Origin of the sequence: Citrobacter sedlakii NBRC 105722 (assembly GCF_000759835.1) — a bacterium.
Lineage (GTDB): Bacteria > Pseudomonadota > Gammaproteobacteria > Enterobacterales > Enterobacteriaceae > Citrobacter_A > Citrobacter_A sedlakii.
On sequence record NZ_BBNB01000003.1, the window covers coordinates 230,687 to 288,357 of the forward strand.

A 57,671-nucleotide genomic window follows, 5' to 3' on the forward strand; every position below is an offset into this window, starting at 1 on the left:
GTTGAGCAGGGTTTTAAATTTGGTCGGTGATAGAGGATTCGAACCTCCGACCCCTTCGTCCCGAACGAAGTGCGCTACCAGGCTGCGCCAATCACCGAATGCGGGGCGCATCTTACTGCTCAGGCGCGCCCCCGTCAATCCCTTAGTCGCAAAATGCCATTTAATCGGCGAGAAAGTCGTCAGGCCGCTTATTGTGCGGCAACTTTCTTCCCGTCAGGGACATGGCACCAGTTGTTATACTCGTTAATCCCGCCGTTGGGCGAGGTGTATCCGAGACAACCCATAATCGTGTCGTACAGCTCAACGTGACGACGCGGCACCTTCATTTCCGCCTCTTTCTTCAGATGCGCGAATGCCTGCGCGTTGGCCGGATTCTCGAGATATTTGTCCGACATCCAGACCATCATCGGTACGCGGAACTGCTCTGGCGGCGCCAGCTTACGCGGCGTGCCGTGCAAATGCTCGCGCTCGTTAATCGATTCGCCGTGATCCGCCGCGTAGAACACAATCGCTTTCTTATCGCGCACCTGATCAATCACCCTATCGATAAAGTGGTCCACATAGGTTATGGAGTTATCGTAAGAGTTAATCATCAGGTCCTTCGGACACTTACGGTCGATGGCATAACATTCCGGCTTCCACTGGGCGAACTCGCGCGGGTAGCGCTGAGTGTAGTTATAGTGGGAACCTTTGGTATGCAACACAATCAGATGTTTGCCCTGCGGGTTATTCTCCAGGGAACGCGAAACTTCGTTCACCAGCAGCATATCATCCACCGCTTTGCCCCGGTTGCGCGGCTCCGCAGCGATCTGCTCGCGATAGGCGATGTTGTCGGCCATCGTGTTACTGTAGAACCACATCTCGCTCTGCATCGCGTACAGATCGGCGCTAAAACCTAACTGTTTAAGCACTGCAAATACGTTTTGCTCTTTCAGCGTGCGCTGTGGATTATCCTCCGCCCCGCTCTGACGTACGAACATGCAGCGCAGCGACAGCTTGGTGGCGGTATCGCAGGAGTAGCCGCGGTACATTGCCAGATTCTTCTCTTTCGCAAGCTTCGGCGTGGTATCACGTTCATAGCCCAGCATGCCCATGTGATCCCAACGCGTGGTTTCGCCAATGATGAAAATCACGTAGGTGTCATCAAGATTCTGGGTTGGCGTATACGTGAATTTTTTCGCCGGATTGATAAGCGATTTGTTATCTGACGATTCATCAACCTGCGCCCAGGCGTACAGGCCCAGTGCGGACAGCCAGTTTGTTGGCAGATACGAGTTCGCCAGCACCCCGCCGTAGCTTGGCATGTCGACGCCAGCGATGCGATCGGCGCGCTTCTGGTGCAGCTCCAGCAGGCGAATCGGCGCCCACACCAGAAAAGCCGCCATCAGAACGGTGAGCGCGCTGCGCCAGCGTACTTTTGGCGTACAAAGCTGACGCAAAAAGGTGTCCGTCGAGCGGTTAAACCAGATCAACACCAGCGGGATGAGGCTTACGCCAGCCACCCAAAGAATAAACGTCCAGCCAACAACCTCTTTTGACAGGTCGATATCGGTGGTCATGACTGAAGCCACAATACCGTAACCAATCATGACATTCATAAAGGTCATGTAATAGCTTGCGCCAGCGGAGATCAGCACCAGTAGCGAAGCCAGAACGCGCCAGGCCGTACGGCCTAACAGGGAAAAGAGACGTAAAAAGAAGAAGGTAGCCAGCACCGTGCCAGCCAATTCAACAACCGCGGCGATTCCATTCCATACGGTAAAATCCTGCGCATAACCGTCAAACCGACGGAAATAAACCGCGCCATTCATAAACAGACCGATATAGACGGCAAGCAAAATGCTCAGCTTTTGCTGCGTCATCGACGTAATGTATTTCATGCAAGCAAGCCCTGGAAATCGAGGGGTAAACACAGCCTGCGCTTCGGCTAACCCAGCCGGGCAGGACAAATTGCGAAGGTAGTCAGACAGGAAAGATCTACACGCGCGGCTAAGTAGACCACAAGGAAGGGAAAAAGTGGCAGCAGATAATGTGATCGAAGCAGATTTTTACAAATATTCAAGTTTGAAAACGGATTTTTCACGCGACTGCTAATAACAAAAAGACCAGCCACGCGGCTGGTCCTGTCATTGTTTATTTTATTCAGGCATGCGCCATATTCATCACATCGCGTTTTGGTTGGCGAATGGTGGTAGACAGCGCCAGCGAGAGAACCAGCAGGGCGAAAATCACGCAGAAGGTGACGTAGAAGCCACCGAACAGCGAGGCGATGATCGAACCGCAGATGCTGCCGATGCCAAAGCCGAGGTAAATCACGCCATAGTTTTTCGCCAGATTATTCAGGCCGAAGAATTCGCTCACCAGCGACGGGAAGACAGTGATGGTGCCGCCAAAGTTAAAGGCGACGCAGGCAATAGCGGCAAAGAAGGTTATCGCGTTCAGCGGCGCAAACAGCAGAGCGGCCATCCCCACCAGCGACACCACCTGGCCAATCGTAATAACGCGAATGCGGGCAATTTTGTCCGACAGGATCCCCAGCACCAGACGGCCAGACAGGTTTGCGATAGAAATAACCGTCACCGCATTGGCCGCAGACGCGACGTCCATATGCGCCAGGCCCTGCGCAATATCTTTCGCCACGCCGATCACGTACAAACCGCTCATACACGCCGTCAGGAACATGACCGCCAGCATCCAGTACTGCGGTTTACGCATCGATTGTGCCAGCGTGTAATCATTTTCCACAACGCCATTCCTGGTTTTGACCTCCTGGTTCGGCGCATCTTTCATCAGCGTGGCGCCAAAGACAATCATTACCAGCACAATCGCGCCCCAAATTACGAAGGTTTTTTCCAGACCGACGGTCGCCAGCAGTTGACTGTCGATGAATTTAAAACCCAGGCTGCCCAGACCATAGGAGCCAATGGCGAAAGCGGAGATCAGCCCCTTGCGCTCCGGGAACCACTTCACACAGTTGGACAGGGTTAACAGGTAACCAGCGCCATCCGCCAGTCCCACCAGCACCCCAGCGCTCAGCCACAGCATCATCAGATTCGAAGAATGTGCGGTCAGGAAGAAGCCCAGCCCAAGCAAAATGCCTGACGCCATTGTCACCCGTTTAACGCCAAATCGTTCCTGTAACTTTCCGGCAACGGAAGATGAGATCGCCAGCCCCAGGCTTAGCAGGCCAAAAGAGAAGGCGACCTGGCTGACGGGTTCATCCAGTTTTTCGGACAGTACGCCGTTAAACAGGCTCCAGGTGTAAACAGAACCCAGGGCAAACTGCGTAATAATGGTGCCGATAAGGGTCAACCAACGGGTGCGCTGATACGTTGAAGTTTTCATGGCAGTATTCCTGCATAAACAAAAGGGGAAATTCACTGCCGACAACCATAACGAAATGCATTTTATGCGGGGAAAAAACGGCATGAAGTGCCGTCAGAACGGAATGAAATGCCTGGAATCTGGAATGAATGACGAGACATATATTCAGCAAGCTGATTTTTATATTGTAAGTTAGTGCTCACTATCATTGCATGCCATGTTATGGCTAAAGTTTAGTTGTAAATCCAAGGTTAAAATCTGGCGCTGACCCCCATCGTATAGAGGTAATCGGTGGTGTTGGGCGTATTTTCCGCCTGAGTGAGCGCCGCGTAAGCGGCCATGTGCGGATTAAGCAGCATATCCGCCCCCACGGTCACGTCCAGCCAGCTGTTATCTTGTGAGGTAGCCGCCATGCGGCTTAGCCCGGACTGCGCTTTCCAGATGCTATCGCCATATTGCTGGTTATAGCTGACCTGCGCCCACGGTCTGATCTCGCCAAATTGCGAATTCACCCGCCAGCCCAGCGTACTCACGCTGGCATGCCATAACGGATCGGCGGACAAATTCATCACGCTGTCGCCAAATTCGTTATATATCGATGTAGTAGTACCGTCGTAATGGAGCGCGGCGACCGGCCCGGTCATCACCGTCTCTGAAACCGGGAAATTCCAGCCCATGCTCATGCCACTGGTCGCCTCATGGGGCGACGCATCCGCAAAGTTAACGCTCAAGCCCGGCACGTTTTGCGAGGATTTGATCCGTTCCGCCAGGATGTCGTCATAACGCGGTTGGTGATCGCTGTCCCAGGTATAGCGTTCAGTCGTATGTCCGGATGGCGCTTCGGCGATATATTCTTGTTGCCATGCACTGGCGGTATTGATGTATAGCGAACAGGCCACCACGCTCGCCAGCAGAACGATTTCCCGGCGACCACCGTCTTTTTTTGTCATCATCAATGCGACTCCAGAGGAGAGCCGAAATCGGCGATATTATTGTCATTGTGAGAAGGATGACAGGCTAAAAGCCCTGTATTAAATATTGTCTTTTTCGCAGACGCGTCAAGGCGCGCAGAATGAAATTTTTAAGGCAATTCAGAGAGCGAGGGAAAGTATGGAACGATGCGGCTGGGTCAGCCAGGACCCGCTTTATATTGCCTACCATGACAAAGAATGGGGCGTCCCCGAAACCGACGGTAAAAAACTGTTTGAAATGATCTGCCTTGAAGGCCAGCAGGCCGGCCTGTCGTGGATTACGGTGCTGAAAAAACGCGAGAACTATCGCGCCAATTTCCACCAGTTCGATCCCGTTCGCGTGGCGGCGATGCAGGAAGAGGATGTCGAACGGCTGCTGCTCGACCCGGGCATCATCCGTCATCGCGGAAAAATTCAGGCCATCATTGGCAATGCCCGCGCCTGGCTTGCGATGGAGCAAAACGGCGAACCATTTGCGCAGTTCGTCTGGTCATTTGTCGACCATCAACCACAAGTGACGCAGGCCGCCACGCTGAGCGAGATCCCAACCTCTACGCCCGCCTCCGACGCGCTGTCAAAAGCGTTGAAAAAACGGGGCTTCAAGTTCGTCGGTACGACCATTTGCTATTCCTTTATGCAGGCGTGCGGACTGGTCAATGACCATATCACCGGCTGTTTTTGCCACCCGGGAGAAAAATATGATTCGCGAATCCCGTAGCGCCGACAGGACGGCGATTCTGGCGCTGTGGCTGGAAAGCACGATCTTTGCCCATCCGTTTATTGCTGAACACTACTGGCGCGAGAGCGAAACGATCGTGCGCGACGTGTATCTGCCCGCCGCCAGAACCTGGGTGTGGGAGGATAACGACGTTCTGAAAGGGTTCGTTAGCGTTCTGGAAGATCGTTTTTTAGGCGCGCTGTTTGTCACGCCTGACGCACTGCGCTGTGGGATCGGCAAAGCGCTGGTGCGGTATGTGCAACAGCGCTTTACGCAGTTGAGTCTTGAGGTGTATCAAAAAAACCAGAACGCGGTGAACTTCTACCATGCGATGGGCTTTCGTATTGAAGACAGCGCATGGCAAGAGGATACCCAGCATCCCACCTGGATTATGAGCTGGCAGGCGGATCAAACGCCGTAAGCGTCAGCGCGGGGCCGCAATATTTTTCCAGCCACGCCAGCGCGGTGTTCGCCGCGCAGCCATTGCCCAGTCGGGAACTGGGCAAATCTTTGGTCAGCACGTTCACCGCGCCGTTTTTGCAGATGCCTCCGGCGGCAGGATCCAGATCCGGCCATGCTCCTTCGTGAATGCAGATCACGCCCGGCTTAATGCCAGCGCTCACCACGGCCCCTGCGAGAATTTGCCCGCGATGATTCCACACCCGCACCGTATCGCCGTCACGGATGCCGCGCGCCAGCGCGTCGTCGGGATGAATTGTAACCGGTTCACGATCCGCCACCGCATAGCGTTCACGCAGTTCGCTGTAATTAAGCTGGCTGTGCAGACGATGGGCCGGATGCGCCGACAGCACCTGAAGCTGGCCTTTCTGCGCATTGCCGTGCCACTCGTCCGGCGTCAGCCACATCGGGTGCCCGGGACAATCCGCATAGCCGTAACCGGCAATGCGCCGGGAATAGATTTCGATTTTGCCGCTGTCGGTTTTTAACGGATGCGCAGCCGGGTCACGACGGAAATCAGCAAAACGCACAAACCGCGCGTTGTCCGGGTTTTCCGGCATTTCGATCAGCTGGTTGGCTTCCCAGAAAGTCGCAAACGGCGGCAATGTTACCTGCTGGCTGGCCCCACGCTGGGCAGCGATGTTGTAGAATGTCTCCAGCCATTCCCGTTCGCTTTTCCCTTCGGTAAAACGTTGTCCGCCGCCGCGCTCCCAGCGCTCGCTCAGTTCGGCAAACACGTCAAAATCATTGCGCGCCTCATACTGCGGCGGCACAACTTGTTTCATCGGCACCAGATGTTGGTTGCTGTAATCGCCAGTCATGGTGAGATCGTTGCGCTCAAAGGAGGTGGTGGCGGGCAGTACAATGTCGGCGTGTTTAGCGGCTGCGGTCCAGAAGCATTCGGAAATCACCACCAGCTCCGGCTTCTGCCAGGCACGAATCAGTCGGTTGGTGTCCTGATGATGGGTAAAGTTGGCGCCACCCGCCCACCAGACGAAACGGATATCCGGAAAGTGACGATCCATGCCGTTATGCTGATAAGACGCGCCGGGGTTTTCCAGCGCGTCGACAATGCGCGCAACCGGGATTTTATCCACCGCATCAGTGCCGCCAGGCAAGCTCCCCTGCATTGAGGCCAGCACGGCGGAGCGGCGCGTCGGATTTCCACCGTTGGCGAAGTGATAAGAGAGACCAAAACCGCCGCCCGGGGTACCGATTTGCCCAAGCATTGCCGCAAGAGTGACAATCATCCAGTGCTTTTGCTCGCCGAACTGCTGGCGCTGCATTCCCCAACCGGCCATCAGCATAGTGGTATTATTGTGAAAAATCGCCGCCAGTTCGCGGATTTTTTCTGCCGGAATGCCGCAAATGTCGGCCGCCCACTCAGCGGTTTTGGCTATGCCGTCGCGCTGTCCAGTGAGGTACTCAGCAAATAGTGAGTAGCCCGTGGTGTAGCGCGCCAGAAATGTCTGATCATGCCAGCCATTTTCCACCAGCGTGTGGGCAATACCGAGCATTAGCGCCACGTCAGTGCCCATGTGCGGCGCGATCCATTCCATGTTATCGCCAAAAAAATCGACGGTCTCCGATCGCATAGGATCAATGCAGATCACCCGTTTGCCGCTGCGCCGCAGCGCATCAAAGTAAGCGATTCCCTTTTCATCCGAAGCGTTCCAGGCAATTTTTAGCGTATTCAGGGGATTGGCGCTCCAGAGTACAACCACATCGCTGTGTTCCAGCACAACGGGCCAACTGGTCTGCTGCTGATAAACCTCGCTGCCGCCTACCACATACGGCATGATGGCCTGCGCCGCGCCGGTGGAATAATCCCCCAGATGCCCGGTGTATCCCCCTGCCAACGCCATATAACGCTGCAACAGCGTGGCGGCTTTGTGCAGCACGCCGTTGGAGCGCCAGCCGTAGGAACCGGCAAAAATAGAGGACGGGCCATAGGTATCGCGAATACGTTTGTGCTGCTTATGGATGAGCGTCAGGGCGTCGTCCCAGCTCACCCGCACAAATTCATCCTGTCCCCGCACGCCCTGTGGCCTTTCCGGCGAGGCAAGAAAACCTTTACGCACCATGGGATAACGCACCCGGGTTTTGCTGTGCACCTGATCGCGAACTGCGCTTTGCAGCGAATTGGGATGCTCCGTGGGCAGCGCGCCGCGGGAAGAAATGACGGTCTCTCCGTCTGTTTCCACGAGGACAGGCCCCCAGTGGGCCGCGGTTAACACCGGTTTGTGCGTTGGCAAAATGGCGCTCCTGAAGAGGGGTAGATGTATTTCTCTGTTCAATGTTACTTACAAATTTCAGAGAGATCCCTGGAATTTTCTTCAACTTCACACGTCATAATCTACCGCCACGCTTGCCGTGGTAAAAATAAGAAAGACATTAAGGAATTAAGATGAAGAAACGTGTTTTAGTCATTGCCGCTATCGTGAGCGGCGCGCTGGCGGTATCTGGCTGCACAACCAACCCCTACACCGGTGAACGCGAAGCGGGTAAATCCGGCGTCGGCGCCGGGATTGGCTCGCTGGTTGGCGCGGGTATTGGGGCGCTGTCATCCTCGAAGAAAGATCGCGGCAAAGGCGCGCTGATAGGCGCAGCAGCCGGCGCGGCGCTGGGCGGCGGCGTGGGTTATTACATGGACGTGCAGGAAGCGAAGCTGCGTGAAAAAATGCAGGGAACCGGCGTGAGCGTCACGCGCAGCGGCGACAACATCATTCTGAATATGCCGAACAACGTCACCTTTGACAGTAGCAGCGCCACGCTGAAGCCAGCGGGAGCGAACACGCTAACGGGTGTCGCGATGGTACTGAAGGAATACCCGAAAACCGCCGTCAACGTCATTGGCTATACCGACAGCACTGGCGGCCACGATCTGAATATGCGTCTGTCGCAACAGCGTGCCGATAGCGTTGCCAGCTCGCTGATCGCTCAGGGCGTAGACGCTAACCGTATCCGCACCAGCGGTATGGGTCCGGCGAACCCGATCGCCAGCAACAGCACCGCGGAAGGCAAAGCCCAGAACCGCCGCGTCGAAATCACCTTAAGCCCTATTCAGTAATTCTTGTGCCGGATGGCGGCCTGAACGCCTTCCGGCCCGGAAAATCGATTCCCCTACCCGCCAGGCGTAGCGCCACCGGGTATTTTCGCGCTAAGGTATGCTCATCTAAAGTAAGGAAATCAGCGATGAGCAAATCAGGGCGCCCCACCATCAGCGACGTGGCGAAAGCGGCAAAAACCGGTAAAACCAGTATTTCACGCTATCTGAACGGCGAAAAGCATCTGCTTTCAGAGGCATTGCTGGCGCGTATTGAAAAAGCCATTGCTGATCTCGACTATCGCCCAAGCCTGATGGCGCGCAGCCTGAAGCGAGGCCGCACCCGTCTCATCGGCCTGATTATCGCCGATATCACCAACCCTTACTCCGTTAACGTGCTCAGCGGTATAGAAGCCGCCTGCCGCGAGAAGGGATTTACCCCACTGGTCTGTAACACCAACAACGAAGTGGATCAGGAGTTGCACTACCTTGATCTCCTGCGCAGCTATCAGGTCGAAGGGATTGTGGTGAACGCTGTCGGTATGCGCGAGGATGGCTTAAACCGTCTGCAACAATCCGCGCTGCCAATGGTGCTGATCGACCGGAAAATTCCTGACTTCGCCTGCGACGTGGTGGGACTGGATAACACGCAGGCCGCAACCACCGCCACTGAGCATTTGATCGAGCAAGGCTTTGAGGCGCTACTGTTTCTTAGCGAGCCGTTGGGGACCGTCAATACCCGCCGCGAACGCCTCAACGCTTTTCGCGCCACGCTGGCGCGCTACCCTGGCGTGGTCGCAGAGAACGCCGAAGTCCCGCTGGCGGAAAACGCGCAGTTAGATAACACCTTGCGTCAATTTCACCAGCAGCACCGTGGCATGCGTAAGGCGGTTATTTCGGCTAACGGCGCGCTGACGTTGCAGGTCGCCCGTTCGCTGAAGCGCATTGGCCTCAACTGGGGCAGCGACATCGGCCTGCTGGGCTTTGACGAGCTGGAATGGGCAGAGCTGGCGGGTGTTGGCATCACCACGTTAAAACAACCCACCTGGCAGATTGGCTACGCCGCGGTAGAGCAGGTAGTCCGCCGCATAGAAGGCGGCAGCGAGGCTATCCATGAGCAGGTTTTTTCCGGCGAGCTGATCGTCCGCGGTTCTACCGCCCGTTAATCTCCCTTCGTGATGGCGATCATAATTTCGACACACTACACTTTTCTTTGGAACCGGTTCCATCTAGCGTAATAAAAAGCACGCAAGATCGGGGGTCCTCATGCAGAGAAAAATTATGGTGGTCACCGCCGCGTATGGTTATGACACCGTACGCGATGCGGGCGGACAAATCGCGATGCTGCCGGTGATCGCCAACGCAGGCGCCGACGGCGTTGAGATACGCCGCGAGATGTTTACCGACGCGGAACTGAACGCCCTGCCGGCGCTGGCCTCAGCCATCGAAAGCGTCGGGCTGCAGGCCTGCTACTCCGTGCCGCAACCGCTGTTCGTCACCGACGCCAGCCTCAACCCGCAGTTACCCGCGCTGCTTCAGGAAGCGCAAACGCTGCGTGCGCTGTGGCTGAAAGTTTCACTCGGCCATTTTCAGCGTACTGATTCGTTTGACACGCTGCGCGACTGGCTCACAAGCAGCGGCATGGCGCTGGTGGTGGAAAACGACCAGACCGCCTGCGGTCGACTTGAATCAATGCGGCGCTTTAACGCCGCCTGCCAGCAGCAGGCGCTTGCGGTACAGTTGACGTTTGATATGGGCAACTGGTTGTGGGTAGGCGACTCGCCGGAAGAGGCCGCTAATGCACTGGCGTCCTCTGTTGGATACGTCCACGTTAAGGCAGCGACACGGCACCACGACAGCTACCGCGCTATCCCGCCGGATCGGGCCGACCCGCGCTGGCTGGCGCTTCTCTCAGCGCTGCCTGCACACGTACCGCGCGGTATCGAGTTTCCGCTGGAAGGGGCCGATCTGACCGCCGTCACCCGCCGCTACGTCGACGTTTTACGCAAGGAGTAACCCATGAAAAATGCACTGGATGTCATCACCCTTGGCGAAGCGATGGCGATGTTTGTCGCGACAGAAACCGGGGATCTGGCGGACGTCGATCGCTTTATCAAGCGCGTTGCCGGCGCCGAACTGAATGTGGCGACCGGACTGGCCAGGCTCGGCCTGAAGGTCGGCTGGGTAAGCCGGGTAGGAAACGACAGTTTCGGGCGCTTTGTGCTCAATACCCTGCAAAAAGAGGGGATTGACGCGCAGGGCGTGACCGTTGACAACGGTTACGCTACGGGCTTTCAGCTGAAATCGAAAGTTGAAAATGGAACCGATCCCATTGTGGAGTATTTTCGTAAAGGCTCTGCGGCCAGCCGTCTTTCACTGGAAGACTTTGACGCAGAATACTTCTCCCGCGCCCGTCATTTGCACCTGAGCGGCGTGGCGGCGGCGCTGTCCAGCAGTTCATATGAATTACTGGCGCATACCGCACGCACCTTTAAGGCTCAGGGAAAGCGTATATCTTTCGACCCAAACCTGCGCCCAACGTTGTGGAAAAGCGAAGAAGAAATGGTCGAGAAGCTCAACCGTCTCGCCTTTCAGGCCGACTGGGTGCTGCCGGGCTTGAAGGAAGGAATGATATTAACCGGCCAGCAGACGCCGGAAGGGATTGCGGATTTCTACCTGCGTCACGGCGTGAAGGCCGTGGTGCTGAAAACGGGCGCAGACGGCGCCTGGTATAAAACCCACGACGGTGAAAAAGGCAGCGTTGCGCCGGTCAAGGTGGACAACGTTGTGGACACCGTCGGCGCCGGAGATGGTTTCGCCGTCGGTGTTATCAGCGCCCTGCTGGAAGGCCGCACGCTGGCTCAGGCAGTCGCCCGCGGCAATAAAATTGGCGCGCTCGCGATTCAGGTACAGGGCGACAGCGAAGGTTTACCCACACGTGAAACGTTAGGCGAATAACGTCACGTCATGATAACGGCCCCCTGTACCCTACAGACAGCGGCGGCATAAACAACAGAGGTTGACTATGGCAAGCTCAACAAATGCAGCAAAACGCTGGTGGTACATCATGCCAATCGTGTTTATCACGTACAGCCTGGCGTATCTTGACCGCGCAAACTTCAGCTTCGCTTCCGCAGCGGGCATTAACGAGGATCTCGGGATTACCAAAGGGATCTCATCGCTGCTCGGCGCGCTGTTCTTCCTGGGCTATTTTTTCTTCCAGATCCCCGGCGCGGTGTACGCCGAGCGCCGCAGCGTGCGCAAGCTGATCTTCGTCTGTCTGATCTTATGGGGCGGCTGCGCGTCGTTGACCGGCGTGGTCAGCAACATTCCCGCGCTGGCCGCGATCCGCTTTATCCTTGGCGTGGTCGAAGCCGCAGTTATGCCCGCCATGCTGATTTACATCAGCAACTGGTTTACTCGTTCGGAGCGTTCCCGCGCCAACACGTTCCTGATCCTCGGCAATCCGGTGACTGTGTTGTGGATGTCGGTGGTCTCTGGTTATCTGATCCAGGCGCTCGGCTGGCGCGAGATGTTTATCATCGAAGGCGTTCCCGCCATTCTGTGGGCATTCTGCTGGTGGGCGCTGGTTCGCGACAAACCGGCGCAGGTCGGCTGGCTGTCCGATGCGGAAAAAACAGCGCTGCAAACCCAACTCGAACAGGAGCAACAGGGCATCAAGGCCGTCCGTAACTACGGCGAGGCGTTTCGCTCCCGTAACGTTATCCTGCTGTGCCTGCAATATTTTACCTGGAGCATCGGCGTGTACGGCTTCGTGCTGTGGCTGCCTTCCATTATTCGCGACGGTGGCGCGAACCTCGGCATGGTCGAAGTCGGTTGGCTTTCCTCCGTGCCGTACCTGGCAGCAACGGTCGCGATGATTCTGGCCTCCTGGGCATCGGATAAATTGCAGAACCGCAAACTGTTCGTCTGGCCGCTGCTGTTGATTGCCGCTTTCGCCTTCATCGGCTCCTGGGCGGTCGGCGCGAATAATTTCTGGGCCTCGTACATCCTGCTGGTGATTGCCGGGGCGGCGATGTATGCCCCGTACGGGCCTTTCTTCGCCATCATTCCCGAAATGCTGCCGCGTAACGTCGCAGGCGGCGCGATGGCGCTCATCAACAGTATGGGCGCGCTGGGTTCGTTCTTAGGCTCATGGTTCGTCGGCTACCTGAACGGCGTCACCGGCAGCCCGTCCGCCTCGTACATTTTTATGGGGGTGGCGCTTTTCGCCTCCGTATGGCTAACTCTGATTGTCAGACCCGCGAATAATCAGCAGTTACCGACTGGCGCACGCCACGCGTAAAACCACATTCATGGAGAGTCGTATGAAGCCGTCCATTATTCTCTATAAAGCGTTACCCGACGATTTACTGCACCGCCTGGAAGAACATGTCACCGTTACCCAGGTGCAGAACCTGCGCCCGGAGACGGTTGAACAGTACGCCCAGGCGTTTGCTAACGCGGAAGGTCTGCTCGGCTCCAGTCAAACCGTCGACAGCGCGCTGCTGGAGAAGATGCCGAGGTTGCGTGCCGCCTCAACCATTTCCGTTGGTTACGACAATTTTGACGTGGAGGCGCTGAACGCGCGTAACGTGCTGCTGATGCACACGCCGACCGTACTGACGGAGACCGTGGCCGACACGATCATGGCGCTGGTGCTGGCGACCGCCCGCCGGGTGGTGGACGTCGCCGAACGCGTTAAAGCGGGCCAATGGACCAAAAGTATTGGCCCTGACTGGTTTGGCACTGATGTACACCATAAAACGCTGGGGATCGTCGGTATGGGACGTATTGGTCTCGCGCTGGCGCAACGTGCGCATTTTGGCTTCAGTATGCCGGTTCTTTACAACGCCCGCCGCCGCCATCCCGAAGCGGAAGAACGTTTCAACGCGCGTTACTGCGATCTTGATACGCTAGTGCAGGAAGCAGATTTTGTCTGTCTGATCCTGCCGCTGACCGACGAAACGCATCATCTGTTTGGCGCGGAACAGTTCGCCCATATGAAGCGTTCGGCTATTTTCATTAATGCCGGGCGCGGTCCGGTGGTCGACGAAAAGGCGCTGGTGACCGCCCTGCAAAACGGTGAGATTCAGGCCGCCGGTCTGGATGTGTTTGAACAGGAGCCGCTGCCGGTTGACTCTCCATTGCTGTCAATGCACAACGTCGTGGCGGTACCGCATATCGGCTCGGCAACGCATGAAACCCGCGACAACATGGCGGCCTGCGCGGTGGATAATTTGCTTGACGCACTGCAAGGAAAGGTCAGGAAGAACTGCGTGAATCCGCAGGTGGCGGGGTAATGGATACCCCTGCCGGAGGGCGGCGTCGCCTCGTCCGGCAGGGGTGTGAACTGGCCCGACTGGCCACTTCGCCCTCGGGCTTTTAACGGTTACTGAACGGCATTCACCGCCGCACTCCAGGCCTGGTTAAAAGCCTGGTGCTGCGACGCCAGCGGTCCAATCAACGTATTGTACTGGCTTGCCTGCTGCGAAGTCGGGAACTGAATACCATTCGCCACGAAGCTCACCTGGGTGTCCTGCTGCGCGATAAAATCGCCCACCTGCACCAGTTGCTGGGTAAAGATTTGCGCGGCCGGGATCAGCGGCTGTAACGCCTCGGCTGGAGTAGTTACCACTTTTTTATACGCCTGATCGAACACCGGCTTCAGATCGTCGGCCTGTTTCAGCGCGCCATGCGCCGCATCGGCCTGTAGCTTCGCGTTCTGTAGCTGTTGGCCCAACACGCCCAGCGAACCGTTTAAATCGCGCAGAGGCCCGCGTTGCGTGACATAATCCTGCGGCACACGGATGGCGTTTACGCTATCAACGACCGGGCGCAGACCGGCGTCCATCGCCTGATTCACCTGCTGCGAATAGCCGTACAAAATCGCGTAATCAGATACAAACGGACCGAATGTTTTTTTCTGATCGGCAGTCAGTGTCGGTAAGCGTTCACCGCTACGCATCACCGTATTCTGCAGAAAATCGATAAACGCTTTACGCTGATCGCCTTCTTTATCAAAACACCCACTCAGGCTAACTACCATTAATAACGCCGCAAGAGGCGCAAACCAGCGAGAGCAGGACTTACCTGTCGCCATTTTTATACTCCTTTCACCCAAAAATGCGCACAACGCAATACGCGTGCCTGACGCTCACAAGGATAGTCCAGGTCAGCTTCGCAGGATACCCCTTCTGCATAATCTTGTGGCGGAATTTATATCACCAGACATCCTTCCCTGACTTGTTACTTTATTGTTAATTACATCACAATTACCGCGGTCAGAAGAATGGCGCGGTACAGAAATAGCACTATGATTTATCAGCGCTTTTACTCCGTTTACCGACAATATCCGGCTAATTCGACCGATTATCGCACGTTAACCACGGCGGAACGATTGCCCAGGCGTCACTTCAATGTTTTGATTAAATGAACGATTAACGAATAAATGTTCGATAATCGCACATTCAATTTCAACGCCTGCGGTGGAGAATATAAAAAAGCCTCTGTCCCCCCGCCTTGCTTTTGCAGGAATAACCGCATGACAAACAGAACGACTGATATTCAAGCGTTTATTAACGAGCATCCTTTCTCGAAATACCAGTGGATGATTCTCGTGCTGTGCTTTGTGACCGTCGCGATGGACGGATTCGACACCGCCATTATTGGCTTCATTGCCTCCGATCTGGTTTCCGAATGGGGCGTGGAAAAATCCGCGCTCGGGCCAGTCATGAGCGCCGCGCTGGTCGGCCTCGCCGTCGGGGCGCTGACCGCAGGTCCGATGGCGGACCGGATTGGCCGCAAAAAGGTGCTGATCATGTCGATCATCGTCTTCGGCGGCTTCAGCCTGCTGACCGCCTTTGCCAGTTCGCTCAATCAGTTGACCGCGCTGCGTTTTTTAACCGGGCTGGGGCTGGGGGCGGCGATGCCGAATGCCGCCACCTTAATGAGCGAATATGCCCCGGAGCGCCGCCGCGCGCTGCTGGTGAACCTGATGTTTGTCGGCTTTCCGATCGGCTCATCAATGGGTGGCTTTATCTCTGCGTGGTTAATACCACACTACGGCTGGCAGAGCGTACTGATCCTCGGCGGCGTGATGCCGCTGGCGCTGGCGGTAATACTGGTGTTTCTGCTGCCGGAATCGGCCCGTTATCTGGTGGTTAAAAACAGATCCCAACAGCAGATTGGCGCGATTCTGCGCCGCATCGCCCCCGTCCCCGACGCCACCCATTTTGTGTTGCATGAAACCGGCCAGGTGAAAGAGAAATCGGCGCTGGGCGTGATCTTCTCACCGCGCTATGCGCTCGGAACAGTCATGCTCTGTCTGACCTACTTTATGGGTCTGCTGATTTTTTATCTGTTGACCAGTTGGCTGCCGCTGCTGATCCGCGAAACGGGCGCGACCCTGAGCCAGGCGTCGATTATTACCGCCCTCTTCCCATTGGGCGGCGGTATTGGCGTTCTGGTGCTCGGCGCGTTAATGGATAAGTTCAACCCGAACAAAGTGGTGGCGGTGGGCTGGCTGCTGACCGGGGTGTTCGTCTGCCTGGTCGGGTTCTCTACCAGCAGTCTGGTATTGATGGGCGTGATGGTCTTTATCGCCGGGACGATAATGAATGGTGCGCAATCGTCCATGCCCGCGCTGGCCGCCGGGTTTTATCCGACTCAGGGGCGCGCCACCGGCGTGGCATGGATGCTGGGTCTGGGTCGCTTCGGCGGCATTCTTGGCGCGTTTAGCGGCGCGTTCCTGATGCAGGCGCAACTGGCTTTTGAAACCATTTTCACCTTCCTGGCGATCCCTGCGCTGGTTTCCGCCTTCGCCCTGATGGTGAAATATTGGGTGGGCAATCGCCAGCTTTCCACGTCGCCGGGGACGGCAAAAGACCCAGGCAACGCCACACAAAAAGCCTGATGTTTTCCCGACAGGTGCGCGCCTGTCGGGAAGCGTCATATTTTTGCAATCTTTACAATACGTCCTTTACCGTAGCGTAATCCGCTCATTATCAGATTCTTAGCAGGCTACAAAATAGTCCTGCGCGGCGCTGAAACGTGTCTTTTCATCCACTAAAAACTGTGACGGCCCACAAACTTTCTCTTTTACGACTATTCTTAACTGGCTTCGATGAAATTCACGATCCCGCTGTGTGATTTACAGGAGTTCTAAATGGAATATAAAGATCCGATGTTTGAGCTGCTGAGCAGCCTGGAACAAATTGTTTTTAAAGATGAATTGCCGAGAACGACCCTGACGCAAAAATCCGCCTCCCTCACTGACATTGAACAGTGCAGACGGGGCAGCGGACTTAAAATTGACGATTTCGCCAGAGCGTTAGGCGTGTCTGTCGCCATGGTTCAGGAATGGGAATCGAAACGCGTGAAGCCTTCGAGTACCGAATTGAAGCTGATGCGCCTGATACAAGCTAACCCGGCGCTCAGTAAGCAGTTGATGGAATGACCTGTCTCTTAGGATGAACGGTCCTGTTTCAGGACCGTTTTTCGACCATAAAGCAGAAAGAAGTAAAATAAAAGTTGCATCACCCGGCGTTACATGAGTTAATGCGTTCAACGGTTTGACGTACAGACCATTAAAGCAGTTTAGTAAGGCAGTCCCCTTCAAGAGTTATCGTTGATACCCCTCGTAGTGCGCATTTCCTTTAACGCTTAAAAAATCTGTAAAGCACGCCATATCGCCGAAAGGCACACTTATTTTTTAAAAGGTAATACACTATGTCCGGTAAAATGACTGGTATCGTAAAATGGTTCAACGCTGACAAAGGCTTCGGCTTCATCACTCCTGACGATGGCTCTAAAGACGTGTTCGTACACTTCTCTGCTATCCAGAACGATGGCTACAAATCTCTGGATGAAGGTCAGAAAGTTTCCTTCACCATCGAAAGCGGCGCTAAAGGCCCGGCAGCTGGCAACGTAACCAGCCTGTAAGCTTTAAAAGCTCAGTATTCAGAATCCCTGCCAGACGGCGGGGATTTTTTTTATCTCCGTCCTACCCTCCTGTCTTTGCATTACTTTACCTCGTCTGGCTTTGACCTTCCCCTTAGGGAAAGCTTTATAGTGATATCCTTTCTTTTCACATGGAATTGATACAATGTCTATACGTCCTCTGCTGTTGACGCTGGGCCTGTTCGCCAGCGGCACTGTTTTCGCTGCTTCTCCTCAAGCCGCTTTCCTGGCGGAACATGGGCTTGCCGGTAAAACCGTCGAACAGATGGTCGATGCGCTTGACCAGACGCCGCAGGCGCGCCCGCTCCCCCTGTCAGCCTCCATTACCAGTACGGCGCTGAAACTCTCTTCCGGCGAGCAGGCGTATACACTGCCGTTGGGCGAAAAGTTTTATCTTTCCTTTGCGCCCTACCAGCGCCAGACCCATCCCTGCTTTAACCACAGCCTCTCCGGCTGCCAGGGGGAAATGCCTGACACCACATTTAACGTCAAAATCACGGACAGCAAAGGCGATGTGCTAATTGAGAAACCGATGAAAAGCCATCAGAACGGCTTTATCGGCGTGTGGCTGCCGCGCAATATGGAAGGGATAATCGAGGTGAGCTACAACGGGAAAATGGCGTCTCATGCTTTTGCGACAAGAGAAGACAGCCAGACCTGTCTGACGGAATTGCAGTTACAATAAACGCATAATGATAATGCCCGATAGCGCTATGCCGATCGGGCGAAAAACACAGTAACGCAAAAGTAAAAGGGTGCATTGAGAATACTTCACACCAGAAGAATGGCGGGGACAACGCCCCGCCAGATGCTCTTACTGTTTCACTTCACAGGCTAAAAACGCCGCCAGTTCATTATTTCCCTGTCTGATATGTAATTCGCATAATGAATCACGAACCATCCAGGTAAATAATAAAATAGTGAGACATATCACTATTAAACTGCACAATATACATCTTTGCGGCATCATCAGCCTCCGGTGTTGATTTTCAACAGGTAAGAGGCTACTCTTATGGTGTTCAGGCATAGAGGCGGCCTCACTTTGATTTATTGTCAGGTGGGGCTTTTCTCTGTCTGCCATCTGGTGAATACCTGAGACAGCCAGTCTCAAGCACCCGTCTGCATTCTACTGCAAATATCGTGTTTGCCTTCGTTAATAAATTCCTAAAGTATTTTCTTCCGCTCAATGAATTATACATTGTCATTTAGCAGAATATTATTAGCGATTCTATTAATCATTTTTTGACAATAAAAAAGCCCGCGCAATGGCAGGCTTTTTATTATTAACGATTCGCTTATTGTAGCAGCGAAATATCCGCGACTTGCAGGAACAGCTCACGGAGTTTAGACAGCAGCGTCAGACGGTTGATACGCACCTCTTTGTCTTCCGCATTGACCATCACATTCTCAAAGAACTCATCCACCGGTTGACGCAGGGAAGCCAGCTCAATCAGCGCGTCCTGGTAGCGACCTTCGGCAAAGTACGGCTGCAGCTTGTCACGCAGTACCACCAGGTCTCTGGCCAGCGCCATTTCCGCCGCCTCTTTCAGTACGGATGCGTGAACGATGTCATTCAGCGTTTCATCAGACTTCGCCAGAATATTGGAGACACGCTTGTTTGCTGCCGCCAGCGCCGACGCGGCTTCCAGCGTACGGAAGTGTGAGACGGCCTTCATACGCGCGTCGAAGTCTGCCGGACGCGTCGGACGACGCGCCAGTACCGCCTGAATGGTGTCAACGCTATAACCTTCATCCTGGTACCAGGCGCGGAAACGACCGAGCATAAAGTCGATCACATCGTCCACGACGTTCGCGTTGGTCAGCTTGTCGCCATACAAACGCGCCGCTTCTTCGGTCAGTGTCTGTAGATCCAGATTCAGGTTTTTCTCGACGATGATGCGCAGTACGCCCAGCGCGGCTCGACGCAGCGCGAACGGATCTTTGTCTCCTTTCGGATGCTGACCAATGCCGAAGATACCCGCCAGAGTGTCCATTTTGTCCGCAATCGCCAGCGCGCAGGCTACCAGATTAGACGGCAGCGCATCGCCCGCAAAGCGCGGCTGATACTGCTCGTTCAGCGCGACAGCCACATCTTCTGCTTCGCCGTCGTGGCGAGCATAGTGCATGCCCATGACGCCCTGAGTGTCAGTGAACTCAAAGACCATATTGGTCATCAGGTCACATTTTGACAGCAGGCCCGCCCGGGTCGCGTGGTTCACGTCTGCGCCAATCTGACCGGCAATCCAGCCAGCCAGCGCCTGAATGCGATCGGTTTTGTCACGCAGCGTACCCAGTTGCTGCTGAAACAATACGGTTTGCAGACGCGGCAGATGATCTTCCAGACGTTTTTTACGGTCGGTATTGAAGAAGAACTCCGCATCCGCCAGACGCGGGCGAACCACCTTCTCATTACCGGAGATGATCTGCTGAGGATCTTTGGATTCGATGTTGGCGACGAAGATAAAGTTCGGTAGCAGTTTGCCGTCATTCGCGTAAACCGGGAAGTATTTCTGGTCGCCTTTCATGGTGTAAACCAGCGCTTCAGACGGCACCGCAAGGAATTTCTCTTCGAACTTCGCGGTCAGCACCACTGGCCATTCCACCAGCGAGGTGACTTCTTCCAGCAGGCTTTCGCTCAGGTCGGCGTTACCGCCAATGTTGCGCGCCGCCTCAATGGCGTCAGCTTTGATTTTCGCTTTACGCGCTTCATAGTCGGCCATAACTTTACCGCGCTCCAGCAAAATTTGCGGATACTGATCGGCATTGTCGATGGTGAATTCTGGCTCGCCCATAAAGCGATGACCGCGAATCACGCGATCGGACTGGATACCCAGAATCGTTGCCGGCAGCACCTTGTCGCCCAACAACAGCGTTACCGTATGAACCGGACGCACGAAATGGACGTCAGACGCGCCCCAACGCATCAGTTTCGGAATCGGCAACTTCGTCAAAGACGTGGCGATCATGTTCGGCAGCAATACTTCGGCGCGCTCGCCTTTCACATGAGCGCGATACAGCAGCCATTCGCCTTTGTCCGTGGTCAGACGCTCGGCCTGGTCGACGGTGATACCGCAGCCGCGCGCCCAGCCTTCAGCCGCTTTGCTCGGATTGCCTTCTGCATCGAAAGCCTGCGCAATCGCCGGACCGCGTTTTTCCACTTCGCGATCGGGTTGGGACTCCGCAAGGTTCGCCACTTTCAGCGCCAGACGGCGCGGCGCGGCAAACCATTCAACGTTGCCGTGTGCGAGGCCAGCGTTATCCAGCTCCGCAGTGACGTTCGCAGCAAAGGACTCAGCCAGGCTGCGCAGGGCTTTTGGTGGCAGCTCTTCAGTGCCAATTTCCACCAGAAAAGTTTTCTCAGACATGGCCGCCTCTTAGTTGTCTTTATTGCACATCGGGAAGCCGAGGGCTTCACGGGAAGCGTAGTAAGCTTCTGCCACTGCTTTGGTCAGGGTGCGAATGCGCAGAATGTAGCGCTGACGCTCGGTGACGGAGATGGCTTTACGCGCATCCAGCAGGTTGAAGCTATGGGCGGCCTTCAGAATACGCTCGTAAGCGGGTAGCGGCAGCGGGTTGTCCAGCGCCAGCAGCTGCTGCGCTTCTTTCTCGTACTGCTCGAAGCAGGTAAAGAGAAAATCCACATCCGCGTATTCGAAGTTATAGGTGGATTGCTCCACTTCGTTTTGATGGAACACGTCGCCGTAGGTGGTTTTACCCAACGGGCCGTCGCTCCAGACCAGGTCATAAACGCTGTCTACGCCCTGAATGTACATCGCCAGACGTTCCAGGCCGTAGGTGATCTCACCGGTAACCGGCTTACACTCCAGGCCGCCAACCTGCTGGAAGTAAGTGAACTGCGTCACTTCCATACCGTTCAGCCACACTTCCCAGCCAAGACCCCAGGCGCCCAGCGTCGGGTTTTCCCAGTTATCTTCAACGAAACGAATATCGTGGATGGTCGGGTCCATACCCAGTTCTTTCAGCGAGCCAAGATACAGTTCCTGAATGTTGTCCGGAGACGGCTTAATCACCACCTGGAACTGGTAATAGTGCTGTAAACGGTTCGGGTTTTCGCCATAACGACCATCGGTCGGACGACGAGAAGGCTGCACATAAGCAGTCGCCATCGGTTCTGGCCCCAGCGCGCGCAGGCAGGTCATGGGATGAGAAGTTCCCGCGCCGACTTCCATGTCCAATGGTTGAACAATGGTACAGCCCTGGCGAGCCCAGTAATCCTGTAAGGTCAGGATCAAGCCCTGGAAGGTCCTGGTATCAAACTTTTGCATATTATTTCGTGCTGGATACGTGTGGATTTAAAGGAAGGGTCCAGTATACCCGCTGACTGCAAGATATACAGTACGTAACGGGAAAAAGGCAGGGCTTAGCGCATGGAAAGATGTAAAAACTGCCCATCCGCATCAAAAGAGCAGACAAAACTCTCTTTACGGAAGGTATAACCGCGCATCTCATAGCTTGCCTGAAACTGTTCGAAGCCGGTGACATCAATTTCTTTCGTGTCCGTGTTGTAACGTCGGGCCGCCTGATCTTTGCAGAGCGCTTCCATATCCAGCGAGCGCGTTGGGCTCATTTTTGCCTGCTGCGCCTTTTGCGGCGGTGGCGGCGTCACGGCGCAGCCCGTCAGCATGACGAAGACAACGGCTGAAAAGAGTGGCTTTATCATCATTTTATTACCGCCTGGTGGATGAGAACGTTTTATTATTATTACGGTGCAGGGCAAACATATTTTTGCGAACCCTACCGGGCCATCACAAGCTTTAGCGTAAAAACTCAGATTTTTCCAACAAGACAGGCTGATGAAATGTGAGTTAGACCTTTTTTAACATCGAAACAGAGGAACTGATGCAGCCCAAAATTTTCTGGATTGATAACCTGCGAGGGATCGCCTGCTTGATGGTGGTGATGATCCATACCACGACCTGGTACATCACCAACGCCCACAGCGTCAGCACCGCGAACTGGGATCTCGCGAATATCCTGAATTCCGCTTCCCGCGTCAGCGTACCGCTGTTTTTTATGATTTCAGGTTACCTCTTTTTTGGCGAACGCAGCGCACAAAAGCGCCATTTCGTGCGCATCGCCCTGTGCCTTTTGTTCTACAGCGCCGTCGCGTTGGCATACATCACGCTGTTTACCTCTATTAACGCTGAACTTTCTCTCAAAAATCTGCTGCAAAAACCGGTGTTCTATCATCTGTGGTTTTTCTTTGCGATCGCCGTGATCTACCTGGTTTCACCGCTGATCCAGGTAAAAAACGTTAGCGGCAAGATGCTGCTGGTGCTGATGGTCGTGACAGGGATTGTCGCCAACCCCAATACCGTACCGCAAAAAATCGGCGGGGTTGAATGGTTGCCCATCAATTTGTATATCAACGGCGACACCTTCTATTACATCCTCTATGGCATGTTGGGACGTGCGATCGGCATGATGGAGACACAAAAACGGGCGCTAAGTTGGCTAAGCGTCGTGGTATTTATTGTCGCCGTCGGGGTTATTTCTCGTGGCACGCTGCACGAGCTACAGTGGCGCGGTAATTTCGCTGATACCTGGTATCTTTATTGTGGGCCAATGGTGTTTATCTGCGCCATCGCGCTACTGACGCTGGTGAAAAACACGCTGAATGGCGGAACGCTTCCGGGGCTTGGGCTGATCTCCCGCCATTCGCTGGGCATTTACGGGTTCCATGCGTTGATCATTCACGCGTTGCGCACCAGCGGCCTGGAGATCAAACGCTGGCCGCCGCTGGACATGCTGTGGATTTTTAGCGCAACGCTTTGCGTCAGTTTACTGCTGTCAATGCTGTTGCAGCGGGTCGATACCCGCCGACTGGTTAGCTGAAACAAAACGCCCGGTCTGTGCTGACCGGGCGTAGAGAGTAAGAATTAACGACTTCAGGCAAGACGGCGTTTCAATCGCCGCAATAATAAACAGGTCAGGCACCACAATAATAAAATCATTATTTTACTAATCTGACGCACGTATGAGACGAACAAACCCCAGAAGACTGACAAAGAGAGCAATGGGGTGAATCACTTTCTCCACTGTCGTGAGCGGCGCATTCATAATTCCGACGCAAAATAAACCCATCGTAATTAATGCCACCAGTTTGCAGACGACAATAAAGCGTTCGTCAAGTTGACCACGCGTCATTTCTCGTAGATAAACCCATGTGACAAACCATGCGGTCATCAGCACCCCGAGAAAATAGCCTTTTCCACTGAGTAACGGGCATGCTCGCCATAGGCCAATAACGTAAGTCAACGTGCCTGAAATACATAACAGCCATGCAATCAACGTTGCGCCTTTCACTGGGATCTCCTTATCCAACGCGTGTTATGCAGATTAGGGATAACCCGACAGGAACAACAATTAAAAAAGACTTAAGTGAAAGAATTTAAGAATAAATTCATATAAATAATTTATCGATAAGCCATTTCTATACGAAGAATACATCCCTCCTGTATACAGGAGGGAGTACGATCAGGACATCAGGGGATGTAGCTGTTGATAAAGACGGCGGAACGTTTCGCGTCGCTGCTGATAAAGCGTATGACGCTGTGCGTCAGGCAGATGCGTTTGTTCCAGCGGCAGCTCCGGCAGCAGCTCAGATAACGGCTTCTCCGGATTGACGGCGATCTGCGCCAGACGGGCTGCGCCAAGCGCTGGCCCGACATCGCCCCCCGTGCGGTAATCCAACTGCAATCCGCTGATATCTGCCAGCATTTGTCGCCACCAGGCGCTACGCGCGCCGCCGCCGATAAGCGTAATACCTTGCGGCTTCACGCCGCAGGCATGCACGACATCCATCCCGTCGGCCAGCGCATAACCTACCCCTTCCAGCACCGCGCGCGCCAGTTCAGCCGGACCGTGCTGGTGCGTCAGACCAAAGAAAACCCCCTTCGCCTGTGGATTGTTATGCGGCGTCCGCTCGCCGGAAAGATACGGTAAAAACCAGACGGGATCGGCGCTGTCATCCGCTTTCTGGGCCGCCGCCAACAGTGCAGGGACGGTTTCCAGCCCGGTGAGTTTTGCCGCCCAGTCAAGGCAGGACGCCGCGCTCAGCATCACCGACATCAAATGCCAGCGGCCCGGCAACGCGTGACAGAAGCTGTGCACGGCACTTTCCGGCTTGCTAAGAAATCCTTCGCTGACAGCAAAATAAACCCCGGAGGTACCCAGCGACAGCATGGCCTGATTGGCATCAATCATCCCGACGCCCACAGCCCCCACCGCATTGTCTCCCCCACCCGCGACAACCGATACCGACGGCATTCCCCACGCCATCGCGATCTCTGGTAGCAGCGTTCCGCTGATGTCGCTGCCTTCAAACAGCGTGGGCATATGGTCACGGCTCAGGCCGCAGGCATTCAGCATCACGTCGCTCCAGTCGCGCTTTTCAACATCCAGCCACATTGTTCCCGCCGCATCCGACATATCGCTGGCAAACTCGCCCGTCATACGTAAACGCAGATAATCCTTCGGCAGCAGCACTTTCGCCACCTGGCGGAAAATATCCGGCTCATGGCGCTTCACCCAGAGCAGCTTCGGCGCGGTAAAGCCGGGCATCATCAGGTTGCCGGTGATTTCACGCGACTGCGGAACCTGCGTCTCCAGTAGCGCGCATTCTTCGCCGCAGCGCCCGTCGTTCCATAAAATGGCAGGACGCAAAACGCGCTGTCGGGCGTCAAGTAACGTCGCGCCGTGCATTTGTCCGGCAATCCCCAACGCTTTAACATTGCGCAACGAATGTTGCTTGCCGAGCGCCTTTATGGCGCGGTCGGTCGCCAGCCACCACTGCTCGGGGTCCTGCTCGGACCAAAGCGGGTGGGGACGAGAGACGGTGAGCTTTTCCGTTTGCGATGCCACAACCTCGCCCTGCTCGTTGAGCAAAATAACCTTCACGCCCGAGGTGCCAAGATCGATCCCGATATACATGTTGTGGGTTCCTTCAATGAAAAGGCCCGGCAGCGCGAAGCTCACCGGGCCTACAACAACCGTAGGCCGGGCAAACAGAGCGCCGCCCGGCAAAAACGCTTATTTGTCGAACAGATAATAGTTCACCAGGTTTTCCAACTGCTCCTGATGTCCACTCTGATGAACCGGCGCCAGGTTATGCTGTTCAGCATACTGCGCCAGTTCGCTTAACGACATCTGGCCTTTGAGGATCTGCTGACCCAGTTCGCTGTTCCAGCCTGCATAACGCTTCGCCACGCGTTTATCCAGCTCGCCATCCTCGATCATGCGCGCAGCGATTTTCAGCGACAGCGCCATGGTGTCCATCGCGCCGATATGACCGTAGAACAGATCGTATTTGTCGGTGCTCTGACGACGGACTTTGGCGTCAAAGTTCAGGCCCCCAGTGGTGAAGCCGCCCGCTTTCAGGATTTCATACATGACCAGCGCATTTTCCTCAACGCTGTTCGGGAACTGGTCGGTATCCCAGCCTAACTGCGCGTCGCCGCGGTTAGCATCAACAGATCCGAACAGGCCCAGCGCGATCGCGGTCGCAATTTCATGATGGAAAGAGTGGCCTGCCAGCGTGGCGTGGTTCGCTTCAATATTCAGTTTGATCTCTTTTTCCAGACCAAACTGCTTCAGGAAGCCATAGACGGTCGCCGCGTCGTAATCATACTGATGCTTGGTGGGCTCCTGCGGTTTCGGCTCGATCAGCAGCGTTCCCTGGAAGCCAATTTTGTGTTTATGCTCAACGACCATCTGCATGAAGCGGCCAATTTGTTCGCGTTCCTGACGCAGGTCGGTGTTCAGCAAGGTTTCATAGCCTTCACGACCGCCCCACAGCACGTAGTTTTCGCCGCCCAGCTTATGAGTGGCTTCCATCGCCGTCACCACCTGCGTGGCCGCCCAGCTAAAGACCTCCGGGTCCGGGTTGGTCGCTGCGCCTGCGCCGTAACGTGGGTTGGTGAAGCAGTTTGCGGTGCCCCACAGCAGCTTCACGCCGCTTTCTTCTTGTTTCGCGGCCAGCACATCGACCATGTGGGCAAAGTTGTTTTTATATTCTTTCAGCGACGCGCCTTCCGGAGAAACGTCGACATCGTGGAAGCAGTAGAACGGAACATTCAGCTTGTGAAAAAACTCAAACGCGACATCTGCTTTACGTTCTGCCAGCGCCAGCGCTTCACCCGGTTGCTGCCACGGACGGTTGAACGCGCCGACGCCGAACATATCCGCCCCGTTCCAGCAGAAGGTATGCCAGTAGCAGGCAGCAAAGCGCAGATGATCTTCCATCCGTTTGCCCAGCACGACTTCATCAGGATTGTAATGACGAAACGCTAAAGGATTCGTGGATTTGGCGCCTTCGAAACGCACACGATCGAGTTGGTCAAAATAAGCCTGCATAATAAGCTCCGTAATCAGGTAATACAGCGAGTAATTGCGATGACTTAATACTGGAATTTCCCGATTTAGAGCTCAATTACGTTATTTCACACCGCCATTAAGAGAATACCCAAATGTGCGCTGGCTCCCAAAAAAAGGCGCAAAACCGCAGAAATGAGGGGGGATAAAAAGCGATCCAGCTCGAAGGTTGAGAAATAAACAAAAAACCGTAACCGCCAGATAAGAAATGAGAATTGCCTTCCTCGCTTCGCTATGGTCAATTTCGCATGGCGCCACGCCAGTGATAGTATCGACCAGCCCATGTTCACATTGTTCAGGATATGTTCTTATGTTTGATAAACGTCACCGTATTACCCTGTTATTTAATGCGAATAAAGCCTATGACCGCCAGGTTGTAGAGGGTGTCGGTGAATATTTACAAGCGTCGCAGTCTGAATGGGATATATTCATAGAAGAAGATTTTCGCGCCCGCATTGATAACATCAAAGAATGGCTAGGCGATGGCGTGATTGCCGACTACGACGATGCGGAAATCGCGCGTTTGCTGGTCGACGTTGACGTTCCCATCGTCGGCGTAGGCGGCTCCTATCACCTCGCGGAAAATTACCCGCCGGTACATTACATCGCCACCGATAACCATGCTCTGGTCGAGAGCGCCTTCCTGCATCTGAAAGAGAAAGGCATCAACCGTTTCGCCTTTTACGGACTGCCGCCGTCCAGTGGGAAACGCTGGGCCGCGGAGCGCGAGCACGCTTTCCGCCAACTGGTGGCGGAAGAAAAATACCGGGGCGTAGTATACCAGGGGCTGGAAACCGCGCCGGAGCTGTGGCAACACGCGCAGAATCGACTGGCGGACTGGCTGCAAACCCTGCCGCCGCAAACCGGTATTATCGCGGTGACCGACGCCCGCGCCCGCCATGTCCTGCAGGTGTGTGAGCATCTTCATATTCCGGTGCCAGAAAAGCTGTGTGTAATTGGGATTGATAACGAGGAGCTGACCCGCTATCTGTCCCGCGTGGCGCTGTCATCGGTGGCGCAAGGGGCGCGGCAGATGGGCTATCAGGCCGCAAAGCTACTGCACCGTCTGCTCGCGAATGAGGAAATGCCGCTCCAGCGGATTCTGGTACCGCCGGTTCGTGTGGTCGAACGACGCTCTACGGATTACCGTTCCCTTACCGACCCTGCGGTGATTCAGGCTATGCATTTTATCCGTAATCACGCCTGCAAAGGCATTAAGGTAGAGCAGGTCCTGGATGCCGTCGGCATTTCCCGTTCAAATCTCGAAAAACGTTTTAAAGAGGAGGTCGGCGAAACGATTCACGCCGTGATCCATGCAGAAAAGCTGGAGAAAGCCCGGAGCCTGCTGATCTCCACCACCTTGTCGATTAACGAAATCTCCCAAATGTGTGGATACCCTTCGCTACAATATTTCTATTCCGTGTTCAAAAAAGAATATGGTACGACGCCAAAAGAGTACCGCGATGTGAACAGTGAAGTATTGATGTGAGGAGAGGCGCGTGTGAGATCAGGCATCGCCAGGAGGGCGAAAAAAACCGGTGGCGCTGTGCTTACCGGGCCTGCAGGACGCTGCAGGCCGGATAAGGCGAAGCCGCCATCCGGCGTTTTGCTTACATATGCGCAGCGATTAAGCGCTGGTTATCCTGATACATCGCGAACAGATAATTGTTATAACTCTGTCCCTTCGTCGAATAGCCCTTCAGCTTATGAATCATCGCAGTCGCCGTGACTTCCTGATCCGTTTTACGCAGCTGCGCGCGCGACTTGCGGAATGAGGCGTAAGCCGGGTGCGTGTTCAGGTTGGTGACGTATGCGCTCACGGACTCTTTTACCGAGTCGAACTGCGAGTAGCCTTTCACCTTGCCTGGCGCATTGGTGCAACGCCCTTTCGCGCATTTCATACCGAACAGGTTATTGTTGGTACGCGCAAGTTTAGAGGTTCCCCAGCCGCTTTCTGCCGCCGCCATCGTCGCCACCATACTGGTCGGGATGATGTCCACGCGTTCCAGCAGCGTATTCCACGGAATGTGGCGCGTGTTGCCGGACCACTTCACCTTGTAGCGCTTCGCGATATCTTTCAAACGCGTACGCTCAGACGGTGACCAGCGGTTCTGGTACTGTTTTGAAATCAGCCAGTTACGCTCTGCGGTGATCGCCGCATTTTGGCTGGTAATATAAGGCATAACCGTCCGGAGAAACGCTTTTTTTCGCGGTGTTCCGGAAGGGTATTTTCGCAAATCAGGAAGTGAACGACTCTTTGCACTATTGCGAGAATACTCTTGTTTACTGCTTACCTTTTTATCACTGACTGTTGTTATGTGGGACTTTTGACTCGATGTTGTCGTGTGCGTCTTTGCCAGCACCCCACCCGAAAATACGAAGGTGAGTAACATAAGAATCATTGCCCCATATCGTCGCATGGGCGTCAATATCATTAGGTCTCCTGGTCGGATTGAATCATTCCAACACCTTATCTTATTCATAATTTTGAGAGCTGAATCTCAAATCATATCAAAAATAACGATCAAGAGCATCTCAAGAAATAGTCTAAATCCGAAATCATGTCACGCATAAACCATCCCGCACCGAAGTCATTCGAGAAAAATGTGGCGGTTATCGCAAATTAAGGCCATTTTTTGCCGGCGATCGCTCATCCGCGCGCCTCAGCCTGACCGAATGCCGCGAGGGGATGAGTTTTCACTACGGGTTCTCAGGCAAACTGGTCAAAATCACCGCAATAAGGACCGCACTATGAAACTTGCCGCCGTTGCTCTGGCGCTGCTGCCGGGGATCGCCGTTGCCTCATCGTGGACGGCTCAGGGCTTTCCGGCATTTACTGCCGGGGGATCGGGGACATTTTCCAGCCACGCAACGCTCACGAAGGGTACCCGCCCTTTGACGCTCAATTTTGACCAACAGTGCTGGCAGCCAGCGAATGCCATAAAACTCAATCAGATGCTGTCGCTGAAGCCCTGCGAAGGCGCGCCGCCGCAGTGGCGGCTGTTCAGAGACGGTGATTACACACTGGAAATCGACACGCGCTCAGGGACGCCGACGTTAATGATTACGCTCCAGCGCGATGCGGAACCGGTCGCTAGCGTGATTCGCCAGTGTCCGAAATGGGACGGATCCCCGCTGACGTTTGATGTGGCGCCGACTTTTCCTGAAGGGTCGGTAGTCCGCGATTTCTACAGTCAGCAGACTGCAATGGTCAAAAACGGCAAAATCACCCTGCAACCCGCGCCGGACAGCAACGGTCTGTTGTTGCTTGAGCGGGCAGAAACCGACGCGCCAGCCCCGTTCGACTGGCACAACGCTACCGTTTATTTTGTGCTGACCGATCGCTTTGAAAACGGCGATCCCGGTAACGACCAGAGTTATGGTCGTCACAAAGACGGCATGGAAGAGATCGGCACCTTTCACGGCGGTGACTTACGCGGCCTGACCCGCAAACTGGACTACCTGCAACAGTTGGGCGTCAATGCGCTGTGGATCAGCGCGCCGTTTGAGCAAATCCACGGCTGGGTTGGCGGCGGGACGAAAGGCGATTTCCCGCATTATGCCTACCACGGCTATTACACCCAGGACTGGACCCGCCTCGACGCTAATATGGGCAACGAAGACGACCTGCGCGCACTGGTTGACGGCGCCCACCAGCGGGGGATCCGCATTCTTTTTGACGTGGTGATGAACCATACGGGCTATGCAACCTTGGCCGACATGCAAGAATTCGGCTTCGGCGCGCTTTATCTTTCCGACGAAGAACGGCAAAAGATCCTCGGCGAACGCTGGACCGACTGGAAACCTGCCGCCGGGCAGAACTGGCACAGTTTTAACGATTACATTAACTTCAGCGACAAAGCAGCATGGGAAAAATGGTGGGGCAAAGGGTGGATACGCACCGATATCGGCGAGTACGACAGCCCAGGCTTTGACGATCTCACAATGTCGCTGGCCTTCTTGCCGGATCTGAAAACCGAATCCACACACCCTTCCGGTCTGCCGGTGTTTTATCGACATAAAACGGATACCCATGCTAAAGCCATTGACGGGTTTACGCCGCGGGACTATCTGACCCACTGGCTGAGCCGCTGGGTCCGCGACTTCGGGATTGATGGATTCCGCGTGGATACGGCCAAACATGTCGAGCTTCCGGCGTGGCAACAGTTAAAAACGCAGGCCAGCGCCGCGCTGGTCGAATGGAAAAAAGCCAACCCGGACAAGGCGCTTGATGACAAGCCTTTCTGGATGACCGGTGAGGCCTGGGGACACGGGGTGATGCAAAGTGACTACTATCGCCACGGCTTTGACGCAATGATTAACTTTGATTACCAGGAGCAGGCGGCGAAAGCGGTTGATTGCCTGGCGGCTATCGATCCCACCTGGCAGCAAATGGCGGAAAAGTTGCAGAGTTTCAACGTGCTGACTTATCTGTCGTCCCACGATACTCGCCTGTTCCGCGAAGGCGGCAGAAACGCGGCGGAGTTGCTGCTCCTGACGCCGGGCGCGGTACAAATTTTTTATGGCGATGAGTCGGCGCGGCCCTTTGGTCCGACCGGTTCAGATCCGCTACAGGGCACTCGGTCACAGATGAACTGGCAGGATATCAGCGGGAAATCTGCGGCTAACATCGCGCACTGGCAGCGGCTCGGTCAGTTCAGGGCCAGGCATCCGGCAATCGGCACGGGTAAGCAAACCACGCTCACCCTGACGCAGGGATACGGCTTCGTGCGCCAGGCCGGAGACGACAAAGTGATGGTTGTCTGGGCCGGACAGCGCTAAGCGGAAGCGGCGTCTGGTTCCATAGCGCGCCCGACGCCGCAACAGGAAATACCATGGTGGTCAGGATATCCAGCATAAAACGTCAAGACCCCATGACAGACCCGATTTGCACCCTGCCAGTGCTGGCGTTAAGGTAAGCCACTTTGATTCAGCGTTTGACAGACCATCCGTTATGACATTTTCACTTTTTGGCGACAAATTCACCCGTCATTCAGGCATTACCCGCCTGATGGAAGACCTCAACGACGGTTTACGCACCCCCGGCGCTATCATGCTGGGTGGCGGTAATCCGGCACAAATCCCGGCGATGCAGGATTATTTCCATTCGTTGCTTGCCGGAATGCTGGAAAACGGCAAAGCCACTGATGCGCTTTGCAATTATGACGGTCCACAGGGAAAAACCGAGCTGCTCAGCGCGCTCGCTTCGCTACTCCGTGAGAATCTGGGTTGGGATATCGAACCACAGAATATTGCGCTAACAAATGGCAGTCAAAGCGCGTTTTTCTACTTATTTAACCTGTTTGCCGGTCGCCGCGCTGATGGCAGCACAAAAAAGGTGCTGTTCCCCCTCGCGCCGGAATACATCGGCTACGCGGATTCAGGGCTGGAAGAAGATCTGTTTGTCTCTGCACGCCCCAATATTGAGCTGCTACCGGAAGGACAGTTCAAGTATCACGTTGACTTTGAGCATCTGCACATTGGTGAAGATACGGGGATGATTTGCGTCTCACGCCCGACAAACCCTACGGGGAACGTGATTACCGATGAAGAACTGATGAAGCTCGACTCGCTTGCTAACCAGCACGGCATTCCGCTGGTGATCGATAATGCCTACGGCGTCCCGTTCCCGGGCATTATCTTTAGCGAAGCGCGTCCGCTGTGGAACCCAAACATTGTGCTGTGTATGAGCCTCTCCAAGCTGGGTCTGCCTGGCTCGCGCTGCGGCATCATCATCGCCAATGAAAAAATCATCACGGCGATCGCCAATATGAACGGCATTATCAGTCTTGCCCCGGGCGGCATCGGGCCGGCGATAATGAACGAAATGATCAAACGTAACGATCTGTTGCGTTTGTCGGAAACGGTAATTAAACCGTTCTATTATCAGCGCGTTCAGCAAACTCTCGCGATCATTCGCCGCTATTTGCCAGAAAATCGTTGCCTGATCCACAAACCGGAAGGGGCGATTTTCCTCTGGCTGTGGTTTCAGGATTTGCCCATCACCACCGAGCTGCTGTACCAGCGTCTTAAAGCGCGCGGCGTGCTCATGGTGCCGGGGCACTATTTCTTCCCCGGTCTGGATAAACCCTGGCCGCACACGCATCAATGCATGCGTATGAACTACGTGCCGGACCCAGAAAAGATTGAAGCTGGCGTGAAGATACTGGCGGAAGAAGTTGAACGCGCCTGGGCGGAAAATCAATAGCCTGGCGAAACGGTCCGGCTAACGCAAGCCGGGCCATCCTTTTTACAGCGGTTGCGTATGCAAACGCTGGCGCTGAATATCTGCCGCATTCACACACTGTAATGCTCCCGTTGGGCAAGCCGCGACGCAGGCCGGTCCCGTCTCGCGGTGCCAGCAGAGATCGCATTTGATCGCCTGAACCCGTGAAGTCTGAACGGTGACATTCATGGCGCCAAACGGACAGGCCAACATACAGCTTTTACAGCCGATACACCGTTCCTGCTCCACAAAAACGTGCCCACGATCGCGGCGAATCGCGTTCGTTGGACAAACGTTGGCGCATGGCGCATCTTCACACTGATGGCAGGCGACCGCGGTGGTAAACGTGTTCTCTTTAATGACCTGAATACGTGAAACAAACTGTCCTGCCGAAACCGCCGCACAGTCCTGATTTTCCTGATGCGAGACCACGCATGCGACTTCGCAGGTACGACAGCCAATACATTTCATCGCATCCGCCATAATAAACCGGTTCATAGCTCACTCCGATCGCCCAAAAATGACAGAGTGCCAGAGAGCATAGCGTTGTCGCTTTGATCGCACAGGGGATACGGTGAAATTTTGTCAGATGCCCGAGGCGTTCTGGGATTTTGCCAAAGATTGCTCACCGTTCCGGCATAAAAAAAACCCTGGACGACAACGCCCAGGGGGAATAATCCGCAGGCGACATCACGCTACGGAATAAACTGACACCAGATTGAGAGGCATCTAAATTTGATAATCGGCCTCATCGACGACGCTATAGAGCGCCTGGATATTATCCAGTGCCAGTATGTATCCGCTTCCTTTTACGCTAACGATAGAATGCTGCGGCAGGCCAAGCATATTTAATTTGTTATTTAAATTTTTCACCATCGTTGACAGACGTTGTGTGGAAGCGCTTAATTCATTTTTTTCCCAGATGTTGACGAGTAATTCATCTTTTGACACATAATGGGTGCGGGCGTTAAGTAAAAGGTAAACAAACAGACGCAGCATGGTATGATTAAAAAAAACGCCGCCGAAAGTAATCACGCTGTCCATTTTATTTACTGGCAGCCTGAAGATTCTTGACTCGCTTATATCAAAAAAAATTTCACGACCAATCATAAATCCATGTAACTGGTATTCCATTTTGCAGCACTCACGTTTAATTCACTATCGAAAGATAAACATGATTAAGTCCTTGTAGTTAATGTCTATCGCAAGTTTAAAAAAAATAGCATTAATTTCAATAGATCCCCGCGGAGGTATTTTCCGTATTCCCACGGGAAAGATGCAGATTTTCCCTCTGCAACAAACGATTATTCAACATATTGTTACACCATAGGGCAAAATTTCAGATAATCCCCCTAAAGAGGGGTGACTGCTCAACCCTGCAAGTTAATCATACATATTTAACGCAAATTGCAAATTTTTCTTCTATGGAAGCGGTAAAGCAGGCTCATGAATTAACATGTTCTTTGCAGTAACGTCGTTTCCAGACGGCAGGGGTCAGACCAGTATGCTTACGGAAAATTTGTCGGAAATAGCCCACGTCGCTAAAGCCGCATTGTTCAGCAACCTCTTTTAAGGATCGCGCATCGCTGATCAATAATTTCTCCGCCGCCCGCACGCGCTGACGATGAATCGCCTCGGTCAGCGTTAAATGAAAAACGCGCCGGTAAACTCGCCCCAGATAATCCGCATTACAGTGTAGTTCTCGCGCCATAATAGTGGTGGAAAGAGGACGATGATATTGCGTGCGGATCAACTGTTGCGCTTTCCATGCCAGCGAAACGCCCGCCTCCTGCGTATTATCAGTAGGTCGGGAAGGCTGAGCCATTTGCTGTAATATCAGCAACACAATAAATTCCAGCGCCGGACTGCGTTGCATTTTTTCCTGCTCTATCATGAACTGGCGAAAAAGCGCGATCAGCGCCTGCGGATCCGCCACGCGCGTGTGCTGTGGCACTGAAAGGTGCGTCAGCCATCTCGGATCGTTGTCCGGCGCTTTTACCTCGAAATGCAGCCAATAAAAACGCAGATCAGCGGGAAAATCTTCTACCCCAACATGGCGACGCTGGGGCCAGAGCAGCAAACTTTCTCCCGCTTCCACGCAAAATCGGTTTTCTTCTTCCTGAATGGTCAGCAGACCTTTTTCAACGAAAATAATTTCCCACGACGACAATGTCCTCGCCGGGTGACGTCCGATCCCCCGGGAAAGAAATAATCCGCCGTTTTGAACTTTGATCGGAAGCGTCATGGATAATTCGAGCATAGATATGGAAATTCCCGCTTTAAAAGAAGCTAATAATATCTTTACCTATTGATTATTATCTAAAAATAAGCCAATCACCGGATCTGCCTCACACTTTTGCACAGAGGTCGGAATCGTCATCTTTTTTTACTCTTTCGTTGCCTTGTTGCATCGCCGCTTCCAGGCAGAATTAATCAGGTCATCAGTCATAAAAAAATAATCACTGACCGAAACCTCATTTAGCGAGGAATAACTATGACCTCTACACCGATTACCCGCGATCAACTCGCACAAGGCCGCGTCGACGATGCGCTCTCGGTGCGTGAAAAAATAGGCTACGGCCTGGGAGATGCAGGCGGCACCGTTATTACCTGCCTGATCATGAACTTTCTCACCTTTTTCTATACCGATGTGTTTGGATTAACGCCCGCGTTAGTCGGCACGCTGTTTATTGCCCTGCGCGTATTTGATGCCGTTTCCGACCCCATTATGGGGGTGATTGCCGATCGCACGCAAAGCCGGTGGGGGCGCTTTCGCCCCTGGCAACTGTGGGTGGCCATTCCCATTGGCGTCATCGGCGTGCTGACCTTTACCGTGCCGGACGCCAGTATGGGAGTCAAAATCGCCTGGGCGTTTGGCACCTATCTGCTGCTTTCCGTTGGTTATACCGCGATCAACGTGCCCTATTGCGCACTGATCAACACCATGACCACCCGGCACAATGAGGTGATTTCCTGTCAGTCCTGGCGCTTTGTGCTTTGCGGCGTGGCGGGCTTTCTGGTCTCTGTTGGTTTGCCGTGGATGGTCGATATCTTTGGCAAAGGTAACGCCGCCCAGGGCTACCAGTTGGGCGTCGGCGCGCTCTGTACGGTCGCGGTCATCATGTTTCTGTGCTGTTTCTTCTGGGTACGCGAGCGCGTGCCGATTGAGATGATGGGAAAATTTACGCTGCGCGAGCACCTTGCCGGGCTGCGTAAAAACGATCAGTTGCTGCTGATGCTGGTGATGTCGTTCCTGCTGATTAACGTCTTCAACATTCGCGGTGGCGGGTACATGTATTTCATCACCTATGTGCTGGAAGGCAGCACCGCTTATACCTCACTGTTTTTTACAATGGTGACCTTCGCTTCGATTATCGGCTCGGTGCTCGTCAGCCCGCTGACACGACGCGTGGACACCGTCAAACTTTACTCCGCCACCAACCTGGTACTGGCGGCGCTGGCGGTGCTGATGTGGTTATTACCCACCGGTCCGGCCTGGCAGACGTTGTGGCTGGGGGTGATCCTCGGTAACGGTATTATTCTTGGCTTCACGTTGCCGCTGCACTTTTCGCTGATGGCGTTCGCCGATGACTACGGCGAGTGGAAAACCGGCGTGCGTTCGTCCGGCATGAACTTCGCCTTTAACCTGTTTTTCATCAAGCTGGCCTGGGCTTCCAGCGCCGGGATCATCAGCCTGCTGTTCATTCTTGTCGCCTACCAGCCGGGGGCGGAAAACCAGACGGCGCAGTCGCTTGGCGGCATTACCGCAATGGAAACCCTGCTTCCCGCCCTGTTCCATCTGCTGCTGGCGCTGTCGATCCGCTATTGCAAACTCAATAACCCCATGATGACGCGAATCGCCAGCGACCTGCGTCAGCGTCATGTTCATTTATAAGGAGCACACCATGAACGTACCGGAAGTCGACCTGCACATGCTGAAGGTCAGCGATCCGTTCCTCGGACAATATCAACGCCTGGTTCGCGACGTCGTGATCCCTTATCAATGGGACGCGCTGAACGACCGTATTCCGGAGGCCGATCCCAGCCATGCGATCGAAAACTTCCGCATCGCGGCAGGACAGCAGTCCGGGGAATTTTATGGCATGGTTTTTCAGGACAGCGATGTCGCCAAGTGGCTGGAGGCCGTGGCCTGGTCCCTGTGCCAGAAGCCAGACCCGGCACTGGAAAAGACCGCCGATGAGGTGATTGAGCTGGTCGCCGCCGCCCAGTGTGACGACGGCTATCTCAATACGTATTTTACCGTCAAAGCCCCGCAGGAGCGCTGGACCAACCTGGCGGAGTGCCATGAGCTTTACTGCGCCGGACACATGATTGAGGCGGGCGTGGCCTTCTACCAGGCCACCGGCAAACGCCGCCTGCTGGAGGTCGTTTGCCGTCTGGCGGACCATATCGACAGCGTATTCGGCCCCGGCGAACATCAGTTGCACGGCTATCCGGGCCATCCGGAGATCGAGCTGGCGCTGATGCGGCTGTATGAAGCGACGGGGTGTTCGCGCTATCTGGCGCTGGTGAATTACTTTGTTGAACAACGTGGAACGCAGCCGCACTTTTACGATCTGGAGTACGAAAAGCGTGGGCAAACATCTTACTGGCATACCTACGGCCCGGCGTGGATGGTGAAAGATAAAGCCTACAGCCAGGCGCACCAGCCGCTTTCAGAGCAGCAAACGGCGACGGGCCATGCGGTGCGTTTCGTGTATCTGATGACCGGAGTGGCGCATCTGGCGCGGCTTAGCCAGGATGAACGCAAGCGTCAGGACTGTCTGCGCTTGTGGCGGAACATGGCGCAACGCCAATTGTATATCACCGGCGGGATCGGTTCGCAGAGTAGCGGCGAAGCCTTCAGCAGCGACTACGATCTGCCGAACGACACCGTGTATGCGGAAAGCTGCGCCTCAATCGGCCTGATGATGTTCGCCCGGCGGATGATTGAACTGGAAGCAGACAGCCAGTACGCCGACGTCATGGAACGCGCGTTATATAACACCGTCCTTGGCGGAATGGCGCTCGACGGAAAGCACTTTTTCTACGTTAACCCACTGGAAGTGCATCCGCAGTCATTAAAATTTAATCATATCTATGACCACGTGAAGCCCGTGCGCCAGCGCTGGTTTGGCTGCGCCTGCTGCCCGCCGAACATCGCCAGGGTTCTGACTTCGCTGGGTCATTACATCTATACGCCGCGTCCGGAAGCGCTGTATATCAACCTCTACGTGGGTAACAGTATTGAACTGCAAACGGAAAACGGTTCTCTCAGGCTGCGTATTGACGGCAACTATCCGTGGCAGGAGCACGTCAGTATTACCATCGACTCGCCACAAGCTGTGCGGCATACGCTGGCGCTACGCCTGCCGGACTGGTGTTCAGATGCCCGCGTAACGCTTAACGGCGACGAGGTCAGCCAGGATATCCGCAAAGGCTATCTGCACATCACCCGTGACTGGCAGGAAGGCGACACCATCGGGCTGACGCTACCGATGCCGGTGCGCCGGGTGTATGGCAACCCGCGGGTACGCCACGTCGCGGGTAAAGTCGCCCTTCAGCGCGGACCGCTGGTGTATTGCCTTGAACAAGCCGACAACGGCGAGGAGCTGCATAATCTGTGGTTACCAAAAGAGAGCGATCTGCGGATCTTTGAGGGTAAAGGCCTTTTTGCCCATAAGATGCTGATCCAGGCGGAAGGGTTAAAACAGAGCGCCCCTGACACCGCGCAAAGCGCACTCTGGCACTATGATCGCGCTCCCGGCGCCTGGCAGCCGCACACGCTGACCTTTATTCCGTGGTTCAGTTGGGCCAATCGGGGCGAAGGCGAAATGCGGATCTGGGTTAACGAACGATGAGGGAGCCGCACTAAATTACTGGATGGCGGCTTGCGCCTTATTTATTCTACGGTACCACTATGCCAGGCCGCCATCCACGGAAGCGACGTTTGCCAGACAAGCACATTTAAAGGAATAATGCGGCGACCATCTTCTGGCAAACACACTAAGGAGCATCATGAGCAGCACGGACGATACATCTTCAACCCGCTTCAAACGCATCAAAGCCTCGGCCATCTACCGGTTATTGTTGATAGGCCTCGGTATTCCCATGATGCTTTTCAGCTTCATTTGCGGCGTGCTGAGCCTTTTCGGCTTTAACATGGTGAAATGGAACGACCAACCGGTACAGGGTTTACTGGCGATCCCCACCGCATTGTTTAGCGGTTTGTTTATCACCGTCCTGTTCACCGTTTTCGTTGGATCGATTGCTTGCCTGGGATTATGGATTTACAGCCGTTTCCGCCCTCTACAGGTTAAGGTGCTGGATTAAGCTATCGGGCTTACGCACTTTGTAAGCCCGAGAACGCAGCCAGTTAAAACAGTCCCAGCGGTTTGTCGGAATAGCTCACCAGCAGACACTTGGTCTGCTGGTAATGTTCCAGCATCATTTTATGGGTTTCACGGCCGATGCCTGACTGCTTATAGCCGCCAAATGCCGCATGCGCAGGATAAGCGTGATAGCAGTTAGTCCAGACACGTCCGGCCTGAATTCCGCGCCCCATTTTATAAGCCAGATTGCCGTTACGGCTCCAGACCCCCGCGCCCAGGCCATATTGCGTATCGTTGGCGAGTTCCAGCGCGTCCTCCATCGTTTTAAAGGTGGTGACTGCCAGTACCGGACCGAAGATTTCTTCCTGGAAGACACGCATATTATTTTTGCCGAACAGGATGGTCGGTTCGAGGTAATAACCATCTTTCAGTTCGCCTTCCAGTTGCTTACGCCGCCCACCGGTAAGGATATCCGCGCCTTCTTTTTTACCGATATCAATATAATTAAGGATGGTTTCCAACTGACCGTGGGAAACCTGCGCCCCCATTTGCGTCACGCTGTCGAGGGGATTTCCACTGCGGATGCTTTCCACTCGACGAATGGCGCGCTCCATAAAGCGTTCGTAAATCGACTCCTGCACCAGCGCGCGGCTCGGGCAGGTACAGACCTCGCCCTGGTTAAAGGCAAACAGCGCGAACCCTTCCAGCGCCTTGTCAAAGAACGCATCTTCTTCGTCCATCACATCGGCAAAAAAGATGTTTGGCGATTTGCCGCCCAGTTCCAGCGTTACCGGGATGATGTTTTGCGTGGCGTACTGCATGATCTGCTGTCCGACTTCCGTCGAACCGGTGAACGCAACTTTGGCGATGCGTTTCGAGGTCGCCAGATATTCGCCAATCTCGCCCCCCGCGCCGTTCACGACGTTAACCACGCCCGGCGGCAGCAGGTCGCCAATCACCTCCATTAATAGCAGAACGGACAGCGGCGTCAGGCGCGCGGGTTTGAGCACTACGCAGTTCCCCGCCGCCAGCGCTGGCGCCATCTTCCAGCTCGCCATCAGCAGTGGGAAGTTCCACGGGATAATCTGCCCCACCACGCCGAGCGGCTCGTGGAAATGATAGGCTACGGTCTCGCTGTCCACTTCACTGATCCCGCCCTCCTGGGCGCGTATGCAGGAAGCAAAATAACGAAAATGGTCGATGGCCAGCGGCACGTCAGCCGCGCTGGTTTCACGGATGGGCTTACCGTTATCCCAGGTTTCCGCCGTGGCGAGCCGTTCCAGATTTTGCTCCATACGGTCGGCTATTTTAAACAGAATGGCGGCTCGGTCCTGAACGGAGGTTTGCGCCCATTTATCTTTCACCTTGTGGGCCGCATCAAGCGCCAGATCAATATCGCGTTTGCCGGATGAGGCGACTTCACACAATAGCTGCCCGGTAACCGGCGTCAGGTTCTGGTAATATTCGCCGTCAGCCGGAGGAACCCAGTCACCGCCAATAAAATTGTCATAACGGGCTTTTAGCTTCAGCGGAAAACCGTACTCGCCGGGCTGAATACGTGTTGAAGGGGGGTTATTCGTCATGATCGTCTCCTTGCCGCAGGTGTATAACAAGGGTAGACGCCGCTGGCGATTTTCTCGCCAGTCGTTGGCGGCTTTACGAGCTATATCACGGATTACCTTACTTTACGTTTCGTTTTTGCCGCTGAGCCATACTTATAAGCTCTGGGTCTTATAAGGATACGTGCAATGCAGCTATTTATCGGCTTCGACGTGGGCGGTACCCATATTAAACATGGCGTCATTGATGAAAACGGCAACGAACTGACGTCGGATGAATTCGACACGCCGGACGATAAGAATGCCTTTAAACAGCAGTGGAAAGCGGTCGTGGAGGCGTATCAGAAAGCACATGATATCGCCGCGATCGGCGTGAGCTTTCCTGGTCATATCAACACCCACACGGGCCAGGCGGCAAAGGCCGGCGCACTCGATTATCTCGATAACGAGAATCTCTGCGAACTGTTCGCCCAACTGACGGACCTGCCCGTCACGGCGGAAAACGACGCTAACTGCGCGGCGCTGGGCGAACGCTGGCGCGGCGCGGGTCGGGACTATGAGAGCTTTGTCTGCATCACCATTGGTACCGGCATCGGCGGCGGGATCGTGGTGGAAGGCGACATTTATCGCGGTTCGCACTACCGGGCGGGCGAATTTGGCGTGATCCCCGTAGGCGATAACGGTGAATGCATGCATGAAGTCGCCTCCGCGAGCGGTCTGATGAAGGCGTGCCGCCGGGCGCTGGCGGTCCCCGAAGATGAAATGCCCGACGGCGAAGCGCTGTTCGAGCGCATGGAGAGCGACGTTCACCTGCGCGAAGCAATTGAACAATGGGCGCATTTCCTTGCGCGCGGAGTGTATAGCGTGATTTCAATGTTCGATCCGCAGGCAGTACTGATTGGCGGCGGCATCAGCGAGCAGGAAAAGATCTATAAATTACTGGATAAATATTTGCAGCGCTTCGAGGAGTGGGAAGCGCTGAAAGTACCGATTTTACCCTGCGAGTTGGGTAATCAGGCGGGACGACTCGGCGCGGTATGGCTGGCAAAGCAGAAACTGAGCCGCGGTTAACTTGCCGGATGGCGGCTGCGCTTTATCGGATCAGGCTGAACCGTACAGATCTGTAAAGCGTAGCGCCATCCGGTCGGCGTTTTACATCGCAGCGTGGAAGATCGCCACGATCTGCTCGTGTGTCGCCTGGATCGGGTTAGTCAGCCCGCAGGCATCTTTCAGCGCATTGGTCGCCAGCAGCGGAATATCCTCCTCCTTCACGCCGAGATCGCGCAGCCCTGCCGGAATATTCACCTGCTGCGCCAGCGTGCGTATGGCGTCGATACAGGCCGCGGCGCCTTCGGCGTCGTTCAACCCTTCCACATTGACGCCCATCGCCGCTGCGCAGTCACGCAGACGCGCCGCCGCGACCTGGCTGTTAAACACCTGAACGTGCGGCAACAGCACCGCATTGCACACGCCGTGCGGCAGGTTGTAGAAACCGCCGAGCTGGTGCGCCATCGCGTGAACATAACCCAGCGAGGCGTTATTAAAGGCCATTCCCGCCAGGAACTGCGCGTAGGCCATCGCTTCCCGCGCCTGCGCATTGCTGCCGTCTTCCACCGCGACGGTCAGGTTTTCGCTAATCATGGTCACGGCTTTCAGCGCGCAGGCATCGGTGATTGGCGTCGCCGCGATGGAAACGTACGCTTCAATGGCGTGGGTTAACGCGTCCATACCCGTTGCGGCGGTCAGCGACTTCGGCATTCCCATCATCAACGTTGAGTCGTTGACGGAAAGCAGCGGCGTAACGTGTTTATCGACGATCGCCATTTTAATGTGGCGTTCAGCATCGGTAATAATGCAAAAACGGGTCATTTCCGACGCCGTGCCTGCAGTGGTATTAATGGCAATCATCGGCAACTGCGGTTTAGCAGAACGATCAACCCCTTCATAATCGCGAATATCGCCGCCGTTTGCCGCCACCAGCGCAATGCCTTTCGCACAGTCATGGGGTGAGCCGCCGCCCAGCGAAATCACGCTGTCGCAGTTATTCTCCTGCAGCAGTTTCAGCCCTTCAGCCACGTTTTCGGTGGTCGGGTTTGGCTGGGTACCGTCATAGATCACGCTGAAAATAGCGCGTTCCTGTAACGCGTTTTGAATATTATCCGCCATACCCAACCGGGTGAGCATCGTGTCTGTCACAATTAACGTGCGGCGAAAGCCATATTCCACCATCGTATTCATTGCGTCATTTAATACATCAGCACCAATAATATTCACGGATGGAATGTAAAATGTAGAAGCAGCCATTTGCTCAATCCTTAATGTTGAAAAAGAGCAAAAGCATACGAGGGTGAGAAATAATAAAATATGATCGTTGCTGTTATTTTCCCAAAGAAACATTAAAAAAGCACATTAGGATAATAAACTAATGTGCTTTCATAGGAATCACTATTTATATTATCTCAATTCATTTGAAATATAAATAAGTAATGTTATTGTCTGGCCGGGAATAATAACGCATCGCGTAATAAATGATCGTTGCCACGGCGGCGGGTAAAGCCGATGCGGTCAAAATATTCCAGAATCTGAATGGCCAGTTTACGCCCAACGCCCAGACGGTCACGGAAATCCGCCGCGCACGTTGACCCTCTCTCTTGATCCAGCTCACGGATCAGCGTGGCGAAGGCAACAATGCGATCGTTACGGTAATAACGATCTTTTACGATCGCAGTAATCATTCCCTGCTGTGCCGCCTGCCGTAGCACAAGGCGCATGGTCTGCTCCTCCGTGGCCGTTTCCCGCGCAAGATCGCGTACCCACCAGGGGTCGTCTGCAAACAGCGGCTCCACGTTTTGCCAGATCGCCGCCTGCTCATCGCTGAATCCCGCTTTGTGATCGGGCAAATGCAACCAGCCATGATGGCTATGAATTTCGCCGCTTTCACGCATTTGCTCAATCAGCAACAGCACCAGCGCTTCATCTTCCATCGGCAGCGCCATCCGCCGCAGGCGTTCACGCCCAGGCCCCGGCTCATCGCGGTGTTGCTCATGATAGGTCGCCAGCGTGTCGAGAATTTTACGCTGCCAGCGGGCGGCAACCGGGGCGTTTAGCAGACTGTCGCCTGCCTGGATAAACCCATGCTGCTGGACACACTGTCGCATACCGTCGCCATTAAGCTGGCGCGCCCAGGCAAATGCAGGCAGATTCACCGCTCCGCGCTGAAGATGCACAGCAAGCGCGGCGCCATCGTCGGTGGTTTCTGCCAACGACGCCAGCCACTGTAAATAGTCCGGCTTACGCTTTCCGCGACGCGGGGGGTTAAGCGCAACCACGCGCGCGCCCGCCAGCGTGGCCCGCGCAGAAATATCGCGCAGTACCAGCCGATCGTTATCCGCCAGCAGCAGCGGGGTGTCGAAAACCAGTTCCGCGAGGTTATTGTCCAGCAGCGAGACCCGTCCGGTGACATGACTGGCGGCATGGTGGATATGCAGCGGCTGCCATTGGGTTAACGGCGCGTGGTTTTCCAGCGCCACAATAATACGGCTAAACGGCTCGGGGGGTTTCGCCGAGAGCAGCCAGTCACCCCGGCGCAGTTGTTCTTTTTCGGCGTCACCAGCGATATTCAGCGCGATACGTTGCCCGGCATGCGCGTGTTCTGTCGCCTGATTTTGCGCGTGCAATCCGCGCACGCGCATAGGTTTGTTGACGCCCGTCAGCCACAGCGTGTCGCCTTGCTGCACTTCTCCGCTCAGCGCCGTCCCCGTCACCACTAGCCCGGCGCCCTTTACGCTAAAGGCGCGGTCGATAGCCAGACGGAAGGTCTGGTGACTGGCATGCTGGCGTGCCGGTAACTGCTGCAGGTGCTCGCGAAGCGCCTCAATGCCTCGCCCTTCATTGGCGGCGGTCACGAATAACGTCGCCCCGGCAAAGCCATACTCACGCAGCACCTCTTGTACCTGCTGCTCAACGTCTGACACGCGTGCGTCATCAACCCGGTCGGCCTTGGTTAACGCCACCGTCAGCGTCGGGCTGCCGGTTAATTGTAATATCGCCAGGTGCTCGCGGGTTTGCGCCATCACGCCATCATCGCAGGCCACCACCAGCAGCGCATGATCGATACCGCCCACGCCCGCCAGCATATTAGAGAGAAACTTTTCATGTCCGGGCACGTCGATAAAACCCAGCACGCGCCCGTCCGGCTGCGGCCAGTAGGCGTAGCCCAGATCGATCGTCATCCCGCGCTTTTTTTCTTCCGGCAGACGATCGGCATTCACGCCCGTGATCGCCTGTAGCAGCGTCGTTTTCCCGTGGTCAACGTGTCCGGCGGTCGCAATAATCATTTCAACAACATCTCCATAAACCGGGTCTCATCTTCAAGGCAGCGCAAATCCAGCCACAGGCGACCATCGTTAATCCGCCCAATAACCGGAACGGGCAGCGCTCGCCAGCGGCTCGCCAGCGCCGCCAGACGGCTGCCGCGCCCGTCGTGCGGGGTAAAGGTTAATGCCGCGCTCGGCAAGCGATCAACCGGTAATGAACCGCTGCCGATCTGCGACAGACACGGCGTCACGCTGACCGCAAAGTCATTTGCATAATGTTTGGCAAGCGAGACCTGTAACCGCTGCGCCTGGGCGGTAATCGCCTCCTGAGGGCGGGTTAACGCCCGCAATGTCGGCAGTTTTTGCGCCAACGCTTCCGGATGCAAATACAGCCGTAGCGTCGCCTCCAGCGCCGCAAGGGTCATTTTATCCGCCCGCAGCGCGCGCTTCAGTGGGTGACTTTGCAGTTGCGCAATCATCTCTTTTTTGCCGACGATAATACCCGCTTGCGGACCGCCGAGCAGTTTATCGCCGGAAAAGCTCACCAGACTGACGCCCGCGGCAATCAGTTGCTGCGGCATCGGCTCTTTCGGCAGACCGTACTGGCTGAGATCAATCAGCGAACCGCTGCCAAGATCGGCCACCACCGGAATATCCAGTTGCTGGCCGATCTGCGCCAGTTCGCTCTCGTCTATCGCTTTGGTAAAGCCTTCAATGCTGTAGTTACTGGTGTGGACCTTCATCAACAGCCCGGTGTTTTCATTTACCGCCTGGCGATAATCTTTCGCGTGCGTGCGGTTGGTGGTGCCTACTTCATGAAGCGTACAGCCCGCCTGGCGCATCACGTCAGGAATGCGAAACGCGCCGCCAATCTCTACCAGTTCGCCGCGCGAGACCACCACCTCTTTCCCCGCCGCCGTTGCCGCCAGCATTAACAATACCGCCGCCGCGTTGTTATTGACGATACAGGCGTCTTCTGCGCCGGTAATGCGGCACAGTAACTCCGCCAGCGCGCGGTCACGGTGGCCGCGCCCGGCGCCGTCGAGATCGTACTCCAGCGTCACCGGTGAACGCATGGCCTGCGCCACCGCCGCTATCGCCTCTTCCGCCTGCAATGCGCGGCCAAGATTCGTGTGCAGCACCGTACCGGTCAGATTGATTACCGGACGCAGCGCGCTCTGAGCCGCTTTCTGCAGGCGGACGCTAACTTCCTGCGCCCAGTTGTCGCTCCACACGGGCAGCGCCTGGGTATCACGTATCGTCTCTCTGGCCTCGTCCAGCATCTGGCGAAGGAGTTCAACGACACGGGTATGCCCGTGGCTGTCACACAGGGTAAGAAATGCACTTTCACGCAATAAGCGATCAATGGCAGGAAGCTGACTGTACAGCGAACGCGTTTCGGTTGTCATGGGATAGCCTGGCGGTTGGTGATCCTCTCCATGTGCGGAGAGGCGTTTCGACATAAGGGGGATTGTAACGTGAGATGGCTCAGGCGGACATAATACGTATCAAGCCTTTGGCGGTTCCGTGCGGGCAAAACTTTCGCGGCTAAACAGGGTTTCCACCAGTTTTACCAGGTTAGGACGGTCCACGCACCAGCCCGGCGACACGCGACGGAAGTTGAGATAGCCCACGGCGCAAGCAATCGCGATAGTCGCCAGATTCACCGTATCGGGTTTAATGGTTCCGTCCACCAGATAGCCTTCCAGCGCATCCAGACTGCGGGTGATTTTTTCACGCTGACGCAGAAGCTCATTTTCCGACTGCTGCGCCGCCGGTCGCGCCTGTTCACGCACCGACACCAGGCCAGCATCCATAATACCGTCAGCCAGGGCTTCAAGCTGGCGCACCTTCAGCGACGCCAGCGGCTCGCGCGGTAGCATCGCCGGGGCGATGTCCAGCAGTTCGATATATTCGGCAATGATTGGCGAATCAAACCAGTATTCTCCATCATCGGTCACCAGCGCCGGGACTTTCCCCAATGGATTGTACTGCGCCACGCCGTTTTCCGCGTTGTACGGCAGTTCATTAACAAATTCGAAGGTGATGCCCTTTTCCAGCAGCAGAATCGAGATTTTGCGTACAAACGGGCTGGTGTAGCTACCTATGAGTTTCATACCGGGTCCTTTATGCCAACGTAGGGGGAAGACAATGCGCCAAAGAATAATCAACAGTATTCAGTATGGCTCAGATGCGTGCAAAGAGAATGAAAGTTAGCAGACTGCCAACGAAACACCGCACTGTTGTGCTGAAAATGAGAGATATGTTTTATGCGATATACGCCTGTTACGACAAGGAAAATAAAAAAGACGTTTTCATTGCTATCAGCCTCATGAGGAACAATGCATGTTCTATAAGGTATCAAGGGCAAATGCAGTTAATAACTCAATGGCGCGGCAAACGCAGAACCTGCGCTACATCACATCAGGGCAAATTCGACTGAAAATTTATTGTGATTTAAATCACAAATATTCAACAAACCGATAAAACAAAAACGTGAAACAAATCACATTTTTGTGCCATTAATGGTTCAAAAATCCACTTTGATGTTTTTCCATACAACCATTTCGTGATGCAAATCACATTAAATACCTCCCTACCCCCTATATTTATGTGATTCACATCACATAAAAGGACACAGGCTGGACAGCTGATCGATTCAGTGCCAGATTTCGCAGTATCTACAGGGTCCGGCTACCTCTGCCGCCACATTAACAAAACCTCGGGCTTCCGGCCTGCGCGACAGCAAACATAAGAAGGGGTGTTTTTATGTCATCCGATATTAAGATCAAAGTGCAAAGCTTTGGTCGATTCCTCAGCAATATGGTGATGCCAAATATCGGCGCGTTTATCGCGTGGGGTATTATCACCGCATTATTTATTCCGACAGGGTGGTTGCCAAACGAAACGCTGGCGAAGCTGGTCGGCCCGATGATTACCTATCTCCTGCCACTGCTGATCGGTTATACCGGCGGTAAACTGGTGGGCGGCGAGCGCGGCGGCGTGGTCGGGGCGATCACCACCATGGGCGTGATCGTCGGCGCAGACATGCCGATGTTCCTCGGCTCCATGATTGCAGGTCCGCTGGGCGGCTACTGCATCAAGAAATTCGACAACTGGGTAGACGGTAAGATCAAGTCCGGTTTTGAAATGCTGGTGAATAACTTCTCCGCTGGCATCATCGGGATGATCCTCGCGATTCTGGCGTTCCTCGGTATTGGTCCGCTGGTGGAAGGTTTGTCAAAAATTCTGGCGGCGGGCGTCAACTTCATGGTTGTCCATGACATGCTGCCGCTGGCGTCCATCTTTGTTGAACCAGCGAAAATCCTGTTCCTCAACAACGCCATCAACCACGGTATCTTCTCGCCGCTGGGTATTCAGCAGTCGCACGAGATGGGCAAATCCATCTTCTTCCTGATTGAAGCCAACCCGGGCCCGGGGATGGGCGTGCTGCTGGCGTACATGTTCTTTGGTCGTGGCAGTGCAAAACAGTCTGCGGGCGGTGCGGCTATCATCCACTTCCTGGGCGGGATCCACGAAATTTACTTCCCTTACGTGCTGATGAACCCACGTCTGATTCTGGCCGTTATCCTCGGCGGCATGACCGGCGTGTTCACCCTGACGCTGCTGAACGGCGGTCTGGTGTCTCCGGCGTCTCCGGGGTCTATTCTGGCGGTGCTGGCGATGACGCCAAAAGGCGCCTACTTCGCTAACATCGCGGCAATCTGTGCGGCCATGGCGGTCTCCTTCGTGGTCTCGGCGATTCTGCTGAAAACCAGCAAGGTGAAAGAAGAAGACGACATTGAAGCGGCCACCCGTCGTATGCAGGACATGAAAGCAGAATCCAAAGGCGGCACGCCGCTGTCTGCAGGCGATGTCACCAACGACCTGAGCCATGTGCGTAAAATCATCGTAGCCTGCGACGCCGGTATGGGCTCCAGCGCGATGGGCGCAGGCGTGTTGCGTAAGAAAGTACAGGATGCCGGTCTGTCTCAGATTTCAGTGACCAACAGCGCCATCAATAACTTGCCGCCGGATGTTGACCTGGTCATCACCCACCGCGATCTCACCGAGCGCGCAATGCGTCAGGTTCCACAGGCACAGCATATTTCGCTGACCAATTTCCTCGACAGCGGTCTGTACGCCAGCCTGACCGAACGTCTGGTTGCGGCGCAGCGTCACACAGACAATGAAGAGAAAGTGCGTACCAGCCTGCAGGACAGTTTTGACGAAAGTAACGCTCATCTGTTCAAACTGAGCGCGGAGAACATCTTCCTCGGCCGTACCGCGGCCACCAAAGAAGAGGCCATTCGCTTTGCCGGTGAACAACTGGTTAAAGGCGGCTACGTTGAGCCGGAATACGTTGACGCGATGCTGGAACGCGAAAAATTGACCCCGACCTATCTGGGCGAATCCATTGCGGTTCCGCACGGTACGGTGGAAGCCAAAGATCGCGTACTGAAAACCGGTGTCGTGTTCTGCCAGTATCCGCAAGGCGTTCGCTTCGGTGAAGAAGAGGATGATATCGCCCGTCTGGTTATTGGTATCGCCGCACGCAATAACGAGCACATCCAGGTGATCACCAGCCTGACCAACGCGCTGGATGATGAAACTGTTATCGAACGTCTGGCTAACACCACCAGCGTCGAAGAAGTGCTTGAGCTGCTGGCAGGTCGTAAGTAAGTGCATTTGCCCGGTAGCGCTTGCGTTTGCCGGGCCCCTATTTTCCTCTCCTGTAAGGGAGAGGGTTTGGGTGAGGAACCGCTTTTCACCCCAGCCCTCTTGGGTAAAAACATTAACGAAGGTTACTACTATGAAAGCATTACATTTTGGCGCAGGTAATATCGGACGTGGCTTTATCGGCAAATTGCTGGCAGACGCGGGGATACAACTGACATTCGCTGATGTAAATCAGGTCGTGCTCGACGCCCTGAACGCCCGTCATAGCTATCAGGTGCACGTGGTGGGTGAAAATGAGCAGGTGGATACTGTTACCGGCGTTGATGCGGTAAGCAGCATCGGCGACGACGTGGTTAAGCTGATCGCCCAAGTGGATCTGGTGACCACTGCCGTTGGTCCGGTCGTGCTTGAGCGCATCGCGCCTGCCATCGCAAAAGGGCTGGCGCAGCGCAAAGCGCAGGGTATCGACACCCCCCTGAACATCATCGCCTGTGAAAACATGGTCCGTGGCACCACGCAGCTGAAAGGCCATGTCATGAACGCGCTGGCGGAAGATGACAAGGCATGGGTGGAGGCGCACGTCGGCTTCGTCGACTCCGCGGTGGATCGTATTGTTCCCCCTTCCGCCTCCGCTACGCACGATCCGCTGGAAGTGACCGTTGAAACGTTCAGCGAGTGGATTGTCGACAAAACGCAGTTTAAAGGCGCGCTGCCGGACATCCCGGGAATGGAATTAACTGATAACCTGATGGCATTTGTCGAACGTAAACTCTTCACGCTGAACACCGGGCATGCTATAACCGCCTACCTCGGAAAATTGACCGGTCATCAGACTATCCGCGACGCGATCCTCGACGAGAAAATCCGCGCGGTGGTAAAAGGGGCGATGGAGGAGAGCGGCGCGGTGCTGATCAAACGCTACGGTTTTGATGCAGACAAGCACGCGGCGTATATCCAGAAAATTCTTGGCCGTTTCGAAAACCCGTACCTGAAAGACGACGTTGAGCGCGTTGGCCGTCAGCCGCTGCGGAAACTGAGCGCCGGTGATCGGTTGATTAAACCACTGCTGGGCACGCTGGAATATGGCCTGCCGCATCTGAACCTGGTGAAAGGCATTGCCGCGGCGATGCATTTCCGTAGTGAAGACGATCCGCAGGCGCAGGAACTGGCGGCGCTGATTGCCGACAAAGGCCCTCAGGCCGCTCTGGCGCAGGTTTCCGAACTGGATGCCAGCAGCGAAGTCGTGGCCGAGGCCGTAAACGCGTATAACGCGATCAAATGATGCAAAATACGGCGCAGGCGAACCTGCGCCCGAATGAAAGATTGTCAGATATGCAGGCAATAATGGAAGAAACCCAGGCCTTTGAAAACCGTGTGCTTGAGCGTCTGAATGCTGGCAAAACCGTACGAAGTTTCCTGATCACCGCCGTCGAGTTACTCACCGAGGCGGTGAACATTCTGGTGCTTCAGGTGTTTCGCAAAGACGACTACGCGGTGAAATACGCAGTAGAACCGTTACTCGACGGCGACGGACCGCTGGGCGATCTGTCGGTGCGCCTGAAACTTATCTATGGCCTCGGCGTGCTGAGTCGTCCAGAGTATGAGGATGCGGAGCTATTGATGGCGCTGCGTGAAGAGATGAACCATGATGGCAATGAGTACGCGTTTACCGACGATGAAATTCTCGGACCGTTCGGCGAACTTCACTGCGTGACGGCGCTACCGCCGCCGCCGCAGTTTGATGCCTCCGACCCGGCGCTGTACGCCATGCAAATCCAGCGCTACCAGCAAGCGGTACGCTCGACAATGGTGCTTTCCCTGACTGAGCTGATTTCTAAAATCAGCTTAAAAAAAGCCTTCCAGAAATAGGCCCGGTTGTCTCACACCTTATCTTCCAGCTTTGGCTGATACAGCTGCCGATAATATTCCAGCCGGTCGAGATACATCTTCGCATGCTCCAGCGGGATATCATTCGGGACCGTATCGCGCGCAGGCGTTTTATTCAGGTATTCCCGGAACGCCTGACTTGAGGCCATAAAATCAATGGCTTTATCAATCAGATGTGGAACATTTTCACCCATTTTCGCCATGAGAAGTCCTCCCTCTGTCAACGCTATAAACAAACGCAGCCGCCAATTTTAGTTTAGGATCAGAAACGCGAACGGGTTGAGGAAAACGTGCTTAAACATGATCCTGGGCAGAAAATGACGAGCCTGACTCTTTTCCTGGCAAAAAGCCTTTTTTATCAGCCAGGTAACTATGATGTCTGCGCGGCCATTCTTATCCGTTTTGATTATTTTTTAGCGATTGATTGTGAAGAAACCCGCTCAGCGCGCATACTATAGGGCATTCCCTTTATTTCTATCAGAAGCCATACCATGAAAGAAGTCGAAAAAAACGAAATTAAACGCCTGAGCGATCGCCTTGATGCTGTTCGCCACCAGCAGGCTGAACTGTCGCTGGTCGAGGCCGCCGATAAGTACGCGGAGCTGGAAAAAGAGAAAACCACGCTCGAAACGGAGATCGCCCGCCTGCGCGAAGTGCACAGCCAGAAACTGAGCAAAGAAGCGCAAAAGCTGATGAATATGCCGTTCCGCCGCGCAATCAGTAAAAAAGAGCAGGCCGATATGGGCAAGCTGAAAAAAAGCGTGCGTGGTCTGGTGGTCGTACATCCAATGACCGCCCTGGGCCGTGAAATGGGTTTGGAAGAAATGACCGGCTTTTCAAAGACTGAATTCTAAATGCGTTACGGGTGGCGCTTCGCCGCCCTAATCCACGCGCAAATTGGCCCTACCAATCCCCCTCCTTTGCGTCCACTGGTTCACACTTCGCTGATTTAGCCTTACACTATCGTTGCCAATACATAACATTTGGTTAACCATTTGTTGTCATTATCCCTACACAACAATATTGGCAGGACCACTTTTACACATAATGTGACGTCGAGATGAGCACAGACTCATAGCATTATGCGCGTGGCCCTCAGGAGACCTGCAATGAATCTCTGGCAACAAAACTACGATCCGGCCGGGAATATCTGGCTGTCCAGCCTGATCGCATCGCTCCCGATTCTGTTTTTCTTCTTCGCGCTGATCAAGCTCAAGCTGAAAGGCTATGTTGCCGCCTCGTGGACGGTGGTTATCGCGCTGGCTGTGGCGCTGCTGTTTTACAAAATGCCGGTCGATCGCGCGCTGGCCTCGGTGGTGTATGGTTTCTTCTATGGTTTGTGGCCGATTGCCTGGATCATTATCGCTGCTGTGTTTGTCTACAAAATCTCGGTGAAAACCGGGCAGTTCGACATTATCCGCTCGTCGATTCTGTCGATTACCCCTGACCAGCGCCTGCAAATGCTGATCGTCGGCTTCTCCTTTGGCGCGTTTCTGGAGGGGGCTGCGGGGTTCGGCGCCCCGGTGGCGATTACCGCCGCCTTGCTGGTTGGACTGGGCTTTAATCCGCTTTACGCCGCCGGGCTTTGCCTGATCGTCAACACTGCGCCAGTGGCGTTTGGCGCAATGGGGATCCCGATTCTGGTTGCCGGGCAGGTAACCGGACTGGACAGTTTTGAGATCGGCCAGATGGTGGGCCGCCAGCTGCCGTTCCTGACCATCATCGTACTGTTCTGGATCATGGCGATTATGGACGGCTGGCGCGGCATTAAAGAGACCTGGCCCGCGGTGATGGTAGCGGGCGGCTCGTTCGCGATTGCTCAATACCTCAGCTCCAACTTTATCGGTCCGGAGCTGCCGGACATCATTTCCTCACTGGTGTCGCTGGTCTGCCTGACGCTGTTCCTGAAACGCTGGCAGCCGGTGCGTATTTTCCGCTTTGCGGATATGGGGGCTTCCCATGTGGATCAGACGCTGGCGCGCACTGGCTACACCGCCGGGCAGATTGTTCGCGCGTGGTCGCCGTTCCTGTTCCTGACAGCCACCGTGACGCTGTGGAGCGTACCGCCGTTTAAAGCCCTGTTCGCCCCAGGCGGCGCGCTGTACGACTGGGTGATTAACATCCCGGTTCCGTTCCTCGACAAGCTGATTGCCCGCATGCCGCCGGTAGTCAACGAAGCAACCGCCTATGCCGCCGTGTATAAATTCGACTGGTTCTCAGCGACCGGTACCGCCATTCTGTTCGCCGCGCTGCTGTCCATCGTCTGGCTAAAGATGAAGCCTTCCGCCGCCATCCAGACCTTTGGCAGCACCCTGAAGGAGCTGGCGCTGCCTATCTACTCCATCGGGATGGTGCTGGCGTTCGCGTTTATCTCTAACTATTCCGGTCTTTCGTCAACGCTGGCATTAGCGCTGGCGCATACCGGCAGCGCCTTCACCTTCTTCTCGCCGTTCCTCGGCTGGCTGGGCGTGTTCCTCACCGGCTCAGATACCTCATCGAATGCGCTGTTTGCCGCGCTGCAGGCTACCGCCGCCCAGCAAATTGGCGTGTCGGATGTGCTGATGGTCGCTGCAAACACCACCGGCGGGGTCACCGGCAAGATGATTTCGCCGCAGTCCATTGCTATCGCCTGCGCGGCGGTAGGACTGGTCGGTAAAGAGTCGGACTTGTTCCGTTTCACCGTCAAACACAGCCTGATCTTCACCTGCATGGTGGGCGTGATCACCACGCTTCAGGCGTATGTCTTAACCTGGATGATCCCGTGATTGTGATGCCAAAACGCCTGTCCGACGAGATAGCCTCTCGTGTGCGGGCGCTGATTGAAGAACAGCAGCTGGAGGCGGGTATGAAGCTGCCCGCCGAACGCCAGCTTGCCCAGCAGCTTGGCGTGTCGCGCAACTCTTTGCGCGAAGCGCTGGCGAAATTAGTGAGCGAAGGCGTCCTGCTCAGCCGTCGCGGTGGAGGGACGTTTGTCCGCTGGCAGCATGAAGAGTGGTCTGAGCAAAACATCGTACAGCCGCTCAAAACGCTGATGGCCGACGACCCGGACTACAGCTTCGACATTCTGGAAGCCCGCCACGCCATCGAAGCCAGCACCGCCTGGCATGCCGCCCTGCGCGCTACCCAGGCAGATAAAGAAAAAATCAGGCTCTGCTTTGACGCGACCCTCAGCGAAGATCCGGACATCGCCTCTCAGGCCGACGTTCGGTTTCATCTCGCCATCGCCGAGGCGTCACACAATGTGGTGCTGTTGCAGACCATGCGCGGATTCTTCGACGTACTGCACTCGTCGGTAAAACAGAGTCGCCAGCGTATGTACCTTGTCCCGCCGGTCTTTGCAAAGCTGACGGAGCAACATCAGGCGGTCATGGACGCCATTCTTGCCGGTGACGCCGACGGCGCGCGTAAAGCGATGATGGCGCATCTCAGCTTCGTCCACGCCACCATTAAACAATTTGATGAAGATCAGGCCCGCCAGGCGCGAATCACCCGCCTGCCCGGCGACCACAATGAGCATTCCAGGGAGAACAAAGCATGATTATCTCAGCAGCCAGCGATTATCGCGCCGCAGCCCAGCGCATTCTGCCTCCGTTTCTGTTCCACTACATTGACGGCGGCGCCTATGCGGAATACACCCTGCGCCGCAATGTAGAGGATTTATCGGAAGTGGCGCTGCGTCAGCGCGTTTTGAAAAACATGTCTGACTTAAGCCTGGAAACCACCCTCTTTAAAGAAAAGCTGTCGATGCCGGTGGCGCTGGCGCCGGTTGGCCTCTGCGGCATGTACGCCCGCCGAGGCGAAGTGCAGGCCGCTGCCGCCGCGGATGCGAAGGGGATTCCGTTTACCCTTTCCACCGTGTCCGTTTGCCCAATCGAAGAGGTGGCGCCGACCCTTAACCGTCCGATGTGGTTCCAGCTGTACGTGCTGCGCGACCGCGGTTTTATGCGTAACGCGCTGGAGCGGGCGAAAGCGGCAGGCTGTTCAACGCTGGTCTTTACGGTCGATATGCCAACACCCGGCGCGCGCTACCGCGACGCACATTCAGGCATGAGCGGTCCAAACGCCGCGCTGCGCCGTTACTGGCAGGCGGTGACCCATCCACAATGGGCGTGGGACGTAGGCCTGAACGGTCGTCCGCATGATTTAGGCAACATTTCGACCTATCTTGGCAAACCAACCGGGTTGGAAGATTACATCGGCTGGCTGGCAAATAACTTCGATCCGTCAATTTCGTGGAAAGACCTTGAATGGATCCGTGACTTCTGGGACGGCCCGATGGTGATCAAAGGGATCCTCGACCCGGAAGACGCTCGCGACGCGGTGCGCTTTGGTGCGGACGGCATTGTGGTGTCTAACCACGGCGGACGCCAGCTCGACGGCGTGCTCTCCTCCGCGCGCGCCCTGCCCGCGATTGCCGACGCGGTAAAAGGCGACATCGCTATTCTGGCCGACAGTGGTATCCGTAACGGGCTTGACGTGGTACGCATGATTGCGCTGGGCGCAGATAGCGTGCTGCTGGGCCGCGCGTATCTTTACGCGCTGGCCACCGCCGGCCAGGCGGGCGTCGCCAACCTGCTGAACCTGATCGAAAAAGAGATGAAAGTCGCGATGACGCTGACCGGCGCGAAATCCATTAGCGAAATAAGCAAAGACTCGCTGGTTCAGGAGATCGGCAACCTTCCCGCGGCGCTGGCCCCCCTCGCGCAGGGTGATGCCGCGTAGTGAACGTGCTATGCTGCCCCGCGCAATTGAAGGGGCAGCAAACATGCTTAATATCGTTTTATTCGAACCAGAAATCCCACCCAATACCGGCAACATCATTCGCCTGTGCGCTAACACGGGCTTTCGTCTGCATATCATTGAGCCGATGGGCTTTACCTGGGACGACAAACGCCTGCGTCGTGCGGGACTGGACTACCATGAATTTGCCGCCGTGGCGCGCCATCGTGATTACGCGGCGTTTCAGGAAGCCGAAAAGCCACAGCGTCTGTTTGCCCTCACCACCAAAGGGACGCCCGCCCACAGCGCGGTGAGCTATCAGGACGGGGATTATTTGATGTTTGGCCCGGAGACGCGCGGCTTACATGCCAGCATTCTTGATGCCTTGCCTGCGGAGCAAAAAATTCGGATTCCGATGATGCCGGACAGCCGCAGTATGAACCTGTCAAACGCGGTGTCGGTGGTGGTGTACGAGGCGTGGCGACAGTTAGGGTATCCCGGCGCGGTATTGCGTAGTTGAGGGTTGTCGGGTGACGACGCTACGCTTACCCCGCCAACGAATCACGCTGAGACGGGGCATTTTTTTCGGGCGTTATCGACGCCGCCACATTGAGCACAGTCTGCACGCAGTCACCGGAGCGTACGCATAGCCCGTGAGGTGGCAAGCACAGCCTGAATTCAGGCTGGCACGTAAGATAGCCCGAAATCAGATTCCGTCGCCGTATTCGAACGTATGATGTATCCCGTTAAAATGCTGATCCATATCCATCGACGGTTTATCACTGTCCGGCTTGCCGACGATGCGCGCTGGCACCCCTGCGGCGGTGGTGTGCGGCGGTACAGGCTGTAACACCACAGAACCCGCGCCGATTTTTGCTCCGCGTCCAACTTCAATATTGCCAAGGATCTTCGCCCCGGCGCCAATCATCACCCCTTCACGGATCTTCGGATGGCGATCGCCGCTGGTTTTGCCGGTGCCGCCAAGGGTGACCGACTGCAGAATCGACACGTCATCTTCAATTACCGCGGTTTCGCCCACCACGATGCCAGTGGCGTGGTCGAGCATGATCCCGCGTCCGA

51 protein-coding genes and 1 tRNA gene (1 of these 52 cut by a window edge) are annotated in these 57,671 nt (G+C 55.1%); 28 read left to right on the forward strand and 24 right to left on the reverse strand.

The annotated features are described in order from the left end of the window. Positions 1–20 precede the first annotated feature (20 nt). From CSE01S_RS08500 to CSE01S_RS08520, 4 genes are all read right to left on the reverse strand, one after another. Positions 21–97: transfer RNA gene (locus CSE01S_RS08500), tRNA-Pro, on the reverse strand. Between the two features lie 91 nt (positions 98–188). Further along, the gene (gene eptB, locus CSE01S_RS08505) at positions 189–1,880 is read right to left on the reverse strand and encodes a kdo(2)-lipid A phosphoethanolamine 7''-transferase (protein WP_042286787.1); all 1,692 of its coding nucleotides are present in this window, start codon (positions 1,878–1,880) and stop codon (positions 189–191) included. Between the two features lie 262 nt (positions 1,881–2,142). Beyond that, a complete protein-coding gene (locus CSE01S_RS08510; protein ID WP_042286791.1) occupies positions 2,143–3,345 on the reverse strand; it encodes an L-lactate MFS transporter in 1,203 nt (400 codons plus the stop codon). 230 nt (positions 3,346–3,575) lie between these two features. After that, positions 3,576–4,277, reverse strand: a complete 702-nt coding sequence (locus tag CSE01S_RS08520; protein WP_042286794.1) for an autotransporter domain-containing protein — start codon at positions 4,275–4,277, stop codon at positions 3,576–3,578. A gap of 157 nt (positions 4,278–4,434) precedes the next feature. Here CSE01S_RS08520 and tag point away from each other — a divergent pair, with 157 nt between their 5' ends. Next, complete coding sequence (gene tag, locus CSE01S_RS08525) at positions 4,435–5,013, forward strand: DNA-3-methyladenine glycosylase I (protein WP_042286797.1); 579 nt, start codon at positions 4,435–4,437, stop codon at positions 5,011–5,013. After that, positions 4,994–5,434, forward strand: coding sequence for an N-acetyltransferase (locus tag CSE01S_RS08530; protein WP_042286801.1), 441 nt, complete (start codon positions 4,994–4,996; stop codon positions 5,432–5,434). The genes tag and CSE01S_RS08530 overlap by 20 nt, the downstream gene beginning before the upstream one ends. On the opposite strand, the gene CSE01S_RS08535 is transcribed toward CSE01S_RS08530, so the two are convergent. Beyond that, positions 5,403–7,727 carry a molybdopterin guanine dinucleotide-containing S/N-oxide reductase gene (locus CSE01S_RS08535; RefSeq protein WP_233422695.1) on the reverse strand — a complete coding sequence of 775 codons (2,325 nt, stop codon included), beginning with the start codon at positions 7,725–7,727 and terminating at the stop codon, positions 5,403–5,405. The genes CSE01S_RS08530 and CSE01S_RS08535 overlap by 32 nt on opposite strands. Before the next feature lie 152 nt (positions 7,728–7,879). Here CSE01S_RS08535 and CSE01S_RS08540 point away from each other — a divergent pair, with 152 nt between their 5' ends. The 6 genes from CSE01S_RS08540 to ghrB all read left to right on the forward strand — a co-directional run bounded on the left by CSE01S_RS08540 (position 7,880) and on the right by ghrB (position 13,821). Next, on the forward strand, positions 7,880–8,542 hold the full coding sequence (locus CSE01S_RS08540) for an OmpA family lipoprotein (RefSeq protein WP_042286803.1): 663 nt from the start codon (positions 7,880–7,882) through the stop codon (positions 8,540–8,542). Positions 8,543–8,667: 125 nt separating this feature from the next. After that, positions 8,668–9,684 (forward strand): LacI family DNA-binding transcriptional regulator, encoded by a 1,017-nt coding sequence (locus CSE01S_RS08545; protein WP_042286807.1) that lies wholly within the window; start codon positions 8,668–8,670, stop codon positions 9,682–9,684. 100 nt (positions 9,685–9,784) lie between these two features. Then, on the forward strand, positions 9,785–10,534 hold the full coding sequence (locus tag CSE01S_RS08550) for a sugar phosphate isomerase/epimerase family protein (protein WP_042286811.1): 750 nt from the start codon (positions 9,785–9,787) through the stop codon (positions 10,532–10,534). Between the two features lie 3 nt (positions 10,535–10,537). Then, positions 10,538–11,476, forward strand: a complete 939-nt coding sequence (locus tag CSE01S_RS08555) for a sugar kinase (RefSeq protein ID WP_042286815.1) — start codon at positions 10,538–10,540, stop codon at positions 11,474–11,476. Positions 11,477–11,543: 67 nt separating this feature from the next. Continuing rightward, the gene (locus CSE01S_RS08560) at positions 11,544–12,824 is read left to right on the forward strand and encodes an MFS transporter (protein WP_042286817.1); all 1,281 of its coding nucleotides are present in this window, start codon (positions 11,544–11,546) and stop codon (positions 12,822–12,824) included. 22 nt (positions 12,825–12,846) lie between these two features. Then, positions 12,847–13,821: a glyoxylate/hydroxypyruvate reductase GhrB gene (ghrB, locus tag CSE01S_RS08565; protein ID WP_042286821.1), complete on the forward strand. Its 975-nt coding sequence runs from the start codon at positions 12,847–12,849 to the stop codon at positions 13,819–13,821. 89 nt (positions 13,822–13,910) lie between these two features. Here ghrB and CSE01S_RS08570 read toward each other — a convergent pair whose 3' ends face one another. Then, positions 13,911–14,621: a DUF3053 domain-containing protein gene (locus CSE01S_RS08570; protein ID WP_042286824.1), complete on the reverse strand. Its 711-nt coding sequence runs from the start codon at positions 14,619–14,621 to the stop codon at positions 13,911–13,913. A gap of 441 nt (positions 14,622–15,062) precedes the next feature. Here CSE01S_RS08570 and CSE01S_RS08575 point away from each other — a divergent pair, with 441 nt between their 5' ends. The 4 genes from CSE01S_RS08575 to cueP all read left to right on the forward strand — a co-directional run bounded on the left by CSE01S_RS08575 (position 15,063) and on the right by cueP (position 18,164). Further along, positions 15,063–16,433, forward strand: a complete 1,371-nt coding sequence (locus CSE01S_RS08575; protein WP_042286826.1) for an MFS transporter — start codon at positions 15,063–15,065, stop codon at positions 16,431–16,433. Between the two features lie 252 nt (positions 16,434–16,685). Further along, positions 16,686–16,976, forward strand: a complete 291-nt coding sequence (locus CSE01S_RS08580) for an HTH-type transcriptional regulator (RefSeq protein ID WP_042286829.1) — start codon at positions 16,686–16,688, stop codon at positions 16,974–16,976. A 272-nt stretch (positions 16,977–17,248) separates the two neighbouring features. Further along, entirely contained in the window at positions 17,249–17,461 is a 213-nt protein-coding gene (gene cspE, locus CSE01S_RS08585; RefSeq protein ID WP_000014594.1) for a transcription antiterminator/RNA stability regulator CspE, read from the forward strand. A gap of 163 nt (positions 17,462–17,624) precedes the next feature. Next, the gene (gene cueP, locus CSE01S_RS08590; protein ID WP_042286832.1) at positions 17,625–18,164 is read left to right on the forward strand and encodes a copper-binding periplasmic metallochaperone CueP; all 540 of its coding nucleotides are present in this window, start codon (positions 17,625–17,627) and stop codon (positions 18,162–18,164) included. Between the two features lie 129 nt (positions 18,165–18,293). Here the strand turns inward: cueP and hokA are convergent, their stop codons facing one another. The 4 genes from hokA to CSE01S_RS08610 all read right to left on the reverse strand — a co-directional run bounded on the left by hokA (position 18,294) and on the right by CSE01S_RS08610 (position 22,163). Beyond that, positions 18,294–18,446, reverse strand: a complete 153-nt coding sequence (hokA, locus tag CSE01S_RS08595) for a type I toxin-antitoxin system toxin HokA (protein ID WP_120714894.1) — start codon at positions 18,444–18,446, stop codon at positions 18,294–18,296. 328 nt (positions 18,447–18,774) lie between these two features. Further along, entirely contained in the window at positions 18,775–20,844 is a 2,070-nt protein-coding gene (gene glyS / locus CSE01S_RS08600) for a glycine--tRNA ligase subunit beta (protein ID WP_042286836.1), read from the reverse strand. Between the two features lie 9 nt (positions 20,845–20,853). Then, a complete protein-coding gene (gene glyQ, locus CSE01S_RS08605) occupies positions 20,854–21,765 on the reverse strand; it encodes a glycine--tRNA ligase subunit alpha (RefSeq protein ID WP_042286838.1) in 912 nt (303 codons plus the stop codon). A gap of 95 nt (positions 21,766–21,860) precedes the next feature. Next, entirely contained in the window at positions 21,861–22,163 is a 303-nt protein-coding gene (locus CSE01S_RS08610; RefSeq protein ID WP_042286840.1) for a YsaB family lipoprotein, read from the reverse strand. A gap of 176 nt (positions 22,164–22,339) precedes the next feature. Here CSE01S_RS08610 and CSE01S_RS08615 point away from each other — a divergent pair, with 176 nt between their 5' ends. Continuing rightward, on the forward strand, positions 22,340–23,335 hold the full coding sequence (locus tag CSE01S_RS08615; RefSeq protein ID WP_042286844.1) for an acyltransferase: 996 nt from the start codon (positions 22,340–22,342) through the stop codon (positions 23,333–23,335). Between the two features lie 126 nt (positions 23,336–23,461). Here the strand turns inward: CSE01S_RS08615 and yiaB are convergent, their stop codons facing one another. From yiaB to xylA, 3 genes are all read right to left on the reverse strand, one after another. Next, positions 23,462–23,806 carry an inner membrane protein YiaB gene (gene yiaB / locus CSE01S_RS08620; RefSeq protein WP_042286847.1) on the reverse strand — a complete coding sequence of 115 codons (345 nt, stop codon included), beginning with the start codon at positions 23,804–23,806 and terminating at the stop codon, positions 23,462–23,464. Between the two features lie 171 nt (positions 23,807–23,977). Continuing rightward, complete coding sequence (gene xylB, locus CSE01S_RS08625) at positions 23,978–25,432, reverse strand: xylulokinase (RefSeq protein WP_042286850.1); 1,455 nt, start codon at positions 25,430–25,432, stop codon at positions 23,978–23,980. A 99-nt stretch (positions 25,433–25,531) separates the two neighbouring features. After that, positions 25,532–26,854, reverse strand: coding sequence for a xylose isomerase (gene xylA, locus CSE01S_RS08630; protein WP_042286853.1), 1,323 nt, complete (start codon positions 26,852–26,854; stop codon positions 25,532–25,534). 328 nt (positions 26,855–27,182) lie between these two features. On the opposite strand from xylA, the gene xylR reads away from it, so the two are divergent. Beyond that, on the forward strand, positions 27,183–28,361 hold the full coding sequence (gene xylR / locus CSE01S_RS08635; protein WP_042286856.1) for a D-xylose utilization transcriptional activator XylR: 1,179 nt from the start codon (positions 27,183–27,185) through the stop codon (positions 28,359–28,361). 121 nt (positions 28,362–28,482) lie between these two features. Here the strand turns inward: xylR and CSE01S_RS08640 are convergent, their stop codons facing one another. Beyond that, positions 28,483–29,307, reverse strand: coding sequence for a protein bax (locus CSE01S_RS08640; protein ID WP_042286858.1), 825 nt, complete (start codon positions 29,305–29,307; stop codon positions 28,483–28,485). A 316-nt stretch (positions 29,308–29,623) separates the two neighbouring features. On the opposite strand from CSE01S_RS08640, the gene malS reads away from it, so the two are divergent. Both malS and avtA read left to right on the forward strand, forming a co-directional pair. Further along, on the forward strand, positions 29,624–31,654 hold the full coding sequence (gene malS / locus CSE01S_RS08645) for an alpha-amylase (protein ID WP_042286861.1): 2,031 nt from the start codon (positions 29,624–29,626) through the stop codon (positions 31,652–31,654). A gap of 172 nt (positions 31,655–31,826) precedes the next feature. Next, on the forward strand, positions 31,827–33,080 hold the full coding sequence (gene avtA, locus CSE01S_RS08650) for a valine--pyruvate transaminase (RefSeq protein ID WP_042286864.1): 1,254 nt from the start codon (positions 31,827–31,829) through the stop codon (positions 33,078–33,080). Between the two features lie 42 nt (positions 33,081–33,122). Here the strand turns inward: avtA and CSE01S_RS08655 are convergent, their stop codons facing one another. The 3 genes from CSE01S_RS08655 to CSE01S_RS08665 form a co-directional block, all read right to left on the reverse strand. Beyond that, positions 33,123–33,596, reverse strand: coding sequence for a 4Fe-4S dicluster domain-containing protein (locus CSE01S_RS08655; protein WP_042286867.1), 474 nt, complete (start codon positions 33,594–33,596; stop codon positions 33,123–33,125). 231 nt (positions 33,597–33,827) lie between these two features. Then, positions 33,828–34,232 carry a winged helix-turn-helix domain-containing protein gene (locus CSE01S_RS08660; protein WP_042286870.1) on the reverse strand — a complete coding sequence of 135 codons (405 nt, stop codon included), beginning with the start codon at positions 34,230–34,232 and terminating at the stop codon, positions 33,828–33,830. Positions 34,233–34,542: 310 nt separating this feature from the next. Continuing rightward, a complete protein-coding gene (locus tag CSE01S_RS08665; protein ID WP_042286873.1) occupies positions 34,543–35,358 on the reverse strand; it encodes an AraC family transcriptional regulator in 816 nt (271 codons plus the stop codon). A gap of 234 nt (positions 35,359–35,592) precedes the next feature. On the opposite strand from CSE01S_RS08665, the gene CSE01S_RS08670 reads away from it, so the two are divergent. The 3 genes from CSE01S_RS08670 to CSE01S_RS08680 all read left to right on the forward strand — a co-directional run bounded on the left by CSE01S_RS08670 (position 35,593) and on the right by CSE01S_RS08680 (position 39,431). Beyond that, positions 35,593–36,993: an MFS transporter gene (locus CSE01S_RS08670; RefSeq protein WP_042286875.1), complete on the forward strand. Its 1,401-nt coding sequence runs from the start codon at positions 35,593–35,595 to the stop codon at positions 36,991–36,993. 10 nt (positions 36,994–37,003) lie between these two features. Further along, positions 37,004–38,959: a glycoside hydrolase family 127 protein gene (locus CSE01S_RS08675; RefSeq protein WP_042286878.1), complete on the forward strand. Its 1,956-nt coding sequence runs from the start codon at positions 37,004–37,006 to the stop codon at positions 38,957–38,959. 157 nt (positions 38,960–39,116) lie between these two features. Further along, positions 39,117–39,431 (forward strand): hypothetical protein, encoded by a 315-nt coding sequence (locus tag CSE01S_RS08680; protein ID WP_042286880.1) that lies wholly within the window; start codon positions 39,117–39,119, stop codon positions 39,429–39,431. Positions 39,432–39,474: 43 nt separating this feature from the next. On the opposite strand, the gene aldB is transcribed toward CSE01S_RS08680, so the two are convergent. Next, positions 39,475–41,013, reverse strand: a complete 1,539-nt coding sequence (gene aldB / locus CSE01S_RS08685) for an aldehyde dehydrogenase AldB (RefSeq protein WP_042286883.1) — start codon at positions 41,011–41,013, stop codon at positions 39,475–39,477. A 165-nt stretch (positions 41,014–41,178) separates the two neighbouring features. On the opposite strand from aldB, the gene CSE01S_RS08690 reads away from it, so the two are divergent. Further along, positions 41,179–42,060, forward strand: a complete 882-nt coding sequence (locus CSE01S_RS08690; protein ID WP_042286886.1) for an ROK family protein — start codon at positions 41,179–41,181, stop codon at positions 42,058–42,060. Between the two features lie 81 nt (positions 42,061–42,141). On the opposite strand, the gene yiaY is transcribed toward CSE01S_RS08690, so the two are convergent. The 4 genes from yiaY to CSE01S_RS08710 all read right to left on the reverse strand — a co-directional run bounded on the left by yiaY (position 42,142) and on the right by CSE01S_RS08710 (position 47,422). Further along, positions 42,142–43,293 carry an L-threonine dehydrogenase gene (yiaY, locus tag CSE01S_RS08695; protein WP_042286888.1) on the reverse strand — a complete coding sequence of 384 codons (1,152 nt, stop codon included), beginning with the start codon at positions 43,291–43,293 and terminating at the stop codon, positions 42,142–42,144. Between the two features lie 185 nt (positions 43,294–43,478). Continuing rightward, positions 43,479–45,326, reverse strand: a complete 1,848-nt coding sequence (gene selB / locus CSE01S_RS08700) for a selenocysteine-specific translation elongation factor (protein ID WP_042286893.1) — start codon at positions 45,324–45,326, stop codon at positions 43,479–43,481. Then, complete coding sequence (selA, locus tag CSE01S_RS08705; RefSeq protein WP_042286896.1) at positions 45,323–46,714, reverse strand: L-seryl-tRNA(Sec) selenium transferase; 1,392 nt, start codon at positions 46,712–46,714, stop codon at positions 45,323–45,325. Before selA ends, selB begins: the two co-directional genes overlap by 4 nt. 99 nt (positions 46,715–46,813) lie before the next feature. Then, positions 46,814–47,422, reverse strand: coding sequence for a glutathione S-transferase (locus tag CSE01S_RS08710; RefSeq protein WP_042286899.1), 609 nt, complete (start codon positions 47,420–47,422; stop codon positions 46,814–46,816). Between the two features lie 652 nt (positions 47,423–48,074). Here CSE01S_RS08710 and mtlA point away from each other — a divergent pair. The 3 genes from mtlA to mtlR all read left to right on the forward strand — a co-directional run bounded on the left by mtlA (position 48,075) and on the right by mtlR (position 51,854). Next, on the forward strand, positions 48,075–49,988 hold the full coding sequence (mtlA, locus tag CSE01S_RS08720) for a PTS mannitol transporter subunit IICBA (RefSeq protein WP_042286904.1): 1,914 nt from the start codon (positions 48,075–48,077) through the stop codon (positions 49,986–49,988). A gap of 130 nt (positions 49,989–50,118) precedes the next feature. Next, positions 50,119–51,267 (forward strand): mannitol-1-phosphate 5-dehydrogenase, encoded by a 1,149-nt coding sequence (mtlD, locus tag CSE01S_RS08725; protein ID WP_042286907.1) that lies wholly within the window; start codon positions 50,119–50,121, stop codon positions 51,265–51,267. Continuing rightward, positions 51,264–51,854: a mannitol operon repressor MtlR gene (mtlR, locus tag CSE01S_RS08730; RefSeq protein WP_042286909.1), complete on the forward strand. Its 591-nt coding sequence runs from the start codon at positions 51,264–51,266 to the stop codon at positions 51,852–51,854. Before mtlD ends, mtlR begins: the two co-directional genes overlap by 4 nt. A gap of 11 nt (positions 51,855–51,865) precedes the next feature. Here mtlR and CSE01S_RS08735 read toward each other — a convergent pair whose 3' ends face one another. Beyond that, complete coding sequence (locus CSE01S_RS08735) at positions 51,866–52,075, reverse strand: hypothetical protein (protein WP_042286912.1); 210 nt, start codon at positions 52,073–52,075, stop codon at positions 51,866–51,868. Positions 52,076–52,363: 288 nt separating this feature from the next. On the opposite strand from CSE01S_RS08735, the gene CSE01S_RS08740 reads away from it, so the two are divergent. The 5 genes from CSE01S_RS08740 to trmL all read left to right on the forward strand — a co-directional run bounded on the left by CSE01S_RS08740 (position 52,364) and on the right by trmL (position 57,111). Next, entirely contained in the window at positions 52,364–52,726 is a 363-nt protein-coding gene (locus CSE01S_RS08740) for a YibL family ribosome-associated protein (RefSeq protein ID WP_042286914.1), read from the forward strand. Between the two features lie 255 nt (positions 52,727–52,981). Then, positions 52,982–54,637, forward strand: coding sequence for an L-lactate permease (gene lldP / locus CSE01S_RS08745; RefSeq protein WP_042286917.1), 1,656 nt, complete (start codon positions 52,982–52,984; stop codon positions 54,635–54,637). Then, entirely contained in the window at positions 54,634–55,410 is a 777-nt protein-coding gene (gene lldR, locus CSE01S_RS08750) for a transcriptional regulator LldR (RefSeq protein ID WP_042286920.1), read from the forward strand. The genes lldP and lldR overlap by 4 nt, the downstream gene beginning before the upstream one ends. Next, positions 55,407–56,594 (forward strand): FMN-dependent L-lactate dehydrogenase LldD, encoded by a 1,188-nt coding sequence (gene lldD, locus CSE01S_RS08755; RefSeq protein WP_042286923.1) that lies wholly within the window; start codon positions 55,407–55,409, stop codon positions 56,592–56,594. Before lldR ends, lldD begins: the two co-directional genes overlap by 4 nt. A gap of 43 nt (positions 56,595–56,637) precedes the next feature. Further along, positions 56,638–57,111: a tRNA (uridine(34)/cytosine(34)/5-carboxymethylaminomethyluridine(34)-2'-O)-methyltransferase TrmL gene (gene trmL, locus CSE01S_RS08760; protein WP_042286958.1), complete on the forward strand. Its 474-nt coding sequence runs from the start codon at positions 56,638–56,640 to the stop codon at positions 57,109–57,111. 186 nt (positions 57,112–57,297) lie between these two features. On the opposite strand, the gene cysE is transcribed toward trmL, so the two are convergent. Further along, positions 57,298–57,671, reverse strand: partial view of a serine O-acetyltransferase gene (gene cysE / locus CSE01S_RS08765; protein WP_042286927.1) — the final stretch only. 448 nt of this gene lie beyond the right edge of the window; 374 of the gene's 822 nt are visible here — the last part of the coding sequence; its start codon lies beyond the right edge, outside the window — the gene reads right to left on this strand; it ends in the stop codon at positions 57,298–57,300.

What these genes read in the sequence shown, in the direction of transcription:
- ghrB (WP_042286821.1), top strand. Translation starts at nt 12,847, where the DNA reads ATGAAGCCGTCCATTATTCTCTATAAAGCGTTACCCGACGATTTACTG.
- CSE01S_RS08570 (WP_042286824.1), bottom strand. Translation starts at nt 14,621, where the DNA reads ATGGCGACAGGTAAGTCCTGCTCTCGCTGGTTTGCGCCTCTTGCGGCG.
- CSE01S_RS08545 (WP_042286807.1), top strand. Translation starts at nt 8,668, where the DNA reads ATGAGCAAATCAGGGCGCCCCACCATCAGCGACGTGGCGAAAGCGGCA.
- selA (WP_042286896.1), bottom strand. Translation starts at nt 46,714, where the DNA reads ATGACAACCGAAACGCGTTCGCTGTACAGTCAGCTTCCTGCCATTGAT.
- CSE01S_RS08665 (WP_042286873.1), bottom strand. Translation starts at nt 35,358, where the DNA reads ATGCTCGAATTATCCATGACGCTTCCGATCAAAGTTCAAAACGGCGGA.
- xylB (WP_042286850.1), bottom strand. Translation starts at nt 25,432, where the DNA reads ATGTATATCGGGATCGATCTTGGCACCTCGGGCGTGAAGGTTATTTTG.
- CSE01S_RS08530 (WP_042286801.1), top strand. Translation starts at nt 4,994, where the DNA reads ATGATTCGCGAATCCCGTAGCGCCGACAGGACGGCGATTCTGGCGCTG.
- xylR (WP_042286856.1), top strand. Translation starts at nt 27,183, where the DNA reads ATGTTTGATAAACGTCACCGTATTACCCTGTTATTTAATGCGAATAAA.
- lldP (WP_042286917.1), top strand. Translation starts at nt 52,982, where the DNA reads ATGAATCTCTGGCAACAAAACTACGATCCGGCCGGGAATATCTGGCTG.
- eptB (WP_042286787.1), bottom strand. Translation starts at nt 1,880, where the DNA reads ATGAAATACATTACGTCGATGACGCAGCAAAAGCTGAGCATTTTGCTT.
- glyS (WP_042286836.1), bottom strand. Translation starts at nt 20,844, where the DNA reads ATGTCTGAGAAAACTTTTCTGGTGGAAATTGGCACTGAAGAGCTGCCA.
- cspE (WP_000014594.1), top strand. Translation starts at nt 17,249, where the DNA reads ATGTCCGGTAAAATGACTGGTATCGTAAAATGGTTCAACGCTGACAAA.
- cueP (WP_042286832.1), top strand. Translation starts at nt 17,625, where the DNA reads ATGTCTATACGTCCTCTGCTGTTGACGCTGGGCCTGTTCGCCAGCGGC.
- CSE01S_RS08655 (WP_042286867.1), bottom strand. Translation starts at nt 33,596, where the DNA reads ATGAACCGGTTTATTATGGCGGATGCGATGAAATGTATTGGCTGTCGT.
- malS (WP_042286861.1), top strand. Translation starts at nt 29,624, where the DNA reads ATGAAACTTGCCGCCGTTGCTCTGGCGCTGCTGCCGGGGATCGCCGTT.
- CSE01S_RS08520 (WP_042286794.1), bottom strand. Translation starts at nt 4,277, where the DNA reads ATGATGACAAAAAAAGACGGTGGTCGCCGGGAAATCGTTCTGCTGGCG.
- trmL (WP_042286958.1), top strand. Translation starts at nt 56,638, where the DNA reads ATGCTTAATATCGTTTTATTCGAACCAGAAATCCCACCCAATACCGGC.
- CSE01S_RS08540 (WP_042286803.1), top strand. Translation starts at nt 7,880, where the DNA reads ATGAAGAAACGTGTTTTAGTCATTGCCGCTATCGTGAGCGGCGCGCTG.
- CSE01S_RS08555 (WP_042286815.1), top strand. Translation starts at nt 10,538, where the DNA reads ATGAAAAATGCACTGGATGTCATCACCCTTGGCGAAGCGATGGCGATG.
- mtlA (WP_042286904.1), top strand. Translation starts at nt 48,075, where the DNA reads ATGTCATCCGATATTAAGATCAAAGTGCAAAGCTTTGGTCGATTCCTC.
- mtlD (WP_042286907.1), top strand. Translation starts at nt 50,119, where the DNA reads ATGAAAGCATTACATTTTGGCGCAGGTAATATCGGACGTGGCTTTATC.
- aldB (WP_042286883.1), bottom strand. Translation starts at nt 41,013, where the DNA reads ATGACGAATAACCCCCCTTCAACACGTATTCAGCCCGGCGAGTACGGT.
- CSE01S_RS08680 (WP_042286880.1), top strand. Translation starts at nt 39,117, where the DNA reads ATGAGCAGCACGGACGATACATCTTCAACCCGCTTCAAACGCATCAAA.
- hokA (WP_120714894.1), bottom strand. Translation starts at nt 18,446, where the DNA reads ATGCCGCAAAGATGTATATTGTGCAGTTTAATAGTGATATGTCTCACT.
- CSE01S_RS08660 (WP_042286870.1), bottom strand. Translation starts at nt 34,232, where the DNA reads ATGGAATACCAGTTACATGGATTTATGATTGGTCGTGAAATTTTTTTT.
- CSE01S_RS08690 (WP_042286886.1), top strand. Translation starts at nt 41,179, where the DNA reads ATGCAGCTATTTATCGGCTTCGACGTGGGCGGTACCCATATTAAACAT.
- CSE01S_RS08560 (WP_042286817.1), top strand. Translation starts at nt 11,544, where the DNA reads ATGGCAAGCTCAACAAATGCAGCAAAACGCTGGTGGTACATCATGCCA.
- CSE01S_RS08550 (WP_042286811.1), top strand. Translation starts at nt 9,785, where the DNA reads ATGCAGAGAAAAATTATGGTGGTCACCGCCGCGTATGGTTATGACACC.
- CSE01S_RS08710 (WP_042286899.1), bottom strand. Translation starts at nt 47,422, where the DNA reads ATGAAACTCATAGGTAGCTACACCAGCCCGTTTGTACGCAAAATCTCG.
- yiaY (WP_042286888.1), bottom strand. Translation starts at nt 43,293, where the DNA reads ATGGCTGCTTCTACATTTTACATTCCATCCGTGAATATTATTGGTGCT.
- CSE01S_RS08615 (WP_042286844.1), top strand. Translation starts at nt 22,340, where the DNA reads ATGCAGCCCAAAATTTTCTGGATTGATAACCTGCGAGGGATCGCCTGC.
- xylA (WP_042286853.1), bottom strand. Translation starts at nt 26,854, where the DNA reads ATGCAGGCTTATTTTGACCAACTCGATCGTGTGCGTTTCGAAGGCGCC.
- CSE01S_RS08610 (WP_042286840.1), bottom strand. Translation starts at nt 22,163, where the DNA reads ATGATGATAAAGCCACTCTTTTCAGCCGTTGTCTTCGTCATGCTGACG.
- selB (WP_042286893.1), bottom strand. Translation starts at nt 45,326, where the DNA reads ATGATTATTGCGACCGCCGGACACGTTGACCACGGGAAAACGACGCTG.
- tag (WP_042286797.1), top strand. Translation starts at nt 4,435, where the DNA reads ATGGAACGATGCGGCTGGGTCAGCCAGGACCCGCTTTATATTGCCTAC.
- CSE01S_RS08675 (WP_042286878.1), top strand. Translation starts at nt 37,004, where the DNA reads ATGAACGTACCGGAAGTCGACCTGCACATGCTGAAGGTCAGCGATCCG.
- CSE01S_RS08575 (WP_042286826.1), top strand. Translation starts at nt 15,063, where the DNA reads ATGACAAACAGAACGACTGATATTCAAGCGTTTATTAACGAGCATCCT.
- CSE01S_RS08735 (WP_042286912.1), bottom strand. Translation starts at nt 52,075, where the DNA reads ATGGCGAAAATGGGTGAAAATGTTCCACATCTGATTGATAAAGCCATT.
- CSE01S_RS08580 (WP_042286829.1), top strand. Translation starts at nt 16,686, where the DNA reads ATGGAATATAAAGATCCGATGTTTGAGCTGCTGAGCAGCCTGGAACAA.
- lldD (WP_042286923.1), top strand. Translation starts at nt 55,407, where the DNA reads ATGATTATCTCAGCAGCCAGCGATTATCGCGCCGCAGCCCAGCGCATT.
- CSE01S_RS08640 (WP_042286858.1), bottom strand. Translation starts at nt 29,307, where the DNA reads ATGATATTGACGCCCATGCGACGATATGGGGCAATGATTCTTATGTTA.
- CSE01S_RS08740 (WP_042286914.1), top strand. Translation starts at nt 52,364, where the DNA reads ATGAAAGAAGTCGAAAAAAACGAAATTAAACGCCTGAGCGATCGCCTT.
- glyQ (WP_042286838.1), bottom strand. Translation starts at nt 21,765, where the DNA reads ATGCAAAAGTTTGATACCAGGACCTTCCAGGGCTTGATCCTGACCTTA.
- mtlR (WP_042286909.1), top strand. Translation starts at nt 51,264, where the DNA reads ATGATGCAAAATACGGCGCAGGCGAACCTGCGCCCGAATGAAAGATTG.
- avtA (WP_042286864.1), top strand. Translation starts at nt 31,827, where the DNA reads ATGACATTTTCACTTTTTGGCGACAAATTCACCCGTCATTCAGGCATT.
- CSE01S_RS08510 (WP_042286791.1), bottom strand. Translation starts at nt 3,345, where the DNA reads ATGAAAACTTCAACGTATCAGCGCACCCGTTGGTTGACCCTTATCGGC.
- CSE01S_RS08670 (WP_042286875.1), top strand. Translation starts at nt 35,593, where the DNA reads ATGACCTCTACACCGATTACCCGCGATCAACTCGCACAAGGCCGCGTC.